This is a genomic window from Chryseobacterium candidae (assembly GCF_004916905.1).
Taxonomy (GTDB): Bacteria; Bacteroidota; Bacteroidia; order Flavobacteriales; family Weeksellaceae; genus Chryseobacterium; species Chryseobacterium candidae.
Window position 1 is genome coordinate 57672 of sequence record NZ_SDLV01000019.1, and the last position, 57671, is coordinate 115342.

Annotated in this window: 51 protein-coding genes (2 of these 51 cut by a window edge); 35 read left to right on the plus strand and 16 right to left on the minus strand. The window is 37.1% G+C overall.

Features of this window, described 5'->3' with window-relative positions; all coding sequences use genetic code 11:
- The 13 genes from EK417_RS10390 to EK417_RS10450 form a co-directional block, all read left to right on the plus strand.
- On the plus strand, nt 1-384 hold the 3' portion of the coding sequence (locus EK417_RS10390; RefSeq protein WP_136522126.1) for a type I polyketide synthase. Its footprint begins 3873 nt before the window's first position; 384 of the gene's 4257 nt are visible here — the last part of the coding sequence; its start codon lies off the left edge, out of view; its stop codon occupies nt 382-384.
- Nucleotides 372-671, plus strand: coding sequence for an acyl carrier protein (locus EK417_RS10395; RefSeq protein WP_034696900.1), 300 nt, complete (start codon nt 372-374; stop codon nt 669-671). The genes EK417_RS10390 and EK417_RS10395 overlap by 13 nt, the downstream gene beginning before the upstream one ends.
- Nucleotides 662-1444 (plus strand): alpha/beta fold hydrolase, encoded by a 783-nt coding sequence (locus EK417_RS10400; protein WP_136522127.1) that lies wholly within the window; start codon nt 662-664, stop codon nt 1442-1444. Before EK417_RS10395 ends, EK417_RS10400 begins: the two co-directional genes overlap by 10 nt.
- On the plus strand, nt 1437-3839 hold the full coding sequence (locus EK417_RS10405) for a glycosyltransferase (protein WP_136522128.1): 2403 nt from the start codon (nt 1437-1439) through the stop codon (nt 3837-3839). The genes EK417_RS10400 and EK417_RS10405 overlap by 8 nt, the downstream gene beginning before the upstream one ends.
- 3 nt (nt 3840-3842) lie before the next feature.
- Nucleotides 3843-5126: a condensation domain-containing protein gene (locus EK417_RS10410; protein WP_136522129.1), complete on the plus strand. Its 1284-nt coding sequence runs from the start codon at nt 3843-3845 to the stop codon at nt 5124-5126.
- Nucleotides 5123-6376, plus strand: a complete 1254-nt coding sequence (locus EK417_RS10415) for a phthiocerol/phthiodiolone dimycocerosyl transferase family protein (RefSeq protein ID WP_136522130.1) — start codon at nt 5123-5125, stop codon at nt 6374-6376. Before EK417_RS10410 ends, EK417_RS10415 begins: the two co-directional genes overlap by 4 nt.
- Nucleotides 6373-6921, plus strand: coding sequence for a hypothetical protein (locus tag EK417_RS10420; RefSeq protein ID WP_136522131.1), 549 nt, complete (start codon nt 6373-6375; stop codon nt 6919-6921). The genes EK417_RS10415 and EK417_RS10420 overlap by 4 nt, the downstream gene beginning before the upstream one ends.
- Before the next feature lie 206 nt (nt 6922-7127).
- Nucleotides 7128-7958: a helix-turn-helix domain-containing protein gene (locus EK417_RS10425; protein ID WP_110366634.1), complete on the plus strand. Its 831-nt coding sequence runs from the start codon at nt 7128-7130 to the stop codon at nt 7956-7958.
- Between the two features lie 46 nt (nt 7959-8004).
- Nucleotides 8005-8421, plus strand: a complete 417-nt coding sequence (locus EK417_RS10430; RefSeq protein WP_076595539.1) for a hypothetical protein — start codon at nt 8005-8007, stop codon at nt 8419-8421.
- Between the two features lie 315 nt (nt 8422-8736).
- Entirely contained in the window at nt 8737-9258 is a 522-nt protein-coding gene (locus EK417_RS10435; protein WP_076595538.1) for a hypothetical protein, read from the plus strand.
- Between the two features lie 75 nt (nt 9259-9333).
- The gene (locus tag EK417_RS10440) at nt 9334-10137 is read left to right on the plus strand and encodes a fimbrial biogenesis chaperone (protein WP_076595537.1); all 804 of its coding nucleotides are present in this window, start codon (nt 9334-9336) and stop codon (nt 10135-10137) included.
- On the plus strand, nt 10130-11158 hold the full coding sequence (locus EK417_RS10445; RefSeq protein ID WP_110366635.1) for a hypothetical protein: 1029 nt from the start codon (nt 10130-10132) through the stop codon (nt 11156-11158). The genes EK417_RS10440 and EK417_RS10445 overlap by 8 nt, the downstream gene beginning before the upstream one ends.
- Nucleotides 11159-11199: 41 nt before the next feature.
- Nucleotides 11200-13956, plus strand: a complete 2757-nt coding sequence (locus EK417_RS10450; RefSeq protein WP_136522132.1) for a hypothetical protein — start codon at nt 11200-11202, stop codon at nt 13954-13956.
- Nucleotides 13957-14089: 133 nt separating this feature from the next.
- Here the strand turns inward: EK417_RS10450 and EK417_RS21085 are convergent, their stop codons facing one another.
- From EK417_RS21085 to EK417_RS10460, 3 genes are all read right to left on the minus strand, one after another.
- On the minus strand, nt 14090-14254 hold the full coding sequence (locus tag EK417_RS21085) for a hypothetical protein (protein WP_168801978.1): 165 nt from the start codon (nt 14252-14254) through the stop codon (nt 14090-14092).
- Nucleotides 14255-14355: 101 nt separating this feature from the next.
- Nucleotides 14356-14721, minus strand: coding sequence for a zeta toxin family protein (locus EK417_RS10455; protein ID WP_136522133.1), 366 nt, complete (start codon nt 14719-14721; stop codon nt 14356-14358).
- Between the two features lie 2 nt (nt 14722-14723).
- A complete protein-coding gene (locus EK417_RS10460) occupies nt 14724-14981 on the minus strand; it encodes a hypothetical protein (RefSeq protein WP_076595533.1) in 258 nt (85 codons plus the stop codon).
- Between the two features lie 173 nt (nt 14982-15154).
- On the opposite strand from EK417_RS10460, the gene EK417_RS10465 reads away from it, so the two are divergent.
- The 4 genes from EK417_RS10465 to EK417_RS10480 all read left to right on the plus strand — a co-directional run bounded on the left by EK417_RS10465 (nt 15155) and on the right by EK417_RS10480 (nt 22215).
- Entirely contained in the window at nt 15155-16114 is a 960-nt protein-coding gene (locus EK417_RS10465) for a Fic family protein (protein WP_181446077.1), read from the plus strand.
- 170 nt (nt 16115-16284) lie between these two features.
- Entirely contained in the window at nt 16285-19356 is a 3072-nt protein-coding gene (locus EK417_RS10470; protein ID WP_136522135.1) for a type I restriction endonuclease subunit R, read from the plus strand.
- A gap of 2 nt (nt 19357-19358) precedes the next feature.
- Nucleotides 19359-20948: an HsdM family class I SAM-dependent methyltransferase gene (locus EK417_RS10475; protein ID WP_136522136.1), complete on the plus strand. Its 1590-nt coding sequence runs from the start codon at nt 19359-19361 to the stop codon at nt 20946-20948.
- On the plus strand, nt 20941-22215 hold the full coding sequence (locus EK417_RS10480) for a restriction endonuclease subunit S (protein ID WP_136522137.1): 1275 nt from the start codon (nt 20941-20943) through the stop codon (nt 22213-22215). The genes EK417_RS10475 and EK417_RS10480 overlap by 8 nt, the downstream gene beginning before the upstream one ends.
- Before the next feature lie 54 nt (nt 22216-22269).
- Here EK417_RS10480 and EK417_RS10485 read toward each other — a convergent pair whose 3' ends face one another.
- Nucleotides 22270-22680, minus strand: a complete 411-nt coding sequence (locus EK417_RS10485) for a helix-turn-helix domain-containing protein (RefSeq protein ID WP_136522138.1) — start codon at nt 22678-22680, stop codon at nt 22270-22272.
- A 300-nt stretch (nt 22681-22980) separates the two neighbouring features.
- Between EK417_RS10485 and EK417_RS10490 the strand changes: the two genes are divergently transcribed.
- The 10 genes from EK417_RS10490 (at nt 22981) to EK417_RS10535 (ending at nt 35914) form a co-directional block, all read left to right on the plus strand.
- Nucleotides 22981-23484: a hypothetical protein gene (locus EK417_RS10490; protein ID WP_136522139.1), complete on the plus strand. Its 504-nt coding sequence runs from the start codon at nt 22981-22983 to the stop codon at nt 23482-23484.
- 708 nt (nt 23485-24192) lie between these two features.
- Nucleotides 24193-26073, plus strand: coding sequence for an McrB family protein (locus tag EK417_RS10495; RefSeq protein WP_076597642.1), 1881 nt, complete (start codon nt 24193-24195; stop codon nt 26071-26073).
- A complete protein-coding gene (locus EK417_RS10500) occupies nt 26073-27539 on the plus strand; it encodes a 5-methylcytosine restriction system specificity protein McrC (protein ID WP_136522140.1) in 1467 nt (488 codons plus the stop codon). The genes EK417_RS10495 and EK417_RS10500 overlap by 1 nt, the downstream gene beginning before the upstream one ends.
- Before the next feature lie 324 nt (nt 27540-27863).
- Nucleotides 27864-28184 (plus strand): GIY-YIG nuclease family protein, encoded by a 321-nt coding sequence (locus EK417_RS10505; RefSeq protein ID WP_110366648.1) that lies wholly within the window; start codon nt 27864-27866, stop codon nt 28182-28184.
- 837 nt (nt 28185-29021) lie between these two features.
- Nucleotides 29022-30164 (plus strand): 1-acyl-sn-glycerol-3-phosphate acyltransferase, encoded by a 1143-nt coding sequence (locus EK417_RS10510; RefSeq protein WP_136522141.1) that lies wholly within the window; start codon nt 29022-29024, stop codon nt 30162-30164.
- Between the two features lie 340 nt (nt 30165-30504).
- A complete protein-coding gene (egtD, locus tag EK417_RS10515) occupies nt 30505-31485 on the plus strand; it encodes an L-histidine N(alpha)-methyltransferase (protein ID WP_136522142.1) in 981 nt (326 codons plus the stop codon).
- Between the two features lie 89 nt (nt 31486-31574).
- A complete protein-coding gene (gene egtB / locus EK417_RS10520; RefSeq protein WP_136522143.1) occupies nt 31575-32744 on the plus strand; it encodes an ergothioneine biosynthesis protein EgtB in 1170 nt (389 codons plus the stop codon).
- Nucleotides 32745-32754: 10 nt separating this feature from the next.
- Nucleotides 32755-33675 carry an ABC transporter ATP-binding protein gene (locus tag EK417_RS10525; RefSeq protein ID WP_136522144.1) on the plus strand — a complete coding sequence of 307 codons (921 nt, stop codon included), beginning with the start codon at nt 32755-32757 and terminating at the stop codon, nt 33673-33675.
- Entirely contained in the window at nt 33672-35240 is a 1569-nt protein-coding gene (locus tag EK417_RS10530) for an ABC transporter permease/substrate-binding protein (protein ID WP_136522145.1), read from the plus strand. The genes EK417_RS10525 and EK417_RS10530 overlap by 4 nt, the downstream gene beginning before the upstream one ends.
- Before the next feature lie 128 nt (nt 35241-35368).
- Nucleotides 35369-35914 (plus strand): hypothetical protein, encoded by a 546-nt coding sequence (locus EK417_RS10535; RefSeq protein ID WP_136522146.1) that lies wholly within the window; start codon nt 35369-35371, stop codon nt 35912-35914.
- A 207-nt stretch (nt 35915-36121) separates the two neighbouring features.
- On the opposite strand, the gene EK417_RS10540 is transcribed toward EK417_RS10535, so the two are convergent.
- The 8 genes from EK417_RS10540 to EK417_RS10575 form a co-directional block, all read right to left on the minus strand.
- Nucleotides 36122-37609, minus strand: a complete 1488-nt coding sequence (locus EK417_RS10540; RefSeq protein WP_136522147.1) for a serine hydrolase domain-containing protein — start codon at nt 37607-37609, stop codon at nt 36122-36124.
- 88 nt (nt 37610-37697) lie between these two features.
- The gene (locus tag EK417_RS10545; RefSeq protein ID WP_110366655.1) at nt 37698-38270 is read right to left on the minus strand and encodes a helix-turn-helix domain-containing protein; all 573 of its coding nucleotides are present in this window, start codon (nt 38268-38270) and stop codon (nt 37698-37700) included.
- Nucleotides 38271-38337: 67 nt separating this feature from the next.
- Entirely contained in the window at nt 38338-38715 is a 378-nt protein-coding gene (locus tag EK417_RS10550) for an MFS transporter (RefSeq protein ID WP_136522148.1), read from the minus strand.
- A gap of 460 nt (nt 38716-39175) precedes the next feature.
- Entirely contained in the window at nt 39176-39373 is a 198-nt protein-coding gene (locus EK417_RS10555; RefSeq protein ID WP_168801979.1) for a hypothetical protein, read from the minus strand.
- A gap of 32 nt (nt 39374-39405) precedes the next feature.
- Entirely contained in the window at nt 39406-39984 is a 579-nt protein-coding gene (locus EK417_RS10560; RefSeq protein ID WP_136522150.1) for an NAD(P)H-dependent oxidoreductase, read from the minus strand.
- Nucleotides 39981-41003: a saccharopine dehydrogenase family protein gene (locus EK417_RS10565; RefSeq protein WP_076597655.1), complete on the minus strand. Its 1023-nt coding sequence runs from the start codon at nt 41001-41003 to the stop codon at nt 39981-39983. The genes EK417_RS10560 and EK417_RS10565 overlap by 4 nt, the downstream gene beginning before the upstream one ends.
- Before the next feature lie 53 nt (nt 41004-41056).
- A complete protein-coding gene (locus tag EK417_RS10570) occupies nt 41057-41623 on the minus strand; it encodes a Crp/Fnr family transcriptional regulator (protein ID WP_136522151.1) in 567 nt (188 codons plus the stop codon).
- Nucleotides 41624-42213: 590 nt separating this feature from the next.
- On the minus strand, nt 42214-43983 hold the full coding sequence (locus EK417_RS10575) for an aminopeptidase P family protein (protein WP_136522152.1): 1770 nt from the start codon (nt 43981-43983) through the stop codon (nt 42214-42216).
- A gap of 214 nt (nt 43984-44197) precedes the next feature.
- On the opposite strand from EK417_RS10575, the gene EK417_RS10580 reads away from it, so the two are divergent.
- Together EK417_RS10580 and EK417_RS10590 are read left to right on the plus strand one after the other, a co-directional pair.
- The gene (locus EK417_RS10580; protein ID WP_076597658.1) at nt 44198-44635 is read left to right on the plus strand and encodes a DUF6526 family protein; all 438 of its coding nucleotides are present in this window, start codon (nt 44198-44200) and stop codon (nt 44633-44635) included.
- A 200-nt stretch (nt 44636-44835) separates the two neighbouring features.
- The gene (locus tag EK417_RS10590; RefSeq protein WP_110366662.1) at nt 44836-45942 is read left to right on the plus strand and encodes a DNA topoisomerase IB; all 1107 of its coding nucleotides are present in this window, start codon (nt 44836-44838) and stop codon (nt 45940-45942) included.
- 286 nt (nt 45943-46228) lie between these two features.
- Here EK417_RS10590 and EK417_RS10595 read toward each other — a convergent pair whose 3' ends face one another.
- A complete protein-coding gene (locus EK417_RS10595) occupies nt 46229-46528 on the minus strand; it encodes a hypothetical protein (RefSeq protein WP_136522153.1) in 300 nt (99 codons plus the stop codon).
- 436 nt (nt 46529-46964) lie between these two features.
- On the opposite strand from EK417_RS10595, the gene pruA reads away from it, so the two are divergent.
- From pruA to EK417_RS10615, 4 genes are all read left to right on the plus strand, one after another.
- Nucleotides 46965-48590, plus strand: coding sequence for an L-glutamate gamma-semialdehyde dehydrogenase (gene pruA, locus EK417_RS10600; RefSeq protein ID WP_136522154.1), 1626 nt, complete (start codon nt 46965-46967; stop codon nt 48588-48590).
- A 375-nt stretch (nt 48591-48965) separates the two neighbouring features.
- Entirely contained in the window at nt 48966-49187 is a 222-nt protein-coding gene (locus EK417_RS10605) for a cytochrome C551 (protein WP_110366665.1), read from the plus strand.
- 212 nt (nt 49188-49399) lie between these two features.
- Nucleotides 49400-49618, plus strand: coding sequence for a thioredoxin fold domain-containing protein (locus EK417_RS21705; RefSeq protein WP_369073660.1), 219 nt, complete (start codon nt 49400-49402; stop codon nt 49616-49618).
- A gap of 309 nt (nt 49619-49927) precedes the next feature.
- The gene (locus tag EK417_RS10615) at nt 49928-50140 is read left to right on the plus strand and encodes a hypothetical protein (protein ID WP_076597688.1); all 213 of its coding nucleotides are present in this window, start codon (nt 49928-49930) and stop codon (nt 50138-50140) included.
- 318 nt (nt 50141-50458) lie between these two features.
- Here EK417_RS10615 and EK417_RS10620 read toward each other — a convergent pair whose 3' ends face one another.
- Nucleotides 50459-52087: an AraC family transcriptional regulator gene (locus tag EK417_RS10620; protein ID WP_168801980.1), complete on the minus strand. Its 1629-nt coding sequence runs from the start codon at nt 52085-52087 to the stop codon at nt 50459-50461.
- A gap of 301 nt (nt 52088-52388) precedes the next feature.
- Here EK417_RS10620 and EK417_RS10625 point away from each other — a divergent pair, with 301 nt between their 5' ends.
- The gene (locus tag EK417_RS10625; RefSeq protein WP_110366669.1) at nt 52389-53549 is read left to right on the plus strand and encodes a thioredoxin family protein; all 1161 of its coding nucleotides are present in this window, start codon (nt 52389-52391) and stop codon (nt 53547-53549) included.
- Between the two features lie 72 nt (nt 53550-53621).
- Here EK417_RS10625 and EK417_RS10630 read toward each other — a convergent pair whose 3' ends face one another.
- Complete coding sequence (locus EK417_RS10630; RefSeq protein WP_110366670.1) at nt 53622-55244, minus strand: hypothetical protein; 1623 nt, start codon at nt 55242-55244, stop codon at nt 53622-53624.
- Nucleotides 55245-55829: 585 nt separating this feature from the next.
- Nucleotides 55830-56852 carry a 3-oxoacyl-ACP synthase III family protein gene (locus EK417_RS10635; RefSeq protein ID WP_110366671.1) on the minus strand — a complete coding sequence of 341 codons (1023 nt, stop codon included), beginning with the start codon at nt 56850-56852 and terminating at the stop codon, nt 55830-55832.
- Nucleotides 56853-56925: 73 nt separating this feature from the next.
- Between EK417_RS10635 and EK417_RS10640 the strand changes: the two genes are divergently transcribed.
- Nucleotides 56926-57671 carry the 5' portion of a magnesium transporter CorA family protein gene (locus EK417_RS10640; protein ID WP_076597668.1) on the plus strand. Its footprint extends 154 nt past the window's final position, so the window shows 746 of its 900 coding nt (coding positions 1-746); the start codon lies at nt 56926-56928; the stop codon falls past the right edge of the window.

Genomic DNA, 57671 nt, shown 5'->3' on the forward strand with positions numbered 1-57671 from the left:
GTGGGGAAACCTTACCTCATCAGCGATTTTACAGAAGACATTCATATTTCTTTAGCTCACAAAGGAAAAGAAGCCGTTGGGATCGCGAGGTATGGAAAAGCTGTAGGAATTGATATGGAACTGATGGAAGAACGTAGTTCAGGATTCTACGACATGGTATTTACCGACAAAGAATTAACCTTATTAAAAGACAGAGATCAGGCAGAATGGACCACCCGTTTCTGGGTAGCCAAGGAAGCTTACGGAAAATTCCTTGGAACAGGACTGAAAGGAAATCCAAAAGCCTTTGAAATCGAACTTATTAAAGATGATCACCTGTGGATCAACAACATTGAAATCAAAACTATTAAACATAAAAATTATATTATCGGATGGACACTGTAAACGCAACATTAAAAATGAACCACGAAGAACTTTTTACTTTATTAAAAGGTTTTATTACTGAAGTGATAGGTGCTGAATTTGTAGAAGAGATGGATATTACTCCTGAAAGTTCATTCACCAGAGATCTTGAAATGGACAGCATTGAAATTGTCTCTTTCTCTGAAAAGATCAAGGCGCATTTTGGCGATCAGATCGACTTTACGGGTTGGTTATCATCTATGGATCTTGACCAGCTGATTAATCTTGACCTTAGTATGATCATCAATTATATCTACGAATGCCAATAATCACTGTCAATAAAAGACAAGTTCACATACAGGAACTCAACAAAGGAGCCGGACAAACCGTGGTACTCATCCACGGTATGTTCAGCAACCTGTCCATTTATTATTTTAATATTGCCCCTGTGCTGGCAAAGCATTTCCATGTGGTGATGTACGATCTGAAGAGTCACGGTATGAGTGAACGCTTTCCGGATGGGTACGATCTTGACAACATGTCATCCGATTTAATAGGTTTAATAGATCACCTTCAACTGGAAAAAGTACACCTTGTAGGCTATAGTTTTGGAGGTCTTATTGCGTTGAAAACAGCTTTAGAATATCCTGACCGCGTCAATCAGCTCGTGGTGATGGAAGCTCCGGATCCTCAGGATGAAAAAGCCCGTAAGATCATTGATGAATACAGCAAAGAATTTCTGGAGCATTACGTAACCAATTTTACAGACACCACCAAAGTACAGATGGGTAAAAGACAAATGGAAAAGAACCATCGTATGTATGAATTTCTGTTTAATCAAACCACCATTAAAGCAGATATGATCAGGGAAAAACATTTCCTTGGTGAAGCCCGTTTCACTGGATTGGCAGCTCCTACTCTATTGCTTTATGGAGCTGATTCCAACTGCAGACCTACAGGTGAATGGCTGCAATCTCAAATCAGCCAGTCTGAACTTGAATTAATTCCGGGCGATCACAATATTCCTATCCAGGAACCTCAGCTCATCGCTGAAACGATCACTCAATTCTTATCTAAAATTTTAACACAAAACCATGGCTAAATTTGCATTTATAGTTCCACCATTGACAGGACATGTCAACCCTACCTTAAGCATCGGTGCTAAGCTGCTGGAAAGAGGACATGAAGTAGCCTGGATCAGCCTTGACCCGACTTTAGAAGCTAAACTTCCCGAGGGAGGAAAATTATTACTGATCCAATACGATCAGACCGACGAAGAAAAGAAAGAAAGTGAACAATATCTCGATATTATCTCCAAAAAAGTAGTGTATGGTATAGACAGCGTCAAGTTCCTGTATGAAGAGGTTCTTATCCCGTTGAACAGACATTGCTATAACGGAGTTGTTGCTTTATTAAAAATAGAGCAGCCCGATTTGATTATCGGAGATCATCAGTTATTTGCAGCTCCGGTTGCCGCCAAAACTCTTGGTATTCCTTATGCCACTTCTGTTACCGCTCCGGCAGCCATCAAAATTATGAATGAGCTTCCAAAAGTACACGAATGGGAAGTGAATCAAATCATTGATCTACAGAAAGAACTCGGTTTCCAGGAAGAACGCTCCCTGGCAACTTCAGATCTGTTGACACTTGTTTTGACTTCCAGTTATTTCTTTGGTGAAATGGATGATCTGCCTTCTCAATATCAGTTCACAGGTCCGGTTCTTACGGAAAGACGTATCTCATGTGAGTTTGATTGGGACCGATTAAAAAGTGCTGACAACAAAAAGATTTTAGTAAGTATCGGAACAACCTTCGATCATGATCATAAAAAAGCATTTTTCCAAAAGGTCATTGATGCCTTTAAAGATGAAGATCTGACTGTTGTAGTAGTCTCCGATCCACAACTTTTCGAACAATGGCCGGATAACTTTATGGTGTATCAACAAGTTCCGCAACTGGATCTGCTGCCTCATCTTGACGGCGTAGTTTGCCATGGCGGTCATAATACCGTTTCTGAAACATTATCCAACGGAATTCCTTTGGTTGTGATTCCGATTGCGTATGATCAGTCGCACGTTGCAGGACGGGTGGTGCGTACAGAAGCGGGTGAACGTCTTAATTTTAACCGATTTAAAGCCCATCACCTGAGAGAAGCTGTACAGCAGATTCTGAATAATCCAAGCTATGAAGATGCTGCCCGAAAAGTTGGACAGTCTTTTGTGGAAGCCGGAGGTTCAGCTACAGCAGCCAATTTATTGGAACAGGCTTTATCAAGAGCTTCAAAACCTGAAAACCCGTCTAAATTTTTATTTGTAGTTCCTCCGTTTTTCGGACATGTAAGTCCTACTTTAAGTGTGGGAGCAAGCCTGATTGCCCGCGGACACGAAGTAAAATGGTTTGGAATTACGCCTTTAGACAGCAAACATATTCCCGAAGGAGGTTCTTACTTCTATCCTGAAGAAGATCTTATTCCATACCAGGAGGAAATCGCCCGGATTTTAAAAAGACAGGATGACGGACCCGCATGTTCCGGACCTGAAGTCATGAAACTGGCACTGGAAGAAACCTATGTTCCTTTCGCTAAAATGATGATGCCGGGATTAACGAGACTTACTGAAAGCTGGATGCCGGATGTGATTGTAAACGACTGTATCACTTTCGGAGGTGCTCTTTTCGCTCATAAACATCATATTCCTTGTGTAACGACAACTCCGGTTCCTCCGGATGTGATGGGAGACACGGAAAAAAGTGCCCCTAAAATCTGGGAGTGGCAGCAAAACCTCATCAAAGACCTGCAAAAAGAAGTGGGCATTCATGAGGAAGGCATTTATATCCATTCTCATAAACTGAATATGGTGTTTACTTCACAGGCTTTCGCCGGATTTGAAACCGTTCCGCCTCATATGAAATTTGTAGGCCCGGTAAAAGGCCGTCCCAACGATGCTCCATTCGATTGGGATAAACTGAATGCTTCTAGCACTCCAAAGATATTTGTATCGTTGGGAACACTGCTGGTAGATATCAGAAAAGCGTTCTTTGAAAAAATCATCGCTGCATTTAAAGACGAGCCGGTTACCGTAATTGCCGCTACTCCACCGGAAATTTTTGAAGAATGGCCGGATAACTTCATCGTGAACAGCTTCGTTCCTCAGTCTGCGGTGATGCAGCAGATGGATATGGTGATATGCCACGGTGGTTTCAATACCGTAAATGATACTTTCCGTAACGGATTACCCATGTTGATCACGCCAATCGCTTACGATCATTTCCATATTGCAAAACTGATCGAACAGGCAGGCTGCGGAATCAGTATACGATACAAAAGACTGCGTGTAGATGCCCTTCGTGAAACGGTTTTTGAATTATTGGAAAATCCTAAATACAGAGCCGCCGCTCAGGAAGTCAGAAATACATTTACTATTGCCGGAGGTAATGATAAAGCGGTAGAACTGTTAGAAAATTTTGTACAGGAACATTCAACATTAGCTTCTGTGTAGCCTATGAATCCACCTATAAAAAGAAGACTGTTATTTGGTGAGCGCATGTTGCTGGGAGACGGAACAGAACCCTTCAACGTTGTCATTGCGTTCCGGCTGAGAGGTTCTTTTACATTAAAAGAGATCCAGCAGGCTCTGGCACGAATCCAAAATAAACATCTATGGCTGAGAGCATTGATCAGTTATGACGAAAAAAATATTCCCTGGTTCAATGTTCCTGAAAAACCTGCTTCTATCCCTGTAAGAATCATCACCAGACAAAGTGAAGATCAGTGGCAGGAAGAATCCAGAAAAGAATGGAACACCAATTTTAATTACGAAAAATTGCCCCTGATCCGGTTTATCTGGATCAAGGGTGAAAACGTTTCTGATATGCTGTTTGCGTTCCACCATTGTTTATGCGATGGTGGCTCTGCTATGGCTTTTTCACATGAATTCCTGAAGGTACTGGAAAATCCTGCTGCTGAAATCGGGGTAGAAAAACCAATTTTAGGCATCGAAGATGTAGTTCCGGCCAGTATTCTGAACAGCCGCCGGCAGAAACTGAAAGCCAGATTTATCGGAAGGCTGGCTGCTACTGCCATCAAATGCATTCCCGTAGGTAGGAAAGCCGTGGAAAGACAGAATGACTATCTGATCCACTGGAAACTGGATGAAACGGTGAGCAAACAATTAATTGATTACTGCAAATCTCAGAAAGTAACCGTCAATACATTTTTGAGTGCAGCAGTATTGCAGGCATTTAAAAAAGTAAGAGGAGAAAAATCTTTCAATAAAGTTTCCTGCCCGGTAGATATCAGACGTTTCGCCAGGCAGATTAAAGAAGATCATATTTTTGCTTTTGGATTAATGATAGTGGTTTCTTCTGATGAAAAACTGAGTTTTTCAGATAACCTTCGTGCGATGCAGAAATCTGTGGAACAGAAGACCTCAAAACTGAATCCTTATATCACGATGATGGTGATGGAATCCGGGCACGATGCGCTGAATAATTTCACCAGGCTTTTAAAGAACGGGAAATCTTCCAACGACTGTATGTTTTCCAATCTGGGACGTATTAAGATTCCTCATCAGTATAAAGCTTTCAGTGTAGATACTATTTTCAGCCCTACAGTAATAGGACCTTTAGGAAATACAACTACGATGGTGACCTCAACCTACCGTGGTGAAATGGATTTTTCATTCATGGGAAGCGAAGGATATTTACCTTACACCGATGCATTAGCCGTCCGTGATGAGGTAATACAGACCATTCATTCACAACTAAAACAAATGGCAGTATCATGATCAAAAGACCTTTAATGATGGTGGAAAGGATCATGTATGTAGATCCGGAAACGCCCTTAAACTGTATTTATACGGCAAGAATCAAGGGAAAAATTCCCGAACAAAATTTTAAAGCTGCTTTAGTAAGAATCCAGCAGAAACATCCTATTCTGAGAACGAATATTGATCATAATATTGGATGCTATCCTTTTTTTATGGGACAAAGAGATATTGAATCTATTCCCCTTCGTATTGTTGAGCGTAAAACAGATGAAGACTGGTTTAAAGAATCTGAAAAAGGATGGTTTAAACTTTTTGAAACGCCCAAAAAGCCATTGGCCGAAGTAGTATGGGTAAAGGGACAGGATACTTCTGAAATTCTTTGGATCATCCCCCACTGTATTTCAGACGGAACAACCGGAGTAACCTTAATTCGTGAACTTTTAAGCTTGCTGGACAATCCATATGCTCCATTAATTCCTTATGTTGCTTTTGAATCTGTTGATGATTTCCTGCCTTCAGATTTTAACACTGTAATAAAAAAATACAAAGCCAGCCTTTACCTGCTGTTTGCTAAAATATTCTTTTCCATCCAAAGAAAAAGTAAAAAGAGAAACCAGGGAAAAAATTATGCGATTCACTGGAAAATGACTTCAGAGGACACCAAACTGATCACTGAAAAATGTAAAGCTAACGGAATTTCTGTGCATGCTTTGTTGTGCTCTTCCGTAATTCAGGCCTTCCGTGAAGTTCAGGGAGACCGTGCCAAAGGCAAAGTGATCAGTCCTGTAGATGTGCGGCATTTTATTCCGGAGATTAAAGAAGATCATTTATTTGCTTTTGCTCCTACAGTAGAACTTTCTGTGAAAAAAAACAGCAAGGATGTTATGAGCAATGCCAAAGAGATCAAAAAGGATCTTACTGAGAAAATCAACAAGATGGAAGCCCGTGAACTTCTGTGGATGGGTGAGCACATGCATCCTGTTGTGGGGCGTATGATCAATATGCTGAAATCCAGTGAAGGCGGACATGATATCACCTTATCCAATATGGGAAAGGTAAATATCTCTAATGATTACAAAAATTTCAGTCTGGAAACAGTCTTTAGTCCTACCGTAGCTTTCCCATGGCTGAATTCAAATACTTTAGTCACCAGTACATACAACCAACAGATGGACTTCACTTTCATGTCCAATGAAAACTTTCTTCCCAAAGAAGAAGCTCATCTGATCAAAGATAAAGCCATCGAGCTATTGACCCTCTCTCTATGAAATTTAAAATAAAGCCTCCGAAACCCAGACCTATAAAGAAAACCACCCTCAAACGCTTTCTCATTAAGCGTACGATTTACTATGTCCTTCCGAATGTATTTTTTAATTTCATTATTGCCTATGCCAGTTTCAAAGAATTGGGCTACACGCATTTCTTTTCAGGAACTCAAAACCTGGCCCGCCTTACCCTGCCGATGGCGGTCTTCCTTCCGGTAGTTCTTACTATTGATATCATCAAAAGAGTAACGGATGCCGCCAGCCAGGAAGCCATAGAGTTTACGGTAGACGAACAGTTGAATATCAAAAAACTGATGACCAAACTAAGCATTTTACATGGTTTGATTACCGGATTATTGGTATTATCCATCCTCTATATAGGACAGTATAATTTCTCAAAGGATTATAAACTGGATGCAACAGCAATGGCTGTGGTAGTGGGAATACTGGCGGGAATATTATCTGTGATTTTTGTGTATTTACCAGTATGGAGATTAAGAAGATGGATGTGCAAAGTAACACCAGTACCAGCAGATATAAACCCATAATTTTAAATAAAAACTGCTACAATCCTGGATATCATTTAATTAAAAATAAAAAAAAATAACCATATCCGGATGATCATGAGGTAACAGATCATTTTTATGCACAGATTTAATTAATTTTTTTCTATGAAACTTAATATTTGATAAATTTTTTATATTTATATGGAAAATTTGCAAGAATTTTTCTTGAACAGAATGACCCACAATGTATGTACAAAATAACGGATCAGTTAAAAAATATAGGATTCAGTATCAATCGTTTAGATTACCTTATCAACAGAAATAACAACAAAAGAGAATTCAATACCTTGGAATATTTTTGTATCTATATTATTCTGGAAGATATCCAGTTAACGATAGATAATGTTCCCTACCCATTAAAAGGGGGAAATATTGCCTTCGTAGGCCCGCAAAAGAAAATCGTTTTCGGGGAAACCAAAAGATCAGATGTCTATTCCATTGCATTTTCATCCAGTTTTTATGAAAGATCAACCAAAGACAGCCTTTTTATCAATTCCCAGCTTTTTTATAATTATAATTCCGACATATTTATAGCTCCTTTCCTCGATGCAGAACAGATGAGAGTGATATTCCTGGAACGTATGGAAACTTTCCGGAAAAAAGATGAAAGCCTGTATATCTCTGCTGCCCATAATGCCATAGAAAGACTGATGCTGGACGCCCTTTTACATATTCCCACTGAAGAAATCAAAAAGGATATCAAATTTGACTATATGTATTATGTGAACCGCTTCAAAGTTCTGCTGCAAAGAGACTACAAAAAGGCAAAGAAAGTAGCATACTATGCAGAAGAACTTAATATCTCACCAAGGAAACTCACTGAGATGACAGAGTATGTACTTGGCAAAACAGCCAAACATATCATCATTGAAAAGCTCATTATCGAATGCAAAAAAGCTCTGAGTTTCTCAAACTCCACAATCTCTGAGATATCTTATGACCTGGGTTTCAGCAATGAAGGAAATTTTACCAATTTTATAAAAAAACATACGGGAAAAAATCCCTCCGAAATGAAATAATTTGTATATTTACATAAGTAACCTTTTGGGGAAAAATATAGGTTATATGCTTGCAAAGTACATTTTATTCATTTTGTTATATTTTGCTTTTACAAAATCTTTTGCACAGGCAGCAGACGGTTTAAGACTTAATGTAAGGCTTTATCCGGTGCAGATGCTTGCTGTGGGTACAGGATTTTCGGACGAGGGGAATGAGTCTTCCTTCCGGGAGGTTCAGTCTGTAATGATCTCAAGTCCGTCAGGGTTTCAGCTTAATGCACAGTATGATGAATATTTAGGTACAATCGGTAATACCGATACCAACAGAGAAAGATCTGAAGAATATCATCTTATCAGCCATCACAAAGGAGTGGTGCAAAAGAGATATATTATCGATCATGAGTTAGAAGATGCAATAAAAAATTTAAGCTCCAACACCAACTATGAGCAAAATTTTTTAATACTAACTCTAATTTCTCAGTAAAAAATCAAGCAAAGCCTTAAAAAAAATAATTATGCACTGAATAACAATCTTGCAATTTATTCATTCCCTTTATATTAAGTAAAATTAATGTTTAATATCAATAAAGCATTTTTTTTACTTTATGGTGATTTTATCAGCACTTAAATGATACTTTTTATGTAATTATTCATAAAAAGAATTTATACATGTGCGCTTATTTCTCTGTAAAAATTCACAAATAATAAGTATTTTTTCACAAAGATCCTGATGTTCTTTGTATTTACCTTTGCATCCGCAATTTTAAAATAATTAATACAAAAAAACGTCTTTAACCTTATGAAAAAATTTATTTTAGCATCTTTCGCTATCGTAGGATTCTCTACATTAAAAGCACAAAATGTAACACTGAACGTTAGACTTAAGCCCATCCAGACTCTTGTCGTTAACAACGCTCAGAAAATCGTTAACTTAGACTACGTAACTAAAGATGACTACGCAAACGGTGTAACTTCTGTAAACGCAGATCACTTAAGTATTTACAGTACAGGAGGATTTCAGGTAAAAGTAAAAGGTGGTAACGATGTATTAGAGTATGGAGGTAAAAACATCCAGGCTAACAGCATCCAGATTAAAGCAAGCGCAGGTTCTGACGCTGTAAACGGTGCTCAATATGCTCAGAATGTACAGTTATCAACTAACGAAGCAACTTTGGTAACTTCTTCTGCCGGAGGGGTAGACAAAAAAATTAACATTGAATACACAGGAGCCGGAGGTAACACTTACCTGAACAATTATATTGCCGGACAGGATCCTACAGTATACACTACTCAACTTACGTATACCATTATTTCTCAATAATAGCTATCATTATGTAATGATAAAGTGTTGTACCTACCACAACACTTTATCAACACTTAAAAACTAATCTCCGTCATGAGCAGACTTTCTCTTCTCCTTTTCAGTCTTCTTTTCCTATCCTCTTTTTACGGATATGCGCAAACAGGAGTTTCGGTTTCGCCGCCAAGACTGTATTTTGAATCGGGGAACGGAAACAGCAATACCCAGACCATAACGGTAACCAATGTAAGTGCCAAAAATTCTCTGGATCTTGCCATAAGCCTTGGAGACTGGGAATATGACGGCAAAGGTGAGAATGTAACATATCCTGCCAATACCCTTCCCTCTTCCTGCGCAAGTTGGGTTTCAGTAAAAAAAGAAGATAATTACTTCACGCTGGCTCCGGGAGAAAAAAAAGATATTGAGGTAACCATTACAGTTCCTAATGTGCTTTCAGACCAATTGGCTGCCCATACGGCTGTTCTGTATGTAAGCCAGATGAATCCGGTAGATGATGTGGATCATAAAGGCGCCAACATCAAAGTAAGCATCCGTTCAGGAATCAAATTATTCCACAAGATGCCTGCCGCCAAAACTAAAAAACTTGAAATCCAGAATCTGGTATACGGAAAAACAACCAATACAGTCAACCTCTTTTTTGACAACCAGGGAGATGTATGGGGTGACGGAAAAATATACACTGACTTTGTGAATACCCAAACCGGAAAAAAAGTGTCACTGGACCCTGTTATCTTTTATACTATGCCCGGAAACAAAAGGGAAATGGATATCCCGCTTCCGGCAGGCCTTGAAAAAGGAAAGTATACCGCTTCTGTAATGATTGATTACGGAGACAACAACAATCTGGAATTAGGAGAATTAAGTTTCAGCTATGAATAGTAAAACATTCTTCTGTTTCTTGCTGTTGATTTCCCTGAACTGCTTCTCACAGATCAATTACAACTCATGGGTGAACAGTTACCTGCAGATTAATTCTTACAGCGGAAATACCAATCCTGACGCTTATACTTTTACCCTGGCTGGTAATGGAGTGTTTAACATTCCTTACTGGAAAATATCCATGAGGCTGAAACAGCCTATCACCTCTACGGACGGGAATTATACGATGCCTGCCAACAAAATATCATTTCAGCCGGTTTCCACTTCAGGACAGGCTTATCCGGGGCCTGTGCCCACCATTCCTCAGATCGGAATGCCGTTAAATACTTTTCTTCAGGCCAACCAGGAAGTCTTTTTAATTCCACAATCCAATGCAGCGCTGTATAATCAGCCGCCCCAGCCCAATGGCTACTACAACCTGCAGGTAAAATACAGTCTGACTGTTATGGGAGGATCTTATCTGGGAAGCTACCCTTCCTGGACCAGATTTAACGCTCCAATACAGTTTACGGCGTATGACCAGTACAACAATATTATTGGCAGGGCTGATCATAATTTTCAGATTCACATCGGAACGCTCAGCGGAACTCCGACCGATGTACCCGAAATGTCGCTTCAGTTTTCTGCAAAAGCAGTCAACGGTTCACTGGAATTCAGGAGCATATCTGATTATGTTAACGGAGTAAGTGTCATCTATTCTAATGGACTGATTGTAAAAAGCAATACCAATTATCAGATCAAATTACGTTCTCTTCAGGGACAGTTCAGTTCTCCTGCCGGAAATTTTATTCCTTTGGAAACCGTAAAACTTAATCTCACCCCCGTTTCAGGGAACACAGGCAATGTATATCCCATCTTACTGAGTGCTTCTCCCCAGCTTATCGCTACAGGAGGTTCCACCGGAAATTCTAGTCTATATTATGATATCAGATATTCCACCAAAGCCAATGATGAAAGGCTGATTAATGCCAAATCGGAAGAATATTCCACCACCCTTCAATACGAGATTATCCCCCAATAACCATGCTTCAAGACCTGTTCAAAAAAATCTTTTTCATTTTTTTGATTTCGTTTCAGATATGGATTCCGGCACAAAGCAGCTCCGGAGTAAGTCTTGATATCCGGAATGAATCCAGAACAGATAAAACAGGGATACTGGATCTGATCATCGTCCTTGACAATCAAAGCACAAATGATTTCAAAGGAAAGCTGAACATCACGATTCCTCAAGGTTTCAGAAATATTTCAGGAAACAATCTTCAGGTTGAAATGAAGCCTGGTGAACACCTTTTCTTACCTGTAAAAATACTGGTCAGCAATAATGCCGTTTCGGGAGAATCCCGTCTGGGTTTCCGTCTTTCGGACCTGCAGAATAAAACAATGGCGGAAAAAGAAATACCTTACACCGTTACTGAAAACAATGCTATGCGCATCACTGCGGAAAATCCTCTGATCTATGTGAATAAGCCTACGGATTCAGTAGAAGTAAGGGCAAGGGTTTCCAACCTTGGGAACAGAAAGCAGAATGTAACGGTAGTCTTTAAAATTCCGGAAGCTGAGCAGGGAAATGCTTTTATAGAAAAAAAAGGAAGTATTGGTGTACAGAAAGACTCTGTGTTTGTGTTCCGTTTTCTGCCTTCCGGAATCAGATCCCGCAGTCCTCAGATTTCCGTTACTATTGCAGGCTTCAGAGAGCCGGACAGAGAAATATTCGGTAACACTACGGTTTCCGTACAGAATGTTTCTTCAGTGCAGCGTTATGAAGATATGGAATCCACCGCTTTTTCCAATTTTACCAGGAACACCATCACTGCAAGCTACAGACATGCCGGAGAAAACCTTGACATGTATCAGTTGGTAGGTTCGGGAGGCTTCAATCTTCCTTCAGGATATATTTTCATCCGGGGGAATATCTATACCATGACGAATCAGAGCGATCCTATTGTGAACAACACCTATCTTACCTATCACAGGGAAAAGAGCGAATTCACGATCGGAAATATCAATAAATTACTGGAACTCTCTATGTTTGGAAGAGGACTGGAATATGCCTACACTTCTCCAGATAAAAACAAGAAAATTGAAGCTGGTTTTGTAGACCAGACGTACAGCCTCATCGAAAGAAATTCTTTTCTGAAATATGGCTATGGATTTTACACCAGAGGAACTCTTGGGGCTCAAAATGCTTCCCGTAATATCTCCGGAACGTATATTTTCAGGGATGATCCTTACGAAAAAGCCAGACATCATGTAGCCGGAACAGACCTTCAGTATGCCTTCGGCAAAGACTGGAAAACGAATACCAAGTTATATGGCGGACTGAGTTTCTACGAAAACAACCAGCCCGCGAAGCCTTCCCTGGCTTTGGAATCACAATATTCCGGAATGATCAAAAAGGTGAATCTGAACGGAAATTATTTCTACAGCACAGATTATTATCCCGGAAACCGAAGGGGAATCCTGCAGATCCAGCAGAATTTCTCTGCAATGGTCTTCAAAGACCATTATGTATATGCCAACATCATGGCTTCCAACTTTTCGCCTAAATTTTACTTTTACAACAACACCCTGAATTCAAGCAATATAAGACTGGATACAGGAATCAACTTCCCTAAGAAAGGGAATTTCGGGATGGGACTTGGATATCAGTATCAGGAAGAAAACTCCAACTCTTATAATAATTTCTTCAATGCACAGCCTTATGAAAAAACGAAACAGCTGAAAGCACAGCGTTTTACGGAATACCTTACCTGGCTGAGCCCTAATAAGCAACACTCCTCTATCTTAAGCATGGAGACAGGATTGGTTCAATATCCGGACAACGACAAACAGCAGTTCCAGATGAAAGTAAGCGGAACTTACAGCTACAAATGGCTTACCGTGAACGGGATCTATCAGCACGGAAGTTATTTCCTTTCCGAATATGCTTTTTCAAAAATGATGAACCAAAGCATTCCCTACGAAAAGCTGTCCCTTTCTGCTTTTGTGAATAAAAACTTCTTCAACCGTCAGCTGAATGTCACCTCAGGGGTTTCTTATACGGATGATGTTCTGTATGGAAAATCACCTTCCGGCTTTATGAACCTGAAGTACTCAAGGGAAAAGTATGCCCTGTATCTGAACTCTTCCTACTTCAGCTATACTGCAGGAAGTTTCACCAATAATCTGCTGACCGTTGAAGCCGGTGTAACCGTCAATCTTAGAAACAGCACGCTGGATCCGGGTAAAAAAGGCAATATCAAAGCCTTTGTTTATTATGACCTGAATGAAAATAATGTCTATGATGAAGGCGACAAAGAAGCGGCAGGCTACCTGATTATGCTCAACAATATTTCATTTAAAACCGACCCGTCCGGTTCTATCAGTTACCGCTCCATTCCTTACGGAAAGTATGCCCTGAAACAGGTGATCCAGCAAGGCTGGTATTATGATGAAACCGAATTTACGGTAGACAAGCACCACTACTCTTTTGAGATTCCTCTTCATCAAAACGGAACTACCCAGGGAAAGGTAACCTATGATTTTGATTCCAAAACCGCAGTAGATTTCACACCCAAAACCGGAGGGGTACTCTTCAATATTTACCGCAACGAACAGTTAGTACAGCACATCATCACCGATGACAACGGGGAATTTGCCTCCTTCCTGCCCTCCGGAAATTACAGGATTGAACTGAACAAAAACTCTCTGCCTTCCAACACCTATTGCGAACGCTCTACAGATACCTTCAAAGTGGAAGCCGGGAAAATAGTAAAACTGGAACCTTTTGTGATTAAGGTGAGGGAGAAGGTGATCAGGGTGAAGAAGTTTGGGAATTAAAGTAATCGGAATATAACTCACCATTTACTTACATTATTATGAACTTTCACAGCAGTATCTATGTATAAATTAACTAAAAGATTAAGAAATGGATACTTAAATACCAATAAAAATTGAGTAGAGATTTTAACTATTATAAAGTTTCCTTGATTAGGTTTGTAATGTTAGGTAAATTATTTGTAAACCAATCCGGAAGATCAGAAACTTCAACAGAGATTGCAGGAATGCCATTTTCTATCTTTACTAATTCAATATGCTCAAGTCCTGAGGTATCATAAATATCTACAGTATCAAACATATGAAAATGAATATCTAGTTTTTCAAGATTACCATAAAAATTAGCAGCAATTGTCGCCGGATCAACATAATGCCCACCTTCCTTTGATCTTGTAATTACTCTTAATTCGAAATATTTGTATCTGTTAATCCAAAGAAAATAAGATGAATATTATATCCAAAATTTTTAAATCTTCTTGGAACATCCCATGTTGCTTCGTTGGTAAAATGTCCCTCATAAGCAAAATTCACTTGATTAGCAAGTGCTGAATCTGTTAGGTTCTCAAAAGTTGTGTGTACAATTTCTGCAGCCCGCCGGGTACATTCTTTAGATGATTTAATTCCACTATCCCAAAACTCCTTCTTCTTTATCATCAATAGCTTATCTCCGTCAAAAACGTCTTCTCGTAATGATTCAGGAATATAGGCTGTACCTAAACTCGACTTTCCTGCTCCATTAGACCCAGTGATAATATATAGATTGGGCATTTTTATACAAGTTCGGCAAAACTCAATTTTTTTCGCAAACCTTTTGCTTCATTATCAGAAAGCCTTCTCAGAATATTAATATCCGTTTTTGATTGTTGAGCTGAAACTACTACGATAGTTCCATCAGGATATTCAAGATAACATTCTTTAGTTCCTAATTCCTTTGTATTGATCATAAAAGGTTGCCCTGCACGAAGTTTTTGTTCACGTAATTTTTTTACAAGAACTTTACTGTTATTAGGTGGGAATTTTACTTTCATAATACTCTCGAATTTACAAATAAAATTTGAATTATACAATAAATGGTTCTAAGAATGTGTAGACCAACCAAACTGTCTTTTTAGACTTCAATCACTAGTTTATTTTCAAAATATCTAACCGGTTCTCATATAAATCCCTATCTTTGATAGTATCATATGATACTATCAAGAATATGAAAACTCCCTATACCATTACAGACACCATTTTATTCTTAGTGGCTTCTATTTCTGAGAAGATAGGAGAAATCAATGCATCACATCTTTATAAACCTGTCACTGAATTAAGAAAGAAAAACAGAATCAAAACCATTCAGGCTTCATTGGAAATTGAGGGAAATACTATTACTGAAGAGCAGATAACTGCTTTGTTGGAAAATAAAAGAGTCATTGCTCCTCAAAAAGATATTCTTGAAGTACAGAATGCGATACAGGTGTATGAAGAAATCAATCAGCTTAATCCTTATCACTTAAAAGATCTGGAAAAAGCACATTCCATTCTGATGAAAGGTCTGGTTGCCCATCCCGGTAAGTTAAGAACCACTAATGTGGGCATCATTAAAGGTTCAAAAGTAGAACATATAGCACCGGGAGGCACCATGGTAAAAGGATTAATGAAAGACCTCTTTGCTTACCTGAAAAAAGACAAAGACCTGATTTTAATTAAAAGCTGTGTCTTCCACTATGAGTTTGAATTTATACATCCTTTTACAGATGGTAACGGAAGAATGGGCAGGCTCTGGCAAACCTTGATTCTGATGCAGCAATATCCTGTATTTGAATATCTGCCCGTAGAAACCCTAATCAAACAAAAACAGGCTGAATATTATAATACCTTATCAGAATCTGATAAAAAGGGAATTTCTACCCCTTTTATAGAATTTATGCTCGGTATTATCCTCGAATCTCTACAGGAACTTTTACAATCTCAAAATAAAACATTGTATACAGAAGACAGAATTTTCTTATTTAAAGAGAAAGTAAAACAAAATACGTTCAGCAGGAAAGACTATATGCAGAACTTCAGGAGTATTTCCGCTCCCACTGCAAGCAGAGACCTGAAATGGGCGGTTGAACAGGGTATTTTATTAAAATCCGGAGAACAGAGGCTGACAGAATATTGGTTTAAAGAATAAAGAAGCAATATTAATTTAGACGATCAATAAATCCTTCAAACTCTTAAATATTGATAATAAAATAATAGAAATTTTAACACTAAAAAATAGAAATTACTTGTCTTATTTCTTCGTTTGAGGATCTCGGAATCTTATCTTTGCCGAACCAAAATAATAACAGAAAATTTCTAATGGCATTTAACGAAAATTCCAGAGTTAAAATACCGGCCCTTCTTCATCTTATGAAGTTGGGCTATAAGTATATTCCATTTTCAGAACAGAATCGTAGAGATCAAACTAATATTTTTGAAGAAATTTTTGTAGAAAGTCTTTTGCGCATCAATTCGGATATATCCAAAGAAGATATCTTACGTGTATTAGATGAAATTACTTTAGAATTAGACTATGAGGATTTAGGAAGAAAGTTTTTTCAAAGACTTACTGCTAACTCTGGCATTAAACTGATAGACTTTAAGAACTTCAACAACAATAGTTTTCATGTAACAGCTGAGCTAACAGCCAAAAACGCAGACGAAGAATTCAGACCAGATATTACAATTTTGATAAATGGTATGCCACTGGCTTTTGTAGAAGTAAAAAAACCACACAATAAGCAAGGGGTACTTGATGAAAGAACTCGTATAAATAGCCGTTTCAAAAACAAACATTTCCGACGTTTTGCCAATATCACGCAATTGATGGTCTTCTCCAATAATATGGAATATGAAGATGGTATCGTAGAACCTGTTTTTGGAGCTTTTTATGCAACAACAGCTTATGCTGATCTACACTTTAACTATTTCCGTGAAGATGAAGAATTTCCAGTTAAACAAAAATTTGGAATAATTTCAGAGTCTGAAGAAAATACAATTCTAAAAGACAACAATTTATTAGTTATTAAACATAGCCCTGAGTTTAAAGTTAATAAAGAACTTTATACACCTACGCACCGTATACTTACTTCTTTATTTAGCAGGGAACGTCTGGCTTTTATATTACGTTATGCCATTGCTTATGTAGAAGAAGAAAATGGTTTGCAAAAACATATTATGCGTTATCCGCAGATTTTTGCAACCATGGCGATTACTCAAAAATTAAGTGAAGGAAAAAACAAAGGAATTATCTGGCATACACAGGGTTCAGGAAAAACGGCTTTGGCTTTTTTTAATGTTAAACATCTGACCGATTATTACCAGAAACAAAATACTATTCCAAAGTTCTATTTTATTGTAGATAGAATTGATTTATTGATTCAGGCTTCTACAGAATTTTCTAATCGTGGTTTAAAAGTTAATCAAGTTAATTCCCGTCAGGAATTTATTAAAGATTTGCAGGTTGTAGGTGCCATTCATAATGATAGTGGACAAGCAGAAATTACAGTAGTCAATATTCAGAAGTTTAGTGAAGATTCAACCATTATTAAACTGCCGGATTATGATATTAATACACAACGTGTTTATTTCTTGGATGAAGCTCATAGAAGTTATAATCCAAAAGGTAACTATCTTGCTAATCTTATCAATTCAGACAGAAATGCTGTAATAATTGCATTAACCGGAACTCCATTGTTAAGAGAAGTCACTAAGGAATATGATTCTAAACTACTCTTTGGGAACTATATTCACAAATACTATTATAACCGTTCCATTGCAGATGGCTACACCTTACGTTTGATTCGTGAAGAAATCGAAGGCAGCTTCAAAATGGAAATGAAGGAAGTAATGGAGCAGATCAAATTACTGAAAGGTGACATCAAAATATCGGACGTTTATGCCGAAAGACCATTTGCACAAGGATTAATTAATTATATAACTAAAGATCTCATAGAATTCAGAGATCGCTGGAAAGATGAATCTTTGGGAGGAATGGTTGTTTGTGATTCTTCTAAGCAAGCTAAAATGTTGTTCCAATTATTTGAAGAACAATATGGCAAACAGGAAACAGATGCAGATAAACTACCATTAGTTGCGGAAACATCTGCTCCTTATAGTAAACGCAAGAAGGACAAATTAACCGCTGCATTAATTCTGCACGACGAAAATGATAAATCCACTCGTAAGGAACTGATAAAAGCGTACAAAGGGGGAAAAGTAGACATCCTTTTTGTATATAATATGTTATTGACTGGTTTTGATGCCAAACGATTAAAAAAACTTTATTTAGCACGTGTTATTCAGGATCACAATTTGTTGCAGACATTAACCCGAGTAAACCGTCCTTACAAAAACTATCAATATGGTTATGTAGTAGATTTTGCCGACATATCTAAAGCTTTTGACCGTACCAATCAACTGTACTTTAAAGAATTGCAGGATGAGCTTGGCGATGAGATGGAAATGTATTCTAACCTGTTCAAATCAGAAGAAGAAATCAGAGAAGAGATTGAGAATATCAAAGAAACACTTTTCCATTATGATACTGAAAACAGGGAAATATTCTCACAGCAAATAGCTCAGCTAACGGATAAAAAGGAATTATTACAGTTGGTAAAAGCCTTACGTACTGCAAAAGAATTAAAAAACCTGATAGCATTGCAGGACCTGCAAGGGCTGGGAGAACTCATAGACTTCGAAATTCTGAACCGCTTATTAATTGAAGCTCAAAATCGTTTAGACAATCTCAATCTTCTTGAAAACCTTGCTAATGCCGAAGAAACCCAAAATCTTCTGAGTATTGCATTAGAGGATATTGTTTTCCAATTTATTAAAGTAGGAGAAGAAGAACTAAAGCTGGCAGATGAACTGAAAGATCAGCTTCGTAAAACACGTGAAGCTCTGCAAAACAATTTTGACCAGAACGATCCCGTTTTTGTGAGTTTAAGAGAAGAATTAGAACGTATCTTCAAGAAAAAAAATCTCACCGAAACAACGCAAGCTGAAATGGTAGAAAACTTACCTTTGCTGCGTAAAATATATGATGAAGCCAAAGAGCTGAACCGTAAAAATGCATTATTGAAAGCCAAGTACAACAACGATGAAAAATACGTCCGAATCCATAAGCGATTGATCGAGAAAGGAAAACTTAATGCTAAAGAAACTCAATTATACAGAGCACTGATGCAGGTGAAAAATGAAGTAGACACCAGACTTGAAGGACAGGAAGATTATTTAAATAATGAAGAACTATTCGAACGTTATTTGGTTCGGTTAGTGGCTCAAAGTTTTGTGATAGAAGAAAAATTAGATTTAGATGCAGGTGCCAGACAAAACATTGGTAACCTTATTGGAAAAGAATATTTACAGCTGTATAACAACAGAATATAAAAATGACGCAGGATATAACATACACAACAAAAACCAAACAACTTATTGACAACCTAAAAAGTGTCTGTGCTAATTTTGGCCTTGGAAACGACGGTAACGAATTCAAGATTATATCACAGATGTTTCTGTATAAATTTTTAAATGACAAATTTAACTACGAAGTAAAAAAAGAGCAACAGAAATTAGGAAAAGATATAGATTCCGATCTCCTGATGGATTTATTGGATGAAAATGTCCCAAGATTAAGACAAGATCAATTAATATCACATCTGCACAATATTCAAAACGATGGAGATTTTGCTAAAACATTTGACGATACACTATTAGATATTAGTAAACAAAATGCAGGGATATTTTCTATCAAATCTTATCTGGGTGCTAAAGATAAATTGTTTGATGAATTGAGCCAGTTTATTTCTGATGCTTCACAAAGAGATGCTTTCTGCAAAGCATTGATTAATAAATTATTTGAATTTAGTTTTGAGTTCGAGGATTATTTCAGTGAAAAATATGATTTCTTTAAAGATATTTTTGAGTATTTAATCAAGGATTATAATTCAGATTCCGGGGGGAAATATGCAGAATATTACACGCCTAATGCTGTTTCTCGTATTATTGCAAACATTTTGGTTCCAGAGCCCGTTAAACAAGCAAAATGCTATGATCCAAGTGTAGGATCGGGTTCATTATTAATGTCCTTGGCTCATAAAATTGGAGAAGATAAGTGTACCATTTATTCTGAAGATATTTCGCAAAAGTCGAGTACCATGCTGCGACTGAATCTAATCTTGAATGATCTTACGCATAGTATTCCTAATATCATTAAAACCAATACCATTTCACAACCTTATTATCTGGAGAAACAAAAGTTTGACTATATTGTATCAAACCCTCCTTTTAAACTGGATTTTTCAGATTTCAGAAATGATTTGGAAAAAGATAGTTTTAAAGAACGCTTCTTTGCAGGTATCCCTAATATTCCGAAAACCAAAAAGGAATCCATGGCTATCTATCTGCTATTTATCCAACACATTATGTACAGTTTAAATGATAGTGGAAAAGCAGCTATTGTAGTTCCTACCGGATTTATTACAGCACAAAGCGGTATAGAAAAGAAAATACGCGAACGTTTAATAGATAAAGGCTGGCTACGAGGTGTGGTAAGTATGCCTAGCAATATTTTTGCAAGCACAGGTACTAACGTATCTGTATTGTTTATAGATAAAAAAGCTGATAGTAAAAATATTGTATTAATGGATGCCAGTAAGCTTGGTGAAACCGTAAAAGAAGGCAAAAATCAGCGTACTGTCCTTACCCGTAAGGAAGAAGCCAATATAGTAGAAACTTTTAACAATAGAATAGCTGTTGAAGACCTTTCTGTAATTGTAACCACAAAACAAGTAAAAGAAAAGAATTATTCCTTTTCTGCCGGACAATATTTTGAAGTAAAAATAGAATATACAGATATTACAGCTAATGAATTTCAAAAGAAGATTCAAGGTTTCGAAGAAAGTCTGAATCTTCTTTTTGCAGAAGGAAATCGTTTAGACACTGAAATTCAGAAACAATTAAAAAGATTAAAATATGAATAAAGATTATCAACTAGGTAACTTGTGTTCTGTTGGATCTAGTAAACGCATTCATTTATCTGATTATGTAGAAAAAGGTGTCCCTTTTTATAGGAGTAAAGAAATTATCGAATTGTCAAAAGGAAATAATATATCAGATACATTATATATTTCTAATGAGAAATATAATGAAATAAAAGAAAAATTTCCAGTCCCTCAAGAAAACGATATCTTAATTACATCAGTTGGAACAATTGGTATTTCTTATTTGGTTAAGGATGCAAATTTTTATTTTAAAGATGGTAACCTTACTTGGCTAAGGAATATAAATTCAAATATAGTAGATGTAAAATTTCTAATCAAGTGGCTGAAATCTGATTTTTTTCTAACTCAAATATACAATAATAATATTGGAGCTGTTCAAAAAGCTATTACTATAGACTATTTAAAACAAGTTAAAATATCCTTACCAGATCTTCTTACTCAACAAAAAATAGCATCTGTCTTATCTGCATTAGACGATAAAATAGAACTCAACAATAGTATCAATATTAAACTAGAACAAATAGCCAAAACGCTATATGATTATTGGTTCGTACAGTTTGATTTCCCTAATGAAGAAGGCAAGCCTTATATATCTTCAGGCGGTAAGATGGTCTATAATGAGGTTTTGAAAAGAGAGATTCCAGAAGGTTGGAAAATAAAAAATATTGAAGATATTTGCGAAATTGTAGATTGCTTGCATTCCAAAAAACCTAATCACGTTTTTGAAAATGATAAATATTATTTATTACAATTAAACAACTTACTAGATAATGGCTTAATTGATATAAGTAAAAAATATTATGTATCTAAAAAAGATTTTGAATTTTGGACTAGTAGAATAACTATTAAAGAACATGATATTTTATTTACTAATGCAGGAAGAGTTGCACAAACAACTCAAGTTTCTAAAGAAATTATTGCTGGAATTGGGAGAAATATTACTGCAGTAAGACCCAAAAATATCAGTCCTACCTTTTGTTATCTTTCTATAAATGGAATTGATATTCAAAAACAAATTTTAAATAATATTGACCAAGGTGCCTTTTTTCAAAGTTTCAATGTTAAAGGTATAAAGCTACTGAATTTCATTTATCCGCCGATAGATATTCAAAAAAGATTTGAAAAAATTGTATATCAAATTAGAAGAAAAAGAGAACTAAATCTTCAACAAAACCAAGAACTTACTTCTCTCCGAGACTGGTTACTACCAATGCTAATGAACGGACAAGTAAAAGTAACAGATTAACAATACAAAAAAGCTCAACAATCCTGTTGAGCTTTTCATTTATAATAGCTTAAACTATTTATTCTCAATCAACCTTTCCAGCCTCCCCATCATCTCATCCTTTTCCTTCAGCATCCTTTCATAAAGTCCCATTTTTTCTTCATGCATCTTAAGGATAGCCTCTACCGGATTAAAAACAGGATGAATATTGATCGCAGAAGCTCCTTCTTTGAAATCACTAAACGTATTAGAAATAATATTCACCGCCTGCTCCTCATCAAAATTCTGAAACGCTTCCACCGGAATTTTCAATACTTCAGAAATTCTTTTCAGTAAAGGATCTTCAATAATTTCTTTCTGTTCCAGCAGAGAAATTTTCTTCTGGCTCCAGTCGTCCCCAAGGTCAAAAGCCAGTGCTTCCTGCTTGATGCCCAGCATTTCCCTGAATCGTTTCACATTGCGTCCCTGATGTATTTTATGTTCCATGATCAATCAATATGTATGAAGTTTTAAATATAGAAAAATATTTATAAAAACACGGCTTAAAAAGCAGCTTAATTACAATCTCAGTTCTTCACCATGATACCCTGGAAACGGACCTCCTCACCTATTTCGCCATTTCCGTTTTTACAGCCTATTTTTTTCATCAAAAACAACAAAAAAACAAAAGCTGTTATCAGGTTTTCACTTTCTGGTGAACACCTTCTGAAAATCTTACAACACTCTATTTTTCTATGCATTACACTCGCTATATTTGATCCTGCAAACCCAAAAAAGCACAATATTATGGCACTGGACAATTTAATTAGTGTAAGCTTTTCAGAAAGCGATTTACAAACCATTGACAAAGCAATTCAGGACATCCAGACCGTCCTTACAGGCAAAACCATCAACCTCACCCCGGACCAGAGACAGCAATACGGAAGAATTGCAGAACAGAACAAACTCTTCGTGAATAAAGCCAAAACCTATATGGAACAAAATACTCAGTATGTTCCGGGATTCCTTGATAAAGCAGAATTCGACAGAGATTATATCGCAAGAGAACAGATAGAACAACGCTTACAGCTATTAGATTCACTGGTAGAGCAGCTTTCAGACACCAAGGTATTGCTGGATCACGATAATTATCACAATGCCATCAGTTTCTACCGAAGCGTCAGATACCTTTCTGAAGAAAATGTACCTGGTACCAATGTGATTTACGAAGGAATGAAACAATTTTTTGTAACGGGACAGACTTCAGGACAAACTGAAACCCCTCCCCCCACTTCAAATAATAATCAGTAAGAATAAACCCTTTTTTTTGAGAGCACGTGAAAGCGTGCTTTTCTGTTCTCACCTGTTTGCTATATTTTGGTTGGAAGTCGCAAGTCCTTAATTATAATGACGCTTTTTAAGGCGCAAGGATTTTATTTCCGATAAAATTTCTATATCCTAATATACTCACTTGCTGAAAATCTTTGATTTTCTTACGCCTTAAAAAACAGATCAATATTTAAAACTTTGCGACTTTTCGTTTAAAACAAAGGAATAAGTCTATGATTAGAGGGAGCAAAGGAATGATGGCTGCACCACTGATGAAGCCAGGTGGATAGCACATGATTCTTATAACAGTATTTTAATCCTCTTACCTCCTTTATTAAACCCTCCAGGTAGTATAGCAACGGTCTCTACCCTCTTTAATAACGGTCTCGCCCCCCTTATATAAGCACCGGGAGCCCCTTAAGCAACCCCCTCTACCCCCTTACCCAAGGGGGTAAAGCCCCTTCATGTAGGGGGTAGAGACCGTTCATGAAGCCTCTCCAGGGTCTTATTAAAGGGATTGGAGGAACTTTGGAAGGGGCGAAAATTATTTCTGAGCAATATTTTCAGTGATTTTAAAGAAAATTTACGTTTTCCCGTAAGCGGGAGCTGGAGATTTTTATTATTATTGCAATCTTAATTGGATAATACAGCCTAAGCTGTTCATCAAAATATGAAAAACTATAACCAAAAATGACTTTTACAGAATTAATTGACGAAATAGAGATCTGGGAACCTTGGCAGGGAGAATATAATCGTTTTGTGCCTCAGTTTGTAGCAGAGGCAAGCACAGGGAAAAATTGGGAAGATTGGGACACCGAACTTTTTTATGAGTTTTTTATGCGTTCTGCAGACCAATGTGTTTCGTCTCTGAGACAGGGATATTTTACCCATGCAGAAAAAGACCTTATCAAACGTAGCTGGCCTGAGCTTTCCGCATTATTACAGAAAATTGCCTTAAGCCAGGAGCAGCCTTTATTTGAGACCTACCATCAGATCAAAGAACTGATCCGAATGTATACCGGCAATAATAAAAAAGCCGCTACCAACAGACTGATCGCCGGTTTGCAGCCTCAGCTGTTGTGCACCATTGTCAATCAGGACAAATTGGGACAGCTGGTGTATCTGCTCAATACCCATGTTGAGGATTTCAAAATGGAACTTACCTATGACTGGTTTGAGGACAGCTACCATCTGCTTCAGATGTTCAAAGAAAAACTCAATAAAGACGGCTTTGAAATTGTGACCCTTCCATGGCAGGTTTACGATTATTTTCAGGAACAAAATAACCCATCTTCCAAAGAACAAAATGATATGAGCGAAAATAAGCTGGAACAGCAGATCCAAATTTTAGAATATAAAAAACAAATCATCCTGCAAGGTCCTCCGGGAACCGGAAAAACGAGACAGGCCAAAGAACTGGCTGTTCAATTATTGGGATTGAATAATACTAAAGAATTAAAAAATCACCCCCAGTTTAAACTTATCCAGTTTCATCCTAGCTATAGTTATGAAGATTTTGTAAGAGGAATTGTAGCGAAACCTGACGAGGAGGGAAATGGAATTGTCTATGAGGCTGAAAACAAAGTTTTAGGTGATTTCATCAAAAGAGCGTGTGAACATTCTCAACTTATCAACGAATTCCCACATGCTGAATGGCTTGATGAAATGTTTGAACATTTTAAAACTTCCATAGAGGAAGAGTTGATTGCCAACGATCATAAAATACAACTTACCAATAAACTCTTTCTGACACATATCGGAGAGAATTCTTTTCACATTTCCAGTGAAGGATGGAAAGGAGATCGATTAAAGTTCAGTGAGATTAAAAAATTATATAAATATAATATCACAACAAAAGGAGAGACAATAGGATTTGATGATCTTGCAAAAACAGTGTATCACAGAACATCATATTACTTTCCAATGGTAGATAAATTCAGAAATTTTTTGGAAGGTAAATCTGCACCTGTTGATAATAAACCGCAATCTCATTCAGAGAATTATGTTCTAGTAGTCGATGAAATCAATCGTGCTAACCTGTCATCTGTACTAGGAGAATTAATTTACGCTCTTGAATACAGGGGCAAAGCAGTAGAAAGCGTATACGAAGTGGATGGTAAAAGGGATCTCATTCTTCCTCACAACCTTTACATCATTGGCACTATGAATACCGCAGACCGTAGTGTAGGACACATTGATTATGCGATCAGAAGACGTTTTGCTTTTGTTGATGTGTTACCTGAATCTTTGGAAGACGATGATAGTATTCATTTTAATACTGAAGGCTTCAAAAAAGTTTCCGAGTTGTTCAAAAATGGTAATGTAAGTGGTGAATTTGAAGCGAAGGATGTTCAGCTGGGACACAGTTATTTTATTGCCAAAAATGAAGATATACGAGCTGGGCAGACAAAAGAAGAAATTTTCAGAATGAAGATGAATTATGAAGTAGTCCCTATTCTTCTGGAGTATGTGAAAGACGGGGTTCTTATCGGAACCTTCGAGGATAAGAATGACAACAATAAAGAATATAACATCAAAGACTATATCAATACCTTGAAAATAAATAATTAATGGGAATTTTACTTTCGGAACATAAAAGTTTTCTGATCAAACGGGTTGCTGCAGAAGAGTCTTTTACCAATATAGCAGATGAACTGCTGCATCTTGATGATGACTCTTTTCAGCTGTTTGCGGCTTTGGAAAGTAAAAAGTTCAACCATCAGTCTTATTCTTTTTCGGTGGTAAAAAGAGAAAATCATTGTGAGATTAAGGCAGATTATTTTGTAGGTATTGACTGGCTGGGAATTACCGGCAGAACCATTTATGTAGAACCCAAGATTAATGCAGGTTTGTCACAGTACTTCCGGAACTGCCTTAATGAAGACGAAGACTCTACCAAAACTCCGGAAGCATTTGAAAGTAAGGAAAAGATGGAGACTAAAGAAGTCAATTATCTTAAAATTCTTTTGGATGTCATGGCTTTGCCACAAACTGCACAGTATTCAAAAGATGTTATCCAAATAGACTGGGATGCAAAATATATTGAAATAGATCAAAAAGATGATCGTTTAACCCCTTTTCTTATTATACAGTTTTTGCAACATTTGAAAATAATTGTAAGAAAAGGACTAAAAAAGGCATATTATAAAGTCCAGGAAAATCTTAATAGTAGAGTGAAGGGCAAAGTATTAATAGGTCCACATATAAAGAAGAATGTTTTTAAAAATAAACCCACCTCTACTTTTTGTGAATTTCAGTTTTTTGGTGAAGATTATTTTGAAAACAGATTTCTAAAGAAAGTATTGGTGTTTGCAACCAGCTATATTGAGAACAATCCTTCACTATTCTCCTCCAATATAGAATCTGTTCAACATATCTTAAATTATTGTAGGCCAGCATTTGAACATATCAGTACCGATGTTGATGAACTTCAATTAAAACATGGTAAAAAAAATCCGTTCTTCAATGAATATGGAGAGGCCTTACGAATAGGGAAATTTATTTTGAAAAGGTTCTCGTATACCATTACGAAAACGACGCAAAAAAAGATAAAAACTCCTCCCTTCTGGATTGATATGCCCAGATTATTTGAACTGTACTTTTATTATCAATTGATCAAAGCTAATCCCGAAGATGCCCATCATATTCATTATCAATTCAAAACATACGGAAATCACCTGGATTTTTTGATTAGTAAACCAGGCTATGAAATGGTCATTGATACAAAATATAAGCTGAAATATACCAAAAGTCATATTCACAAAGATATCCGTCAGGTTTCAGGGTACTCCCGTTTAAAGAAGGTTATCAACGAAATGAAAAGTAAAAATAAAGATTGGAAAGAAGATCAGATATTGGATTGTTTGATTATTTACCCGCATCTTCACCAGCCTGATAATGAGGAATCTAATAATCCACCCTCATTACTGCATAACTTTTCAATTGAAAACATAAAAAGACAGTTTGATAATACTGATAATCAAATCACGGCTTATCATAAAATTTTTAAACTGGGAATAAATTTGCCTGTAAGCTAGTAAAAAAGCTTAATGACAATGAAGGTTTAAAATAATGTGAATATAATATTTAGATTCCTACGGAATGACAAGGTGGGCGCATGATGATGCATGTAATGATACTTATCTACTCCGGATCACCATACAAACTATCCGCTTAGACTATCCACTCCAATTGTCATTCCGTAGGAATCCAGGCACAGAAAGCTTTCTGATGATAAATGAGGATAAACTATTGTTTAGATTCCTGCGGAATGACAAGGTGGGCGTTTATTTGTACGTGCATTACCGCTTATTTCCTTCAGACATCAAATTTTTTGTAACTTTTGTAAAACAAATACACAAATGACTGCATTTTCAAAAGGAAGATATACCTACTATATCTATATTCTTACCAATAAAAACAGAAAAGTACTTTATACTGGTGTTACAGGAAACCTCCATAGGAGATTGTATCAACACAAAACAAAGCTAAATCCAGGCAGTTTCACAGCAAGATATAATCTTGAATTTCTAGTTTATTATGAAAAATATAATTGGATTCACCATGCTATTCAAAGAGAGAAGGAAATCAAAAACTGGTCAAGAATGAAGAAACTTGAACTGATAAGGAGCACAAATCCTAATTTAGAATTTTTGAATTACCTTTTTGAAAATTGGATTTAACACTTACATTTCATATGAATTACCAAATTGGATATCGTCAGATTAATAAAGTAAACAGTTCGTAGAGAATGTTTTAATTCGGAGGGTAAAATAAGAGCTTAGATTCCTACGGAATGACAAGGTGGGTGCTTATGTGCGTGTAATGATACTTATCAACTCTGCAGCGCCTTACAAACTATCCGCTTAGACTATCCACAACGTTTGTCATTCCGTAGGAATCCAGGCACAGAAAGTATTCTGATGATAAATGAGGATAAACTATTGTTTAGATTCCTACGGAATGACAAGGTGGGCGTTTATTTGTGTGTGTACATGTGCATAGTTACTTGCTTCAGACATAATACAAACTGCTCGCTTAGCCTATCCACAACGTTTGTCATTCCGTAGGAATCCAGGCATAGAAAGTATTCTGATGATAAATGAGGATAAACTACTGTTTAGATTCCTACGGAATGACAAAGTGGGCGCTTATTTGTGTGTGTACATGTGCATAGTTACTTGCTTCAGACATAATACAAACTGCTCGCTTAGCCTATCCACAACGTTTGTCATTCCGTAGGAATCCAGGCACAGAAAGCTTTCTGATGATAAATGAGGATAAACTATTGTTTAGATTCCTGCGGAATGACAAAGTGGGCGCTTATTTGTTTGTTTGTTTGTTTGTTTGTTTGTGTGTGTGTGTGCATAGTGAACGGATGAAGGAGTGCGTCAAGATACTTATTGCACAGTTGTTTTAACCAACTCCTACGCCCCTCATAATACTTTAACACCCTTTATAGCCTCTCCCCCGATAAATTTTCGTTCTTTTGCAAAAAGTTTTAATTTTTACCCAACCGCATGTCTAAGTTTGATGAAATCCGGTATTTCAATGATCAGGAAGTCAATGAGAGATTACAGAGCATAGCCCGTGATCCCATGATGAAAGCCTTTATGAATTTTACTTTTCCTGATACAGATGAGCAGGTTTGGCTGGAACAGTTTAAGAATGTTCATTCCATCAGTGATTTTCAGCATCAGTTTGTAGCCTATGCCGTTCGCCAGATCCTTTCAAAAAGTTCTGACGGTTTAACGACTTCAGGATTTGATAAGCTGGAGAAAAACACCTCTTACCTTTTCATCTCGAACCACAGGGATATCGTCCTGGATACTTCATTGCTTAATCTGGTATTGCTGGAAGGCGGTTATGTAATGACAGCTTCTGCCATTGGGGATAATCTTGTCCGCAAGAATTTCTTAAACGTACTGGCTAAACTGAACCGTAACTTCCTGGTACAAAGAGGACTGCCACTTCGTGAACAACTTACCAGTTCACAGACGATGTCTGAGTACATTAAAGAGCTGCTCCTTCAGGAAAACCGTTCTGTATGGATTGCCCAGCGTGAAGGCCGTACCAAAAACGGCAACGATTCTACCCAGCAAGGGGTTTTGAAAATGCTTGCCATGGCATCCGGAGATCAACCTGTTATAGATTATTTTAAAACATTAAAGATTGTTCCGGTCTCCATCTCCTATGAGTATGATCCTACAGATTCGTTAAAAATGCCTCAACTGCTGGCACAGCACAGGGATGAGGAATACATTAAAGGTAAAAATGAAGATTTCACCAATATCATCAGCGGAATCCTGGGACAAAAGAAACGCATCCACCTCCATGCAGGTGATGTTCTGGACAAAGAACTGGATGAAATTGCAGCTGCCATTGACAACAAAAATAAACAGCTGCAGGCCATTGCACAGGTGATTGACCGCTCCATCATCAGTAATTATAAGCTTTGGCCAACCAAGTACATTGCTTATGATCTTCTGCACAACACAAATACTTACGCTTCCAAATACACAGAACAGGAAAAACAGTTATTTGTCCGCAGGCTTGAAATGCGTATTGATCCTTCAGATCCTGTTTCCAGAGAGTACTTCCTGGCCATGTATGCCAATCCTCTGGTGAATAAACTGAAGGTTGAAGAGGGTTTTGAAAGCTAGCTTTAAATAATAAAGTGGCTGCCTCCTATGTTTGCAGTCAGTTACGAGCGTGGGCTGTCGCTCCTGCTGGGATTAACAAAATTTAAAATAGCAAAATGTTAAATGTTTAGGTTCTTTCTATCCGCTTAATACCGGATTATTGGCTTTATAACCCTTACACCATCTTTCTGCCGGAATAATTCGTGATGGGTAAAAAAGTACCACATCTGTTAAAAACATCAATATTATCATTCTATTAAAAGTAAAATTGTTTATATTTAGTTAGATATATTCAAAAAAATCCATGCTGTAAAAGGCAGGATAATTGCAATAATCTACAAAATCACACAAAATAATACTTATGAATGTACAGCTGGACCCACAATCTAAGACTGAAAAGAATGCTGATCATTTCCGTTCAGATATTTTGAACGGACTTAAAAATACTCCTAAAAAATTATCTTCAAAATATTTTTACGATAAGATAGGAGATCATCTTTTTCAGCAAATTATGGATATGCCTTCCTATTATCTGACCCGTTGTGAACTGGATATTTTCAAAAATAAAACAGATGAACTTATTGATCTCCTTATTCCCGGAAATGAATCTTTTGACCTGATTGAATTAGGGGCAGGAGACGCCATGAAATCCACCTATTTACTTGAAAAGCTGATCAGCAAAGGGGTTAACTTCACTTATATGCCGATTGACATCTCAGGAAATATTCTTTCCATACTTCATAAAAAACTGAGCAGCCAGTTTCCGGAAATCAAAATAACCTGTCTGGAAGGAGATTATTTTGAAATGCTTCAAAAAGCAGCTTCATTATCTGACCGGAGAAAAGTTGTGTTATTTCTGGGAAGTAATATCGGAAATATGACTCCGGAAGAGGCCGAAGATTTCTGTCTGCATCTGAATAAAAATTTATCTCAAAAAGATCGTGTCCTGATAGGTTTTGATCTAAAGAAAAATCCGCATATTATCCTGAATGCCTACAATGATAAAGAAGGAATTACAGCTTCTTTTAACCTTAATCTTCTTACCCGCATTAACAATGAACTGGGCGGTAATTTTGATCTGAAACAATTTCAACATTACCAGACTTATGATCCCGTTACCGGAGCCTGCAGAAGTTTTCTGATAAGCCTTATCAGACAGGATGTGACTATTGACAATACCAGGATTTCTTTTGAAGAAAACGAATTGATCGATATGGAAATTTCCCAAAAATTTTCTTCCGAAAAAATCAGGGAATTAGCCAAAAAAACAGGTTTTACCATCACAGGAGAGATCAATGATTCTAAAAAATGGTTTGTAGATACCATCTGGCAGGTACAATAAAAAGAGATGATACACACAACGCATCTGCAAAAGTGAAAAAATAAAATATCCTTCTTTCATTGAACTTCAATCATTAAAAACTAAAAGACATGACCCCAGAGATCATCACAAAAGATATTACTAAAAAGTATATGGACATCCGCAGACGTTCTGAAGAAATCTGTGCCCCGCTGGAAATAGAAGATTATGTGGTACAGCCGATTGTAGATGTAAGCCCTCCGAAATGGCATCTTGGCCATACCACATGGTTTTTTGAAACCTTCATTCTTACCCAGCATTTTCCGGATTACAAGGTTTTTGATCCGCAGTATAATTTTGTTTTCAACAGCTACTATGAGACTATCGGAGCGCGGGTGATCCGGACCGACCGCGGAAACCTCAGCCGTCCTTCTGTTTCAGAGGTGTATCAATATCGAAAATATGTAGATGAGCATATGGAAGCTTTTCTTGAAAGCTCATTTCTGACAGAAGCCCTTAAACCGCTTTTGGAACTGGGGCTTAACCATGAGCAGCAGCATCAGGAGTTATTAATTACCGATATTAAATATATTTTGGGACATAATCCGCTTTTCCCAGCCTATACAAAAGAAAAATCCGGACAAATGAACTCCGGAGATCTGGAAATGCTGAGGTTTTCTGAAGGCATCTATGAAATTGGATTTAAAGGAGATGGATTTTGTTTTGATAATGAACTGGGAAGGCATAAAGTATATCTTACAGACTTTGAAATTGCCAGCCGGCTTGTTACCAATAGTGAATATTTAGAATTTATGAAAGCAGGCGGATATGAAGATTTCAGATACTGGCATGCTGAAGGATGGGACTGGGTGAAACAGAATTCCGCAAAATCTCCACTGTACTGGCATTATATTGAAGACCAATGGATGTATTACACACTCCATGGCTTACAGGAAATAGACCCTCATGCCCCATTGCGCCACATCAATTTCTATGAAGCATCTGCTTTTGCCTCCTGGAAAGGAATGCGTCTGCCCACTGAAGAAGAATGGGAAGCGGCTTCGGATTATTTTGACTGGGGAACACGCTGGGAATGGACAAATTCTGCTTATCTGCCCTACCCTCATTTTAAGAAAGAAGCAGGAGCTGTAGGTGAGTACAACGGAAAATTCATGATCAATCAAATGGTTTTGAGAGGGGCTTCAGAAGCTACTCCCCCGGGACACAGCAGAAATACATACCGTAATTTTTTTCAGCCTGATTTAAAATGGCAGTTCACAGGAATAAGACTTGCCCAGTAATTTTTCACCGATGATCACAGTAGAATCCATTTCAAAGAGCTTCAACGGAAAAAAAGCAGTAGATCAAATTTCTTTTCAGGCACTTGATCAGGAGATCCTTGTTCTTTTAGGAACCAGCGGGTGCGGGAAAACGACTACGCTTAAGATGATCAACCGTCTCATAGAAGCAGATTCCGGAAATATTTTCATAGATGGCAAAAATATCCGTGATCAGAAAGCCGAGGAACTGAGAAGGGGAATTGGTTTTGTCATGCAACACTCGGGACTATTTCCCCATTATACCATTCAGCAGAATATTGCGGTAGTTCCTGAGCTATTGCAATGGGACAAAAAGAAAACAGAAAGAAAAACATATGAGCTTTTGGCCAAGCTTCACCTTTCTGAAGAGATACTTTCACGATTTCCTCATGAATTAAGCGGCGGACAGCAGCAACGGGCAGGCATTGCCAGAGCACTGATTGCAGACAATCCTGTTTTGCTGATGGACGAACCTTTCGGAGCACTCGATAATATTACCAGGGCTGATATTCATTCGGAATTTAAATCGTTGGAAGAACTTAAAAACAAAACCATCATATTGGTTACCCATGATGTACAGGAAGCCTTTGAACTGGGCCACCGGATATGTCTGATGGATCAGGGAAAAATTGTACAGATGGGTACTCCCAGGGAAATGCTTTACCATCCTGCAACCCATTTTGTGCGCAATTTTTTTGCTGAAAACAGGCTTTTACTGGAATATAAGGTAACGGCTCTACATCATATCAGCCCATTTCTCCCTTCGGAAAATTCATACTTAAGGCCATACAGTACATCCAATACCAGTGTGTGGGATATTTTACAGCAATTGAGTTCTGATCACCAAAACGCTGAGGTTTACGAGCAACTGGTCAGAGCGTTTAATCAGTATAGAAAATCACAGATGGTATGACGCAGCAACAGAGTTTTTGGCAATTTATTGCTGAACAGCAGGAAAAGCTCACCACCCAGATCATTCAGCATCTCGGGCTTACGTTTTTGTCTTTGCTTTTGGCCATCCTTGTTGGAGTGCCTTTAGGAATACTTATTTCCAGAAAAAAAAGACTTTCCAGCCCGGTGCTGGGCATTGCCGGTATTTTACAAACCATTCCGAGTATTGCATTGCTGGGATTTATGATTCCTGTTTTCGGCATTGGTCCGAAGCCAGCCATTGCTGCTTTATTGATCTATGCTCTTCTTCCCATTATCCGGAATACCTACACTGGAATTATGGGTGTAGATCCCGCAGTGATTGAAGCTGCTAAAGCAATGGGGATGAACAAAAGCCAGCTTCTTTTTAAGGTAAAACTTCCTTTGGCCATGCCGGTTATCATTGCCGGTATCAGGACTGCTGCTGTAATTAATGTAGGAGTGGCTACACTGGCTTCTTTTGTGGCAGCAGGTGGTTTGGGAGAGTTTATCTTCGGAGGAATCTCTCTCAACAATACGAATATGATCATGGCTGGAGCCATTCCGGCAGCATTATTGGCTGTTTTTCTGGATCAGTTCATTGCCATGATCCAGAAATCAGGTTACCGTTTCTTTCAAAAACTGAAATATATTCTTCCTGTTATCCTTATTATTCTGGGAGCAGGCTATCTTCTGACTTTTGTATCACACCGGACAATTAAGGCGGGTTTTACACCGGAATTTATGGGTAGACAGGATGGGGACATCGGGCTTCGTTCAGTATATGGGCTTAACGTTAATCCCCTTGTGGTAAGTGATGCGATTATGTATAAGGCTGCGTATGAGAATGAGCTGGATCTTATCAGCGGATATTCTACAGATGGCAGAATCAAAGCTTATGATCTGTATGTGCTGAATGATGATAAAAAAATATTTCCGCCTTATTATGCAGCCCCTATCATCAAAACCAAAACGCTGAAAAAATTTCCGGAATTGGAAAAAACCTTAAATCTATTGGCCGGGAAATTCAATGATTCTATCATGACGGATCTGAATTACAGAGCTGATCATCTGCATCAGAATCCTGAAAAGATTGCAAAGGACTTTCTCATCAGAAATAATCTGTATAAAAGCCCAGGAAAAGGAAATGCAGGAACTGTGAGAATTGGTTCAAAAATCTTTGGTGAACAATATATTCTCGCAGAAATGTATACTATGCTTATTGAAGGGTATACAGATTATAAAGTGGAAACCAAAACGGGTTTAGGGGGAACAAAAATATGTTTTGATGCCTTAATGAATGATGCCATAGACTTTTATCCTGAATATACGGGAACAGGGCTTCTGGTGCTTTTAAAACCTACAGCAGAGACCATCAGAAATGTTTCCAAAAGTCCCGGCATCACCTATCAGTATGTGAATTCAGTGTTTCAAAAACAATATGGGATCCAATGGCTGAAACCGTTGGGGTTTAACAATGCCTATGCCCTGATGATGCGAAGAAAGCAGGCAGAAGAACTTCATATCAAAAGCATATCTGATCTTGCCCATTATTTTGATGGAAACTAAATTTCTGTTGACAGCCCGGATAGATTGAACAAAGACTATCTGTATTTTTTCTCAACAACAGGAAAAGTCTTCTGAAATCCCTCATTTTTTTCAAAAGCCCTATCTTCGTACCTTAAAAAATTGACAAAATGAAGAAATTCCTATTGCTGGCTTCGGCTGTATTTTTTTTACAATCCTGTGTGGTAAGAACTGCTACAAAAGTAGTATCAGGTGCAGTAAACTTAAGTTATAAAGCGGTAAAAGGTACAGTAAACGGAATCAGCTGGGCAGTAAGCAAGGCGAAGGGAAAAATAGATGAAGACCGTTTGGATGGTACGTGGAAAGTAGTGGGTGTTTATCGTGGTTCTTTTGAGGACTTTTCAAAGGATCAGAATCCTGATGGTTCGTTTACGTCGGAATGTACGGAAGGTTTTGACCAGATTGTTTTCAAGGCCAAAAAGTCTAAATTCAAGCCGGTGCACTGCAGCACACAGGATGAAGATTGGGTGAAATATTCTATGGAGTTTGGAAAAAATCCTTCTACCAAAGAAAAGGAAAATTATATAGAATACAATTCCAGCAATTATATTTCTGTGATAGATGTCACCAATAAAACAATGGTTCTGGAAGGCAATCTGATGCCTAAATTAGGGTTTTCCGGTGGTAAATTGTATCTCCTTGAGAAAGTAAAATAGAAATACAAAGGGTGAGGTTATTTCAAAAACTGCTCTGCAATAAAATAACCTCCTCCTGTTACTGAATGACTCCTGCTGCAATGATGATATAATATTGCCACATAGCTTTCGTTTTATTTCTGTTCATCCCATTTCATCCTGAAAACAAACACTTATCTATTTCAGATTGACACTCCGATTACACAAATATTTTTATTGTATAAACAGTTATCTGGTTTCTGTCTCTACGATCTTCTTTCCTTCCTTACCCAGATAATGTAGAACCAGCTTCTCATACACTTTATAACCATCATCTACATTGGTAAAAATTACAATTCCTTTTCCTGAATTGGGCAATACGATGGTAATACACTGCGTGCCAAGATCGGCGCCGCTGTGGGATAAAGCATAATCACCATTTCCGAGATCATAGATTTCGAATCCCAATCCGAAGTATTTATTTTCTTTCGTTTTTACCTGTTTTCTGATCATTTCCTGAAAAATTTCCGGTTTCAGATTCTTCCCATTCATGACACTGACCATAAAATTCCCGTAATCTGTTATCGTGGTATGGAGATCATCGGCGGCATTAGCCGTTTTATTCTTCACGGTTGGATAAGCTTTACCTTCTTTATCATATCCTATGGCAAATCTTGATTCATCGGTATTCTGATCCCAAACATAATTGGTATCATTCATCCTGAGTGGCTGAAAAATAAGTTCATTCGCAAGCTGATCGAGTGATTTTCCAAATTTCTTTTCCAGAGCCTTCCGAAGGTATTCAAAACCTTCACCTGAGTATTGGTATTTTGTGCCGGGATCAAACTGAAAATTCAGTTTTTTGTCTGCATTCATCCATCTCCAGTTGGGAAAGCCAGTCTGATGGCTCAGGATCAATCTGGTGGTTAATTGGGTATGCCTTGGATCAGCCGCAATATCAGGATCAGTCCAGTATGCATCTAAAGGCTCATCAAGCTTCCATTTCCCAAGACTTATCAACCGTAAGGCAACCATTGCTGTAACAGGTTTGGTGAGAGATGCTACATTGAATAAGGTATTGGAAGGTGCTGAAATTCCGTTCTTTATCCCGCCAAAAACTTTTACCTGCTTTAGCTTCTCATCTTCGATAATTCCCAGTCCCAGAGCAGGAATATTGTTTTCTTTCAGCCAATTTTGCATCGACTGATCGTTATCAAACATGGTTTCATTATCGGTAGTCTGCTTCGGATGGTGATTAAAACTCAATGAACTTTTAAGCTTCCACTCAGCATTTTCCAATATCCATAAATGGGTAAACTTTGCTTCCCCGACTAATTTCTCAGCCTGACTCCCCATTTTTTCATAAAACAGATGATCCCCGTTCTGAATGGCTGCGTAGATCTTTCCGTCTTTATACATGGGATAAATTTCTGTGCTTTTATTAATCAGAACTCTTTTTATCTGGTAAGTTTCCGGAGATTTGCATAATCCGTTTTTAAAGTCAGTGATAAAATTTTTCCTGTCCTCGAAACCGCCTTTATCGTGATAAAATTCAAACCTGTCGCTTAACAGACTTTCCATCTGCTTTATATTGCAGGTATTGTAGCCCACAGAAAAAAACAGGCTGTCTTTCGATATAATGGTTTTGTAAAGAGGATCGGTTTTTTCTGTCTGTGCCTGCATGATGTTCACAAACAGAATTAAAAAAGGAAGGATCAACCCTGAAGACTTTGTCATTGTTATTTTTTTTGACAAAGATTCAATTTCATTTTGTTTTTCTGCTAAAAATGAACCCGACAAAAACCCGACAAAGGCCTGACAGGATTTATATCATACTGAATTTCAGCCTGAAATAGAGTTTTTTATTTTTATCGATTTCTGCTGCATTGCGAAGGATAATCAACACATTGGAAAGCACAATCAGAATCATAAGGATCAGGGTAAACTGTTTTCCGAACTTTAAAAAGATTCCGAGCATGAAGGTAATAGGAGCCATTACTGTCCAGATCATCTGAACCGAAATAATCTGCCTTGCCAGACTGTTTCTCTGTTTCATACTGTGCATGAGTATGAGCGGAACAAAAATATTCAGTGGAGGTAAAAGGGTAAAAATTAATGAGGAAAGATTAATGATTTTAATATAAGAATAGTTGATTGGATTCTCTTCTTCTTTTACTTCTATTTCCACCTCATTTACTTCTGAAAGTACTTGAGGCTGTTCCTGCTGTAATTCAAACTCTTCTATTCCTAAAGTCTGCGCCAGTACTCTGAGCGTATGTCCTTTAGGTTCTGTTCCTGCTTCTATACGTTGAATGGTTCTTACAGATATTTTTGATTTTTCTGACAGTTCTTCCTGAGTCAGATTTTTTTGTTCTCTTATGGCTTTTAGCTTGGACATGGTATGCCTTCCGATTAATTTTCGTCAGCTAATTTACATTTTTTCAGGTCCGGAAACAAGATACAGATTACTCCTGTTCTTCCTTTGACTTCTTTTTTAAAGTTTCCGCTTCAGAGTTTTTCCCTCCGAAAAGCTTTTGGGTATAGGTATACCAGATTCCGCATAAAGAGATGACTATCAGTAATGAAATAGTGAGCCACAGCATTCTGAAACCGTAGTTTTCAGCAATAAAAGATCCTAAAAGTGGGGAAAGGAATAAAGCAGCCGAAAATATTCCTCCAAATAGCCCCATATAAGCCCCTATATTTTTGTCTTCCGCCCTTATAGACGTGATTGCTGATAAAAAAGGGATTACCCACACATTGAATTCCTCCGTCAAGTAGACCCGAAGAAATGGCAGAAACATTGATCCTGAAAGGTAGATCTGCATAATAACAGAAGGCATCCAGGACTCCCTTGCTAATCCTTTATAAGCATCTGAAAAAAAGTAATGATATTGCTCATGTCACTTTAAGGCCAGTATTTCTTGAATAATTTTTCCGGAAAACACATATACTGCTTTCTATGGTAATTGAACTGAGTAATCTCCGAAACCCTGAAAAATATCATCTGCTCTTTCCGGGATATGAATGGGCAAATAATAATCCCCCAATGAATGAGCAAAAAGTTTTCAGGATTCCGGAATTATTACACATTAAACGTTCCTGATCAGCAGATAGAAATGATGAAGATCATAGAACTGATTGTTTTTATAAACAGCATCAATAGAAATTCCTTCTTCAAGAAAACCGTTGTTTTTCAGCACTTTCATAGAAGCTGTATTATATTCAAAAACTCTGGCAAAATCCGGTTCAGATCCAGGTTGTTTATGGCATAGTCTATGAGTTTTTTCGTTGAATTGCTGACTATTTTCTTTCCCCTATCCAGAATCCGGGCTCTGCGCTTTTTCTGTACACTTCAGGTTGCTTAATAAGACTTATCATTCCTGCAAAATGACCATTGTATTCTATCGCAAACGTAAGCTGAGGATCTTCCGCAGATACGATATCAATAAATTGAAGGGCATCTTTAAGGGTATAGGGATGAGGAAATATATCCCTCATATTGTCCCATACTTTTAAAAATTTCGGGCAGCTTATTTTTGTTTCTTTCCAAGCTCCTTTACTTTCTTCAGCCATTGGGACCGCTCTTCATCCTTAGAATTCCGGATTATGCCAATATAAGTCAGTTTAACAGGTTTTACCCCACAATATTCCAGTACAGATTTTTTAAGCTGATTCACGCTGGGCCTGCCAAAAAACAGACGGTAATACCAACCCGGCTGGTCTAAAGTGGTAATAATGTGAGCGGTCTTTCCTTTCAACAGCTTGTCCCACCACACAGAATTTTCACGGTATTTATAAGCCATTCCCGGTAAAAAAAGCCGGTCTATAAATCCTTTCATTATGGCAGGAAATCCTCCCCACCAAACCGGATGTACCCAAACGAGATGATCTGCCCACTGAATAATTTCCCAGGCTTTCAACAGATCCGGCTCAAGCTCCATTCTTTTCTGATATCCAAACTGTAAGTTGGAATTAAAGTTTAAATCCGTAATTACTATTTCTTTTACTTCAGCTCCAGCTTCTATTGCACCTGATCTGTAAGCTTCTGCTATCCCAAAATTGAAAGAATCTTTGTTGGGATGTCCGTTGATAATGACTGTTTTTTTCATGATTTCACCTTAATATTGATGGAATCATAGGCATTAAGCTGTGCCATTAATGATAAAGGCTCATGCAGCTGGTGGCTGAAATACACTTTATTTTGATGAGGGTTTCTCAACAGTTCCTCGGTATGCAGAACGGCAGATAAAGCGGTTAGTTCTGCCTGCCCTTTTTCACTTTGCAAACTCAGCTTCTTTTCTCCGGAATGGCTATTAACTACAATTTCAAAGACCGCCTGATCTCCGTTACCACTGGATCCAAAAATCATTTTTCTTTCCTTTAATGACAAAATATTGTAGATTCTGAGATATTGAAATGATCCCAGCAGCCAGGTAATGAATCTTGAATTATAAGTCATTTTCACACTTACATCGGAAATCCTTTCTACTTTGTTGAGAATATACAGATCGGGCACATCAAAATTATAGGCATTTCTTTTCCCTATCCCAAAAGAAAAATTAAAAGCTTCTGTATCCAGAAAATGCCTTATAAAAACCGGCTTATCATTCTTATAATGCACAAAAGGAACGGCTACGTTTTCTGCCATAAAGTGAGCTGAACTCTCGCCTGCAAGATCTTTCACAGAATAATAGACAAAGAGTTTTGCTTCAGTAATATCACCTGAATCCGCAAGAATATTAGCCAATCCAGGGACAATTCCGCCCATCCAGCCTGAACTGAAGACAATTCTGCTGTTGATATCTGATTTGCCGGCAATATCATACGCCTTCACCAAAGCAGGAGTAGGTTTGGTAATATCCAGATAATCTATGTGATGATCAATCGCAAAGCGAAGTACATGATCTTCCTTGTCATTCACGGAAAGAATGATGAGTTGTATTTTCTTCTCAATAATCACTTTAAAAGAGGAAGGATCTGTAACATCGATTTTCAGGTCTTTGTCTGTTTTTCCCCCTTTTCTTCCTCCGATGAAAACAGTAAGATGAGGATTTCTTGATTTCAGAATCCTGGAAATTGTTTTACCAACCAATCCATTGCCACCAATAATTAAAATATTTTGCTCCATAACTTTTTTTGACAAAAGTAGAGAGCCGATGTTTCAATAAGCAGGACAAATGTCTAAAAAGAAACTTCCTTTCTGATGCGGCTCAGGTGACGTTGGGTAATGCCAAGGTAGGAAGCAAGATACTGTAATGGAATATTTTGAATATAATCAGGATGTTTTTTTAATAATGTTTCGTAACGCCGGGCAGCGCTGTCTCTTTGCAGCTGAAAAAACCGTGTTTCAAGTTCAAGATATTCCTGTTCAGCAATAATCTTTAAAAATTTTGTCCAGTTTATGCTATTCTTTACCAGTTCATCTACCGCTTCTTTTTTAAGGATAATCACCTCTGCATTAGTAATGGCCTGCATACTTTCTTTACTCGGGCATCCTGAAACAAATGAGGAATAGGCAGCGATCATATGATTGGGAAACCGGAAGCAGTAGGTCATATCTTTTCCATCATCAGAAGTATAAAAAGAACGGAAAATACCAGACTTTACCAATCCTACTTCCTTACAAAGCTCTCCTTCCTGTATGAAATATTCATTTTTACTGATATGTCTGACTTCGGAAAACTTAAGGAGTTCTTCAATTTCATTCTCTGAAAACAGATTAAAGCTTCGAAAATATTCATGTTCCATTCTATAAATAAGTTTCAGCGAAAATAAATAAAATACTTCTTTGTAAACGCTGCGTTTTCATTTTTATAGAATTCTATTTTAAGAAAACAAAGACGGATACTGAATCTCAAAAGTCCACTAGGACTTTTGTCATTGACTACGTCGAATCTTCGATTTCTGACGAAGGAAGAATCTCAATCATAAACAACTAGATGAGATTCTTCACTACATTCCAGAACTTTGCTCGCAGACTTTCAGTCTGTGTTCAGAATGACACTTTTGAACTTCTTTTAATCGGAAGCCTTTTGATACATTTCAATTAACAACAAAAAAAATCATCTCAGGACGAGATGATCTACCGTTTTGAATTTACTTGAGTTATTTATGAAGATATGAATGATGTTTTGTTGTAACAAAGATAAGTCAACCTTATTTTTTATGCATCAGTGAAATCCCCAGAATTATATCCGTAAAAATACGGTTGTATAAAAAGAAAAGTCCTGCAGGAAATACCTTACAGGACTTTGGATTATCTAACAATATTCAGTTTAATATTTACAATTCAGGGTTTAAAGTTATGATGGTCATCTGCTTTCACCTTTGAATCTTTATTAAAGAGGGCTTACCAGTTGAAGGAACCATTCTTTAACTTCACCTTCCAAGTATGGAGCAAGCTTTTCCTCACAGGTTTTATGGTAACCGTTCAGCCAGGCGATTTCGCTTTCTGAAAGCATTTCTTTCACCACTGTATCTTTGAAGAACGGACAGAATGTTAGTGTTTCAAATTCATAGAATGTTCCGTGAATTGTTGTTTCTGATTCTTTTACGACAATAAGATTTTCGTGACGAATTCCATAATGTCCTTCAAGATAGTACCCCGGTTCGTTTGAACATACCATTCCCGGAAGAAGTTCCTGAGGATTCAGATCTTTTCTGATATTTTGCGGTCCTTCATGTACATTCATGAAACTTCCTACCCCATGTCCCGTTCCGTGGTTGAAATCTTTCCCTTCCATCCATAGCGGAAGCCTTGCAATAGCATCCAGTTGTACTCCTTTTGTTCCTTTCGGGAATTTTACCATTGATAAACGGATCAGTCCTTGTAATACCAATGTTGAATTTCTTTTAAACTCTTCCGATGGTGTTCCTAAGGCAAAAGTTCTTGTAATATCTGTAGTTCCTTCAAGGTACTGACCTCCTGAGTCTACCAGGATTGTTTCCTCGTTGGTTACTTCTTTGCTTCCTTCTTTTTTGGCAGAATAGTGCATAATAGCACCGTTATCTTTATATCCTACGATAGAACCAAAGCTTTCTCCGACAAAATTTTCACCTTCTGCACGGAATCCTTTCAGTTTTTGTCCTATAGAATATTCATTCATCGTTTCTTTTCCTGCATTGTGCGTTAGCCAATAAAGGAATTTTACCATGGCTACTCCGTCTCTTACCATTACTGTTCTGAAACCTTCCAGCTCAGCTTCATTTTTCTGGGCTTTCATCAGGTTGCCGGGAACCGGAGCTTTGATAAACTGATTGTCTGATTTTAATGTTTCAAAAATCTGTTGGTTGCTGTTCGGAGAAACCAGAACTTTTTCGTTTTTGAAGGTCTTCAGGTAATTGTAGAATTCTTCGTAAGGCATCATTTTTACAAAGGAATCATCCATTTGTTTTCTGGCTGCCACTTCCATTTTCTCTAATCCTGTGAACAGAACAGCATCATTTTTAGTGATTACAATATATCCTAAGAATACCGGATTGCTTTCTACATCACTTCCTCTCAGATTCAGTGTCCATGCCACATCATCCAGACTTGAGATAATGTGTACGGTAGCTTCCTGCTCTTCCATTTTCTGACGGATTGCAGCAATTTTATCGGATACTGATTTACCAGCTCTTTCTACCGGATGAACAAAAATAGGATTAGCAGATGGAGTTCCTCTGTCTTTCCAGACTTCTTTTAAAAGCGGAGCATCTGCAAGTGTAATATTTTTGGAATTGAATTTTTGAGAAAGCAGTTCCCAGTTGGCATGAGAGGCTGCAACAGCATTTACCGCCACTTTACCACCTGCTGGAATTTCTGAAATAATCCAGTCGATATAATTAGGAGTTCCTTCCATCCCATCTTTAAAAAGATCAATTCCGGAACCTTCCAGTTCAATAGCAGCTTGTGTAAAGTATCTTCCGTCTGTCCAAAGTCCCGCTTTGTCTTTGGTAACTACCACAAAACCGGCAGAACCTAAGAAACCTGACAGCCAGGCTCTCTCCTGCCATTCTTCAGGAAGGTATTCGCTCATATGCGGATCTGCAGAATATACTATAAATGCATCAACATTATTTTTCTGCATTTCTTCACGAAGTGCAGCAACTTTTTCCTTTGAAGTCATTCTTTTTATTTTTAACCACCGAAAGTTACAAAAAATTTGATGTCTGAAGGGTAAATCTACCGCTATTTTGCTTAATAATTCTTTATTGTAAATGAGTTCAAATAAAATCAAAATACTAAATATATTTCATAAAAGAAATCATTTTTAAGAAAAAAAAACTACCACATTATCAAAATAATAATTTTTTGGAAAGATTATTGCTTCATTCTATAACATGAAACAGCAAAACTATAATAACCACAGGAAATTTTATCCGCCCTATCATTTTATTTATCTTCCATTACTTATAATACTGGAGATTTTAGGAATTTATAAAATCTGGGACGACCCCGGAAATCAGCTGATCTGGATATTATTTTCTGTTGTAATTTTTCTGCTTTTTTATCTGGCATTCATGACAAGACAGCATTACGCGCTGGGACTTCAAAACCGGATGGTGATCCTGGAGTTTAAACAGCGTTATTTCGAGATTTTCAATAAAAGATCGGATGAAACTGCTGAGAAACTGAAGTTCGATCAGATTGCTGCATTGAGATTTACGTATGATGAAGAGTTCAAAGAGCTTTTATACAGAGCACTTCATGAAAATATCTCAGGAGACGAAATTAAAAGGTCTATCAAAAAATGGAGAGCAGACCGACTCCGAATCTAGTACACCCACAAAAATTGAAACCTATGAAAAAATGGAGCTTTTACAGTATTACAATATTAATGTTGTTGACACTCACAAGTTGTGAAGCTGTAGAAACGATTTTTAAGGCAGGAATGTGGTGGGGAATAATCTTAGTCTGTGTGATAGCAGGGATTCTTTTACTGATTTTTTCGAGGGGTAAAAACTCTTAACCATGTTTTATGGAGAAGAATACAGACTTGGAGATGATTTCTCACCTTAAGCCTTCAAAAATTGTTAAAATAATGAAGGATCCGGAAGCTTCTGCAAAGGCGGTGCATCTTGTATATACCACCGATGCAGAAACCGCCGGAATTACCCGGAAAAAAACCGGAAAAAAATACTCTTATTATAAAGACGGAGAAAAAATAAAGGATAAAGAAGAAATTACCAGGATCAATAAACTGGTCATTCCACCTGCCTGGGAAAATGTCTGGATCTGTGCTCTTGATAACGGCCATCTTCAGGCAACAGGCTTTGATGTAAAAAAAAGAAAACAATACCGCTACCACCCTCTGTGGAGTGCTTTAAGAAATCATACAAAATTTTACAGGATGCTTCAGTTCGGGTATGCATTACCGGACATGCGTCTGCATATAGAACAGGATCTTGCCCTGAGAAATTTTGAGAAAAGAAAAATTCTGGCTTTGATTGTAAGCCTTATGCAAAGAACCAATATCCGTATTGGAAATAATGTATATGAAAAGCTGTACGGTTCTTTTGGCCTGACCACATTAAAGGATAAACATGTAAAGGTAAAAGGACAAAAAATTTCTTTTTCTTTTAAAGGAAAGAAAGGTATTATGCATAAAATTGACCTCAGAAGTAAAAGGCTGGCAAGGCTGGTACAGAAATGCAAGGATATTCCCGGGAAAGAGCTTTTTCAGTATTTTGATGATGAAGGAAACCGCCATTCTGTAGATTCCGGAATGGTCAATGAATATATCAAAGAGATCAGTGGTGAAGATTTTACGGCTAAGGATTTCAGAACATGGTCCGGAACCGTAAGTGCTCTGATCGCTTTTAAAGAAATCGGGTATGCAGAGAATGACACTGAATATAAAAAGAAGGTAAAAGAAGCCCTCGACATTGTTGCAGAACACCTGGGAAATACATCGACGGTCTGCAGAAAGTATTATGTTCATCCTTTAGTCATCAACCTTTACGAGAACAATACGATCAAAAAATATCTTGATGAACTGGAAGTCATAGAAGAAAATGACGGAAAAGCCGATCTTACAAAAGAGGAAAGACTGGTTCTGAAGATTCTGGAAAACGAGAAGATGTAGAATATGGAAGAATGGAAGCTGGGAAAGGGAAGTTATGAAACTCCTAAAACAGTTTTCTGAATTCTCAACTTATTTTGATCAGACTAATGCACAATATTTCCGGCATCTGACTTCCCGCTTCCATCCGGACTATATTGAAATCCTATTGTTATTCAAAAACTGAACTCTGTACTCTTTTGGGGTAATCCCTGCAATCTTTTTGAAATGTAAAATGGGAATGATTTTTACGGATTGGTATTGACGTGATTACAAACCATACCGGATCATTAAAAATGAAGAAAAGGGATTAACAGCCCGCTATCTGCAGGCAATGATATAGAATGTATCTTGGCGCTGTAATATAATCACCGTTTTGAACAGCAGCAACCTGTGTATTGTAAGTATAGCCTGCAAAGAAATAGTGTAGCCAAGGCTGTGCAAGTAATGAATCAAATTTCACTTTCTCCCAGTCATTGGAATCCTGCACATCCTGTATATCTGAAAAATTGTAAATTTCAGTCTGCGTCTGCTGAAGAAGATTAATTTTTGAAATGATTTCAGAGTATGAACGAGTTTTTCCTTTCTGCGAAAGAAGAACCGCACACAACGCTGAGAAAAATAAGACTTTTTTTCATACTTGTTTAATAATGATGTAAAATTAGAACAATCCCAACCCTTCGCCTTTCAAAAAGATTATTTAAAATGTTCAAAATTGCAGTAAAAGTGAATTTATATAAATTTAACATTCTGCCATAAATCCTTTATTTACAGCAGTTAACAGTTGTTTTTAAACCAGGACAAATCATTTATTATCCTTATTACTATAATTACAACAAACGGATGATTTTTTTTGTTTAATCTAAAAAACAAGATAAATATGTTAATATTCCATACCGTTTACAATTAAAAACGAAGTATCTATTATTAACTGTGCTGCATCGGATTTTATCTGATAAAAACAGGCGGTATTTTTTCTTTCTTTATAATTATTGTAAATTTGTATACACATCTTATTTAAATTTAATAAAATAATAAAACGTAATATGTCAAAAGCAATTTCGCAAGTACCATTAGCGGTAAACGAGCCTGTAAACTCATACGAACCGGGATCTCCGGAAGTTAAAAGCCTTATCGACACTTATAAAAAAATGTGGGCTGAAAAGGTAGAAATCCCAATGATCATCAATGGAAAAGAAGTAAAGACTGATACAAAAGTACAGCTTCAGTCTCCACAGGATCACGCTCATGATTTCGGGTTTTACTACCAGGGTGGTATGCAGCATGTGGATGACGCTATCAACGCGGCATTGGCAGCTAAAAAAGAATGGAATGAACTGGGCTGGGAACAGCGTGCAGCAATTTTCTTAAAAGCAGCTGATCTTTTGGCTGGTCCTTACAGAGATGTAATTAATGCTGCAACAATGATCGGACAGTCTAAAAATGTACATCAGGCTGAAATTGATGCAGCTTGTGAGTTCATCGATTTCCTAAGATTCAATGTAGAGTTCATGACAGAAATGTATGCTGAGCAGCCGGTTTCTGACAATGGAATCTGGAATCGTGTTGAATACAGACCATTAGAAGGATTCTGTTTTGCCGTAACTCCATTTAACTTTACCGCAATTTCCGGAAATCTTCCGACTTGTATGGCAATGTTAGGAAATGTTGTGGTTTGGAAGCCATCTGACAAGCAGGTATATTCTGCAAAAGTAATCATGGATGTATTAACAGAAGCGGGTCTTCCTGCAGGGGTTATCAACATGATCTTTACGGATGGTAAAGAAACGGCTGAAAAAGTATTGGCTCATAAAGATTTCGCAGGTCTTCACTTCACTGGTTCTACAAAAGTATTCCAGGGAATGTGGAAAATGATCGGTGATAATATCCACAACTACAGAACATATCCAAGAATCGTTGGAGAAACTGGTGGTAAAGACTTCGTTATTGCTCACTCGTCTGCTAACGTAGAAGCAGTAGCAACGGCATTGGTAAGAGGTGCTTTCGAATATCAGGGTCAGAAATGTTCTGCGGCTTCAAGAGCGTATGTGCCGAAATCTCTTTGGGCTGATGTGAAAAAAGTAATGGAAACTCAGATGAGCTCTATTAAAGTAGGTTCTCCAGAAGATACTTCAAACTTCGTAAACGCTGTAATTGATAAAAATTCTTTTGAAAAATGTAAAGGATATATCGACAGAGCAAATGCTTCTGACGAAGCTACTGTGGCGATCGGTGGAAAATATGACGATTCTAAAGGATGGTTTGTACACCCAACGGTAATTGAAACTACAAATCCTCACTACGAAAGTATGGTGGAAGAGATCTTTGGCCCGATCTTATCAATCTACGTATATGAAGATCAGGACTGGAAAGAAACGCTGAAACTGGTAGATTCTACTTCTCCTTATTCATTAACAGGTTCTGTATTCTCACAAGACCGTTACGCAATCAGCGAAGCATACAAAGCTTTAGAAAATGCATCAGGTAACTTCTATATCAATGATAAACCTACAGGTGCCGTAGTAGGCCAGCAGCCTTTCGGTGGTGGCAGAGCATCAGGAACCAATGATAAGGCAGGTTCTAAAATGAACCTTCTGAGATGGGTTTCTGTAAGAAGCGTAAAAGAGACTTTCGTTTCTCCTAAAAACTACAAATATCCTTACCTAGGGTAATTAATAAATAATGATTAATAAGTAATAGGCAATGAGTAATTGTTGTCTGTTCTTGGAATACAGCCTCGGAATTTCGGTTTCGGGGCTTTTTTGTGGAGTGCGAGACACGAGGTTTGAGAGTGGGAAGGTTTGAGAGTTTGAGGGTTATAGCGTTTGAGAATATTAGAGTATGAGAGTATTTCTGGTAATAAAGTATTTTTTGGACTACAATCAACATTAAACACTATACGTTAAACTCGCATATCCCGTATCTCGAAACCCAGTATCTCCACTAACATCTTTTAACAAAATTTACCGATATTTTACGATTCTCCCAGCCTTGTTAGGAATAATTGTTGATTTTTTTATTAATACAACACCACAAAATAAAATAATATGAAAAAGTTATTGCTAACAGCCGTCGGAATAGGAATATTTACAGTGAGCTGTGGAACCAAAGAATCGACAATGTCAACCAGTAGCCGTGATTCAGCAACAGTAGAGAACACACAGAAAAATATAGATCCTGCAGCTACTGATACCATGACTACAAAAATGAAGAATCCCGACTCTATCCAAATGAAAAAGGATTCTGCGGCAATGTCTCCTGTCAAATAGTATTTTATACCTCTAATTTAAAATGTAAATCCACAAATCACTCATTGTGGATTTTTTTATACTTTCTACTATCATTTTTTTATCTTTGATGGAAACAACACAACAATGATAAAAAAAATTCAGCTGCCTTATCTTATCAAGATATCAAATTTGATAATGGTGCATTTCCTGAAATTATATCCAAAGCTGAAAAATACTATAAATCAGTATTTATTAATGCTTATACATACTGGTGTGATCCCTGTAAACTCATGGTTAAAAATATATTCATCCTGCAATCTGTGAGTGAATACTATATCCAGCATTTCATAAATGTAAACATTAATACAGAAAAAGGTGTAGGGATTGAATTAGTAGAAAAATACCACATAAACTCTTATCCCACTTACTTATTTATTAATGGAAAGGTGAGCTTATTCACAGAGGTTTAGGTTATTTTACAGAAAAAGAGTTTATTCAACCCGGCAAAGATGCAGATGATGCAAATAAAAAGCTGAATGTCTGAAAAAAATTAATTTTCTTCAACACTAAAATGATCTGTAGCCTTATTCAGGGTATATAAAGATCTCTTTAGGTAATATACAGATCCTTCAAAAAAGATCATGGAGAAAGGCTGTGGCAGCAATTCTTAACATCAGAAAATATAAAGAGCGGGGTTTTATTTCCAAAAAATGTGTTTGTTTACAATTGCATTCAAGATTTATTATATTTACTCAAGAAAACCAGTCAAAAAAATTACTATGAAAAAATTATTCTGTACAGGAGCAGTTGTTGGACTTCTTTTCCTTGGAAGTTGTGCTCAAAACAAAGAAAAAAGAGAAGAATATAAAGAAGCTCATAATAAAGATTCTCTAAGAAACAGGATGGGAGACTCCGCTGTAGCCAATTCTATACCGACTCCGGCAGCTGCCGATACGTCAAAAACCAAAACCGACAGCACAAAACTTAAATAAAATCACAAATCCACAGATTACTGTGGATTTGCACTTAAAAAAACTTGACTGAAAAAAAACCGGGCAATCAACCCCGATTATGATATATGATTTTCTTCCTGCTCAGAAGAATATATCATTAAAAAGCTAAAAATGGGAATCGCAGTTTGTCTTATAATGATCTTAATTCAGAAATGAAATAAAAGTGATAAGCTGTAACAGAATTGTGTGTGTACTGTGAAACTGGCGCAAAGATATGATAGCAAAGGTTTCCTTTCAAATAATAGGTTGTTCATTTTCGTGAAAATGGCAAGATAGAATTAAATTAAGCCTCTCTTTTTAATCATTTTCAGGAAAATGAACATTTTTATCTGATGTGTTTTCAGCATCCAGATATTTGATATATGCTGATGGAGAATAGTCTGTAACCGCTTTAAAGACGGCGGCAAATTTGCTGTGTGAAGAGAATCCGCATTCGTCAGCCAGAATACTTATTTTATATTGTCTGTACTTCTCATCATTAATTAGTTTGTCTACAATATAGTTGATTCTTAAACGATTGATATACGTTTTGAAATCTGCATTTTTATGCTGATTGATTACGTAAGACAGATATTTTGTATTGGTATTCAGTTCCCCTGCAAGAAAAGACAAAGACATTCCTTTATTGTTATAAAGATTACCTTTTTCAAAATCTTCAAGCAGTTCAAGTAATTTCGATTCGGTTTCGGAAGTCATCAGGGAATCATTCCTTCTTCGGTCTGCTTCCGAGTCTTTTTCATCAACTTCTTCCACAAATATATTCGAAAACTCAGAATCGCCGGATTGAGCTAAAGGATAATGAGTTCTGCTACTGATCATATGTAACTGAGTTCTTATAATATTTCTGAATTTTGAGCGTTGTTTTCTCTGCTTTGTCCTGAATAAAACAAGTAAGCCAACCAGCGAAGTAAACAGAATGACAATGGCAGTATTTTTCACCAGATTCATCTGCCCTCCTTTCTTATTGCTATTCCCTTTCAGAGTCTCAGCTCCCATTGTTACAAAACTTTGATTACGGGCTGCTATGCTGTCATAAGCATGCATATATTTCACCGCATATAATGAAGCTTTAAAATTATCTCCTATTCCTTCATAGTAATCATTTATATTGGAATAAACTGCTTTTTTTAGTTTAAGACTTCGGGATGTATCTGCAATTTTTTCTGCTTTTTTAAGATACCGTTCAGCATCGTTCCAGTTTTTCTGCTTTAGGCGGATCCCTCCTAATCCATTGTATACCAATCCCAGGGTACAGCTTCCATTTTTAAGCAATCCTTCTGCTTTTCGGTAATAACTTTCGGAAACAGAATAATCATTAAGTTTGAAATAGACATCTCCCAACAGCTGATAAGAAGCTGCTGCTGTTCTGTTCTTATTATTGCTGTTTATTTTTCCAAAATATTTCAGAGAGGACTCAATATTCCGTATTGCATTGGGAAAATTCCCCATCTCCATTTCATAGAAGGCCATTTCCTGATTCAGGAGTCCAGCCGCTTCATTACTTTTCTGAAAATCAACAATCTGTCCTGAAGCATACAGTCCTTTTACAATATATTTTTTGGATCTTTCGTATAACCCTACCTGTCTATATTGCCTCGCAAGTAATCTGGTCACCACAGCCATCCATTCCGGATCATTAATCTGATTGATCACAGAATGGGCATTTTCACTGTAACAGATTGCTTTTTTAAGTTCACCTGCATGCTGATATAGTTCTGAAGAGAGCACAAGGCATTTTATTTTCTCTGAGGGTTTTTGTGCCTTCATGTAGAGAGAATCTGCAGTTTTTATTGCTTTGGGTAAATCCTTATAGGCTGTTACGGAAGAAGTTCTCTCACAGATAAGGTCAAAGTTACTTTTTTTCTGAGCGAATAGGGGGACTGATATTGTCAGCAGAAACAAAAATTTCAAAAGACTTTTAGTCATAGAAGAACAAATTATTATTTTGATTTTATAATAATTCATCATTATTTTTACGGGAGTGTCTTTTTGTTTTTTACAAAACTAGTGATATTTTATTTTTTATTAAAACATTATATTGAAATTTAATCATTTAACACAAAACAATCATTTACGTTAATTTTAATAATAAAACCAAAATAATAAAAGATTATCTTTAATACAAGCTGACACCTGTATTAAAATCAAAGTTCCTGTGTAATTATTTTCAATATGAACGGCTCATGTGTCATCATATTTATTACATTTGCAGGGAATAAAAAGTTTTATGAAAAAAATAGCAATACTTTCCTCAATCTTTATAGGAGCCCTTGCATGGGCGCAGGGAATCAAATTTGAAGAAGGCAATTTCGCCTCTATTCTTGCCAAAGCAAAAAAAGAAAAAAAACTGGTCTTTATTGATGCATATGCCTCATGGTGTGGACCTTGTAAACTGATGGTTAAAAACATTTTCCCTCTTCAGTCTGTAGGAGAGTATTACAACTCTCACTTTATCAATGCTAAAATTGATATGGAAAAAGGAGAAGGAATTGAGCTGGCCAAAAAATATAATGTAAAAGCATTTCCTACTTATCTTTTTATAGACGGAAACGGTGAAGCGGTACACAGAACATTAGGATATGTGGAAGAAAAAGACTTTATCCAGTTTGCAAAAGACGCAGAAGATCCAAACAAAAGACTCACTTCTCTGAAGCAGCAGTTTGAAAAAGGGGAAAAAGATCCTGAGTTTTTAAAAAATCTTGCGGTCCTTACCATGTATAACGATGCTGAGTTTGCCGGGAAAGTTCTTAACCGTTACTTTCAGCAGAAAACAAGTTTAGATCAGGAAGATATCCAAATGCTTCTTTCAGGAGTACAAATTACAGATAGTCCTTTGTACAAAATTTTCCAGGATAAAAAAGCTGATATCATTAAATTCTTCCCTGAGGATAAATATGAAAAGTTTGATAAAAATATTAAGCTGAACACCATTTCTAAAAAAGCCTATAATCCGGATACAAAGAAATGGGATGACAGCTATTTTATGGCTGAAACCCAGAAATTCCTGAGCAAAGAAGAAGCTGATAAGATCTTAAAAAGAATGAAAGCCAACAGAGCTTTAAAGAATAAAGATATTCCTGAGTATGAGAAATTAATTCTTGACCTTTACAAAGATTATTCTGCAGTTGGTTCTGATGAACTGAATTCTCTAGCATGGAACTTTTTTGAAAATGTAAGCAATAAAACTTCTCTGGAAAAAGCCATTGCCTGGGCACAGGAATCTGTAAAGAAAGATCAGAATTTTGCCAATACAGATACTTTAGCGAATCTTTACAATAAGGTTGGTGATAAGAAAAATGCAAAAATGTGGGCTGAAAAATCTATTGAGCTGGCCAAAAGTACAGGACAGGATTCTTCCGACACGGAAAAGCTATTGAAAAGTCTTTAATTGGATAGACATTAGTTAATAATAAAACCGCAGAACTGAGGTTCCGCGGTTTTTTATTTATTTTGTAAATGCTTAGTTATTATATACTAAAATCTGCATCTTAGTAAGCATGGATTCTGTATCACCATTATAACCTCCATAACCAGAAGGTACAAAATTCACCGTTGCAGATCCGAACCATGCAGAATATTGTACTTTAAATGTATAAGTTCCTGCTGTAAGGGTTACTGATTTCAAAAATGTCACCGGAACCGGCATACTTCCCAAAGCTGTGCCTCCAGGAAAGCTTCCTGCTTTAGAAGCAAAGGCTGAAGAAATTTTTGTTCCGTTTTGTACAAGGGCAAAAACCCCCTGACTCGAGTTACCGTCTACCAATGTTGCATATCCCAAAACAGTAAATAAAAAGGTCTGAGTTCTTCCTGCAGGAACTGTCAGAGTAATTGTTGCGCCTGGCACATCAATTGTCGTTCCCTGTGCGGCTGTAGCAGCAGTAGTTCCCTGTACATAATAAGCGCCGTTAATAGTTCCGCTTATTGTATTCAGGGTTTGCCATGTTGGTGCTGCTCCTGCCCCGCCGGATGTTAAAATCTGCCCTGAAGTACCTGCACTGCCCGCAGTAGTGCCATTACCTCCCACATTGATTTCATTGGTAACCTGTAAGGCACCATTAACGTGTAGAGCTCTTTGCGGTGTAGATGTTCCTATACCTATTCTTCCGGAATTAGCATCTGTAAGATACATCAGCTCGTTGGGAATCCGCCCAACACTAAAAGACAGGTAACGATCCCCTGTTGCCGTTGTTGTGGAAACATCACCAAAGTTAATACGTGAAATAGGTCCTGTAAATACTGAAGATGAAGATTTCATATTAATACCGAAATTATCTGTACGGTTACCATAGCCAAACCCATCTTGTCCAACATTAATATCCAATGCATTTTTAGTCTGGGCTGTAGTAACTGCTGCATTAAGCAACTGACTGCCTTCTACGTGTAATTTACTTGAAGGAGTAGTGGTTCCAATTCCCAGACGGTTATTGGCAGCATCCACAGATAAGGTAGTTCCATCTACAGAAAATGCATTGGTCTGTGTTCCTGTAAATGTAAGGGTATTGGCTCCCTGTGTTACCGTTCTGTTCCCTGCAAGAGTACCGTCTGCGGTATAGATATTAGTAGGGGAAGCTCCAGCTGCTCCTCCGTCGGTAGACCTCCAGAATGAATTGCTGAAAACAAATTCCAATGCTTTGCCATTAGGAATAGTAACGCCATCCAGTGTAGCCCCAAATCCACCTGTGGTATTGTTATAAACAATAAGCCGCTGGCCCGGGTTGGGAGCGGCAAAGGCAGAAATGGCCACCGTAGCTGTAGCGGCTCCGGTAAGCTGTACCTGGCTTACATTAACCGGAATAGTAACAGCATTACCCGCAACGGCTAAAGCAGTTTCACGGTTGGTAATGGCCCCATTAACATCCAATGTAGTACCGGGAGCAGTAAGCCCGAGCCCCAGATTACCATTAGAGATCATCACCAGGTCATCTTTAGCCTGAACGGCATTAGGAACTCCTGTTGTCGGATTATTCTTTAACCCGTCAATATTAAATACTCCCTGAGGATTGGAAGTGTTAATCCCAACTTGTGATTTTACCACTAAAGAAAATGTGGTAAACAAGCCTGCTAGTAATAAATTTTTTCTCATAATGTATATATTTAAATTAATATTTGCTCATACAAACTTCTTAATAAGCCACTTGTATTACTAAACTGAATGGCTGGGAACGATCTTTCAGTTTTATAAATATTTTTAAAGGAATAATTTTATTTAAAGTTACAAAAAAAACATACACAAGTAACTAAATACCTAAAAATCTATCACTTAAATATAAAATTTAATATATAAACAGCAAATTATCTGAAAACAAAACACAATTAAGTGAAATATTTATAAGAGCAAATAGACTTTAATAATGTAAAAATTATTTAAAAAAAATCCTTATAAAGGGATATTACCCATCAGTAAATGAACAAGAAAATGGACAAAATCATAGCCGGAAATGTATAAAGCCATTCTCTATGCTAACGAAATTTGTATAGCTGGCAGCAACACCACATTATGCCTGGTTAATAGTTTTTTGACAAGAAAGCTTTATCTCAAAACCTAATAATGCCGGCAGATCATCCTTTGCATGAAAATTGTTCCCCGGCAAAGAGTGTGGGGAATAATAAAAAAGTCCTTTTTAACTGGTTGTAAAAAGGACTCTTCTAATTTTCATATAGGAATAAATTAATATTCAAACAAGACGCTTCCCCACGTAAATCCGCTTCCGAATGCTGAAAGAAGTACAAGGTCTCCTCTTTTGATTTTCCCTTGTTCAATCGCTTCGCTTAAAGCAATGGGAATAGAGGCTGCTGTTGTATTTCCATATTTCTGGATGTTATTAAAGATTTTATCCTCCGGTAATCCAAATTTTTCCTGTACAAACTGAGCAATTCTCAGGTTGGCCTGATGTGGAATGAACATGTCAAGATCTTCAATGGTTTTTCCAGCTTTATTCAATGCCTCCATCATCGTTTCAGGGAATCTTGTTACCGCATGTTTGAATACGAAGTTTCCGTTCATAATAGGATATACTTCTTTGTTTGTTACATTTTCAGGATCTCTTCTCATTCTGTCACTCCATCCGTATTTTGATCCCGGAAACTGGGTACAAAGATCGTCTGCATATTTTCCTTCAGAATGCATATTCACCGCTAAAATATCTCCTGCATTTTCATTTTCTGATGCAGAAAGAACAACAGCTCCTGCCCCATCACCGAAAATGACCGATACACCTCTCCCTTCGTCAGAAAAATCAAGTCCGAAAGAGTGAACCTCTGCTCCCACCACCAGAATATTTTTATAAGTACCTGATTTGATGAATGCATTGGCAACGCTCATAGCATATACAAATCCTGAACACTGGTTTCTTACATCCAATGCTCCAATGGTATCACATCCCAGCATATCCTGAAGTAATACCCCACACCCCGGAAAATAATAATCCGGCGAAAGCGTTGCAAAAACAATATAATCAATATCTTTTGAGGTAAGGCCGGCATTATGGATGGCTTTTTCTGCAGCTTTAAACCCCAGATAAGCGGTAGTTTCCTGAGAGTCATCTCTGTTTTTTCTATGTCTTCTTTCCTTAATACCTGTTCTTTCTGTAATCCATTCGTCATTGGTTGTCATGAGTTTTGCCAAATCATCATTTGTAACAACGTTATCTGGAACATAAAATCCGAACCCTTTTATTGTACTTTTAATCATATAGTTTTTTAATTTTGGCAAAGATAAAACTTATTTAACACATAGTTTTTCAAAATATTAGTATTTTTACTTTATGCCAATTGATACGATATACAGAACCTCCCAGTGCGAATGGGTAGATGTAGAGGCTCCTACTTTAGAAGACCTGAAATTTCTTCATGAAAGATATGAAATCAACAATCTTCTTCTGGAAGATACGATGGATCCTAATCACCTTCCGAAATATGAAGAAGACGGGAATGTAAAATTCTTTTTACTCCGTGAAAGTACAGAGCTGGAAAGAAAGAATTTGAACACCATCAGTGATATCAGTACCAAAATCGGGATTTTTCTGGTGGAAAATACCATTATTACCATCCACAGGATGAAGACCAGAAGTATTTCAGATACCAGAAAAAAGGTTTCTTTGATTCAGGAAGATCTTAAACCTCAGCAAATCATTCTGATGATTGCGATATTGATCATGAAAAGCTTTGATGATGAATCTTTAAGTCTGTTCGAAACAATGGACAATATAGAGAATGAAATTTTTCTTAAAAACACCAATCATACCAGCCAGATCCGCCGTCTTTACAAGCTGAAACGAAAATCAGGATTAAATTCCCGTGTATTGGTAATTTCTACAGATGCTATTGATAAATTTAAACTGCTGAATTTACAGGACTCAGAAACTGTTGATCTAAAAGATAAACATAAAGATGTGGTTGCCGATTTTGATCATTTAAATATTCAGATCACCAACCTTATTTCTATGTTTCTGGCACTTTCGGATCAAAAAGCGAATCAGGTGATGAAAGTTCTGGCGATTTATTCCGTTTA

Bases quoted from the DNA above. Each gene is read 5' to 3' on its own strand.
- EK417_RS10420 (WP_136522131.1), top strand. From the start codon at position 6,373: ATGAAATTTAAAATAAAGCCTCCGAAACCCAGACCTATAAAGAAAACC.
- EK417_RS10575 (WP_136522152.1), bottom strand. From the start codon at position 43,983: ATGACTTCAAAGGAAAAAGTTGCTGCACTTCGTGAAGAAATGCAGAAA.
- EK417_RS10605 (WP_110366665.1), top strand. From the start codon at position 48,966: ATGAAAAAGTTATTGCTAACAGCCGTCGGAATAGGAATATTTACAGTG.
- EK417_RS10460 (WP_076595533.1), bottom strand. From the start codon at position 14,981: ATGAAAGTAAAATTCCCACCTAATAACAGTAAAGTTCTTGTAAAAAAA.
- EK417_RS10400 (WP_136522127.1), top strand. From the start codon at position 662: ATGCCAATAATCACTGTCAATAAAAGACAAGTTCACATACAGGAACTC.
- EK417_RS10470 (WP_136522135.1), top strand. From the start codon at position 16,285: ATGGCATTTAACGAAAATTCCAGAGTTAAAATACCGGCCCTTCTTCAT.
- EK417_RS10620 (WP_168801980.1), bottom strand. From the start codon at position 52,087: ATGACTAAAAGTCTTTTGAAATTTTTGTTTCTGCTGACAATATCAGTC.
- EK417_RS10405 (WP_136522128.1), top strand. From the start codon at position 1,437: ATGGCTAAATTTGCATTTATAGTTCCACCATTGACAGGACATGTCAAC.
- EK417_RS10635 (WP_110366671.1), bottom strand. From the start codon at position 56,852: ATGATTAAAAGTACAATAAAAGGGTTCGGATTTTATGTTCCAGATAAC.
- EK417_RS10505 (WP_110366648.1), top strand. From the start codon at position 27,864: ATGACTGCATTTTCAAAAGGAAGATATACCTACTATATCTATATTCTT.
- egtB (WP_136522143.1), top strand. From the start codon at position 31,575: ATGACCCCAGAGATCATCACAAAAGATATTACTAAAAAGTATATGGAC.
- EK417_RS10545 (WP_110366655.1), bottom strand. From the start codon at position 38,270: ATGTCCAAGCTAAAAGCCATAAGAGAACAAAAAAATCTGACTCAGGAA.
- EK417_RS10630 (WP_110366670.1), bottom strand. From the start codon at position 55,244: ATGAGAAAAAATTTATTACTAGCAGGCTTGTTTACCACATTTTCTTTA.
- EK417_RS10410 (WP_136522129.1), top strand. From the start codon at position 3,843: ATGAATCCACCTATAAAAAGAAGACTGTTATTTGGTGAGCGCATGTTG.
- EK417_RS10625 (WP_110366669.1), top strand. From the start codon at position 52,389: ATGAAAAAAATAGCAATACTTTCCTCAATCTTTATAGGAGCCCTTGCA.
- EK417_RS10500 (WP_136522140.1), top strand. From the start codon at position 26,073: ATGGGAATTTTACTTTCGGAACATAAAAGTTTTCTGATCAAACGGGTT.
- EK417_RS10530 (WP_136522145.1), top strand. From the start codon at position 33,672: ATGACGCAGCAACAGAGTTTTTGGCAATTTATTGCTGAACAGCAGGAA.
- EK417_RS10440 (WP_076595537.1), top strand. From the start codon at position 9,334: ATGAGCAGACTTTCTCTTCTCCTTTTCAGTCTTCTTTTCCTATCCTCT.
- EK417_RS10550 (WP_136522148.1), bottom strand. From the start codon at position 38,715: ATGCCTTCTGTTATTATGCAGATCTACCTTTCAGGATCAATGTTTCTG.
- pruA (WP_136522154.1), top strand. From the start codon at position 46,965: ATGTCAAAAGCAATTTCGCAAGTACCATTAGCGGTAAACGAGCCTGTA.
- EK417_RS10560 (WP_136522150.1), bottom strand. From the start codon at position 39,984: ATGAAAAAAACAGTCATTATCAACGGACATCCCAACAAAGATTCTTTC.
- EK417_RS10570 (WP_136522151.1), bottom strand. From the start codon at position 41,623: ATGGAACATGAATATTTTCGAAGCTTTAATCTGTTTTCAGAGAATGAA.
- EK417_RS10480 (WP_136522137.1), top strand. From the start codon at position 20,941: ATGAATAAAGATTATCAACTAGGTAACTTGTGTTCTGTTGGATCTAGT.
- EK417_RS10590 (WP_110366662.1), top strand. From the start codon at position 44,836: ATGGAGAAGAATACAGACTTGGAGATGATTTCTCACCTTAAGCCTTCA.
- EK417_RS10490 (WP_136522139.1), top strand. From the start codon at position 22,981: ATGGCACTGGACAATTTAATTAGTGTAAGCTTTTCAGAAAGCGATTTA.
- egtD (WP_136522142.1), top strand. From the start codon at position 30,505: ATGAATGTACAGCTGGACCCACAATCTAAGACTGAAAAGAATGCTGAT.
- EK417_RS10540 (WP_136522147.1), bottom strand. From the start codon at position 37,609: ATGACAAAGTCTTCAGGGTTGATCCTTCCTTTTTTAATTCTGTTTGTG.
- EK417_RS10465 (WP_181446077.1), top strand. From the start codon at position 15,155: ATGAAAACTCCCTATACCATTACAGACACCATTTTATTCTTAGTGGCT.
- EK417_RS10495 (WP_076597642.1), top strand. From the start codon at position 24,193: ATGACTTTTACAGAATTAATTGACGAAATAGAGATCTGGGAACCTTGG.
- EK417_RS10445 (WP_110366635.1), top strand. From the start codon at position 10,130: ATGAATAGTAAAACATTCTTCTGTTTCTTGCTGTTGATTTCCCTGAAC.
- EK417_RS10510 (WP_136522141.1), top strand. From the start codon at position 29,022: ATGTCTAAGTTTGATGAAATCCGGTATTTCAATGATCAGGAAGTCAAT.
- EK417_RS10415 (WP_136522130.1), top strand. From the start codon at position 5,123: ATGATCAAAAGACCTTTAATGATGGTGGAAAGGATCATGTATGTAGAT.
- EK417_RS10430 (WP_076595539.1), top strand. From the start codon at position 8,005: ATGCTTGCAAAGTACATTTTATTCATTTTGTTATATTTTGCTTTTACA.
- EK417_RS10455 (WP_136522133.1), bottom strand. From the start codon at position 14,721: ATGCCCAATCTATATATTATCACTGGGTCTAATGGAGCAGGAAAGTCG.
- EK417_RS10475 (WP_136522136.1), top strand. From the start codon at position 19,359: ATGACGCAGGATATAACATACACAACAAAAACCAAACAACTTATTGAC.
- EK417_RS10425 (WP_110366634.1), top strand. From the start codon at position 7,128: ATGTACAAAATAACGGATCAGTTAAAAAATATAGGATTCAGTATCAAT.
- EK417_RS10525 (WP_136522144.1), top strand. From the start codon at position 32,755: ATGATCACAGTAGAATCCATTTCAAAGAGCTTCAACGGAAAAAAAGCA.
- EK417_RS10565 (WP_076597655.1), bottom strand. From the start codon at position 41,003: ATGGAGCAAAATATTTTAATTATTGGTGGCAATGGATTGGTTGGTAAA.
- EK417_RS21085 (WP_168801978.1), bottom strand. From the start codon at position 14,254: ATGTTTGATACTGTAGATATTTATGATACCTCAGGACTTGAGCATATT.
- EK417_RS10580 (WP_076597658.1), top strand. From the start codon at position 44,198: ATGAAACAGCAAAACTATAATAACCACAGGAAATTTTATCCGCCCTAT.
- EK417_RS10395 (WP_034696900.1), top strand. From the start codon at position 372: ATGGACACTGTAAACGCAACATTAAAAATGAACCACGAAGAACTTTTT.
- EK417_RS10555 (WP_168801979.1), bottom strand. From the start codon at position 39,373: ATGAGGGATATATTTCCTCATCCCTATACCCTTAAAGATGCCCTTCAA.
- EK417_RS10485 (WP_136522138.1), bottom strand. From the start codon at position 22,680: ATGGAACATAAAATACATCAGGGACGCAATGTGAAACGATTCAGGGAA.
- EK417_RS10535 (WP_136522146.1), top strand. From the start codon at position 35,369: ATGAAGAAATTCCTATTGCTGGCTTCGGCTGTATTTTTTTTACAATCC.
- EK417_RS10615 (WP_076597688.1), top strand. From the start codon at position 49,928: ATGAAAAAATTATTCTGTACAGGAGCAGTTGTTGGACTTCTTTTCCTT.
- EK417_RS10435 (WP_076595538.1), top strand. From the start codon at position 8,737: ATGAAAAAATTTATTTTAGCATCTTTCGCTATCGTAGGATTCTCTACA.